The sequence below is a fragment of the Thermogemmatispora aurantia genome (genome assembly GCF_008974285.1).
Lineage (GTDB): Bacteria > Chloroflexota > Ktedonobacteria > Ktedonobacterales > Ktedonobacteraceae > Thermogemmatispora > Thermogemmatispora aurantia.
Genome location: NZ_BKZV01000002.1, coordinates 714,752 through 772,422, shown reverse-complemented (window position 1 = coordinate 772,422; position 57,671 = coordinate 714,752). Strand labels below are relative to the sequence as shown.

40 protein-coding genes, 2 tRNA genes and 1 CRISPR repeat array (2 of these 43 running past the window's edge) are annotated in these 57,671 nt (G+C 61.1%); of the genes, 17 read left to right on the top strand and 25 right to left on the bottom strand.

The window, feature by feature from the left end:
• The 7 genes from cas3 to KTAU_RS09740 form a co-directional block, all read right to left on the bottom strand.
• Positions 1 to 939 carry the beginning of a type I-D CRISPR-associated helicase Cas3' gene (gene cas3 / locus KTAU_RS09770; protein WP_151728199.1) on the bottom strand. 1,725 nt of this gene lie to the left of the window's left edge, so the window shows 939 of its 2,664 coding nt (coding positions 1-939); the start codon lies at positions 937 to 939; the stop codon falls past the left edge of the window.
• A 40-nt stretch (positions 940 to 979) separates the two neighbouring features.
• On the bottom strand, positions 980 to 1,717 hold the full coding sequence (gene cas5d / locus KTAU_RS09765) for a type I-D CRISPR-associated protein Cas5/Csc1 (RefSeq protein WP_151728198.1): 738 nt from the start codon (positions 1,715 to 1,717) through the stop codon (positions 980 to 982).
• A 116-nt stretch (positions 1,718 to 1,833) separates the two neighbouring features.
• Complete coding sequence (gene cas7d, locus KTAU_RS09760) at positions 1,834 to 2,847, bottom strand: type I-D CRISPR-associated protein Cas7/Csc2 (RefSeq protein ID WP_151728197.1); 1,014 nt, start codon at positions 2,845 to 2,847, stop codon at positions 1,834 to 1,836.
• Between the two features lie 124 nt (positions 2,848 to 2,971).
• A complete protein-coding gene (locus tag KTAU_RS09755; RefSeq protein ID WP_069805846.1) occupies positions 2,972 to 3,484 on the bottom strand; it encodes a hypothetical protein in 513 nt (170 codons plus the stop codon).
• A 59-nt stretch (positions 3,485 to 3,543) separates the two neighbouring features.
• The gene (gene cas10d, locus KTAU_RS09750) at positions 3,544 to 6,270 is read right to left on the bottom strand and encodes a type I-D CRISPR-associated protein Cas10d/Csc3 (RefSeq protein WP_151728196.1); all 2,727 of its coding nucleotides are present in this window, start codon (positions 6,268 to 6,270) and stop codon (positions 3,544 to 3,546) included.
• Between the two features lie 192 nt (positions 6,271 to 6,462).
• Positions 6,463 to 7,599 (bottom strand): helix-turn-helix transcriptional regulator, encoded by a 1,137-nt coding sequence (locus tag KTAU_RS09745; protein ID WP_170293186.1) that lies wholly within the window; start codon positions 7,597 to 7,599, stop codon positions 6,463 to 6,465.
• Between the two features lie 308 nt (positions 7,600 to 7,907).
• A CRISPR array of direct repeats spans positions 7,908 to 9,424; the repeat unit is 37 nt; unit sequence GTCAGAAAGCAGGACAAGCCCGATGTGGGATTGAAAC.
• Between the two features lie 430 nt (positions 9,425 to 9,854).
• Complete coding sequence (locus KTAU_RS09740; protein WP_151728194.1) at positions 9,855 to 10,487, bottom strand: TetR/AcrR family transcriptional regulator; 633 nt, start codon at positions 10,485 to 10,487, stop codon at positions 9,855 to 9,857.
• A 319-nt stretch (positions 10,488 to 10,806) separates the two neighbouring features.
• Between KTAU_RS09740 and KTAU_RS09735 the strand changes: the two genes are divergently transcribed.
• Positions 10,807 to 14,022 (top strand): bifunctional cytochrome P450/NADPH--P450 reductase, encoded by a 3,216-nt coding sequence (locus KTAU_RS09735; RefSeq protein ID WP_228026381.1) that lies wholly within the window; start codon positions 10,807 to 10,809, stop codon positions 14,020 to 14,022.
• 533 nt (positions 14,023 to 14,555) lie between these two features.
• On the opposite strand, the gene KTAU_RS09730 is transcribed toward KTAU_RS09735, so the two are convergent.
• From KTAU_RS09730 to KTAU_RS09725, 3 genes are all read right to left on the bottom strand, one after another.
• Positions 14,556 to 14,918 carry a zinc-ribbon domain-containing protein gene (locus tag KTAU_RS09730; RefSeq protein ID WP_170293185.1) on the bottom strand — a complete coding sequence of 121 codons (363 nt, stop codon included), beginning with the start codon at positions 14,916 to 14,918 and terminating at the stop codon, positions 14,556 to 14,558.
• 2 nt (positions 14,919 to 14,920) lie between these two features.
• On the bottom strand, positions 14,921 to 15,064 hold the full coding sequence (locus tag KTAU_RS21545) for a hypothetical protein (protein ID WP_170293184.1): 144 nt from the start codon (positions 15,062 to 15,064) through the stop codon (positions 14,921 to 14,923).
• A gap of 513 nt (positions 15,065 to 15,577) precedes the next feature.
• Entirely contained in the window at positions 15,578 to 16,984 is a 1,407-nt protein-coding gene (locus KTAU_RS09725; protein ID WP_151728191.1) for a flavin monoamine oxidase family protein, read from the bottom strand.
• 632 nt (positions 16,985 to 17,616) lie between these two features.
• Here KTAU_RS09725 and KTAU_RS09720 point away from each other — a divergent pair.
• Entirely contained in the window at positions 17,617 to 18,816 is a 1,200-nt protein-coding gene (locus tag KTAU_RS09720) for a beta propeller repeat protein (RefSeq protein ID WP_151728190.1), read from the top strand.
• 467 nt (positions 18,817 to 19,283) lie between these two features.
• Entirely contained in the window at positions 19,284 to 20,771 is a 1,488-nt protein-coding gene (locus KTAU_RS09715; protein WP_151728189.1) for an MFS transporter, read from the top strand.
• A gap of 112 nt (positions 20,772 to 20,883) precedes the next feature.
• On the opposite strand, the gene KTAU_RS09710 is transcribed toward KTAU_RS09715, so the two are convergent.
• The 3 genes from KTAU_RS09710 to KTAU_RS09700 form a co-directional block, all read right to left on the bottom strand.
• Positions 20,884 to 21,819 (bottom strand): alpha/beta fold hydrolase, encoded by a 936-nt coding sequence (locus KTAU_RS09710; RefSeq protein WP_151728188.1) that lies wholly within the window; start codon positions 21,817 to 21,819, stop codon positions 20,884 to 20,886.
• Positions 21,820 to 22,066: 247 nt separating this feature from the next.
• Complete coding sequence (locus KTAU_RS09705; protein WP_151728187.1) at positions 22,067 to 23,050, bottom strand: hypothetical protein; 984 nt, start codon at positions 23,048 to 23,050, stop codon at positions 22,067 to 22,069.
• A gap of 314 nt (positions 23,051 to 23,364) precedes the next feature.
• The gene (locus tag KTAU_RS09700) at positions 23,365 to 26,061 is read right to left on the bottom strand and encodes an FAD-binding oxidoreductase (RefSeq protein ID WP_151728186.1); all 2,697 of its coding nucleotides are present in this window, start codon (positions 26,059 to 26,061) and stop codon (positions 23,365 to 23,367) included.
• Positions 26,062 to 26,421: 360 nt separating this feature from the next.
• On the opposite strand from KTAU_RS09700, the gene KTAU_RS09695 reads away from it, so the two are divergent.
• From KTAU_RS09695 to KTAU_RS09670, 6 genes are all read left to right on the top strand, one after another.
• The gene (locus KTAU_RS09695; RefSeq protein ID WP_112432617.1) at positions 26,422 to 26,856 is read left to right on the top strand and encodes a Fur family transcriptional regulator; all 435 of its coding nucleotides are present in this window, start codon (positions 26,422 to 26,424) and stop codon (positions 26,854 to 26,856) included.
• A gap of 277 nt (positions 26,857 to 27,133) precedes the next feature.
• Positions 27,134 to 28,849 (top strand): HAMP domain-containing protein, encoded by a 1,716-nt coding sequence (locus KTAU_RS09690; protein WP_151728185.1) that lies wholly within the window; start codon positions 27,134 to 27,136, stop codon positions 28,847 to 28,849.
• Positions 28,850 to 28,884: 35 nt separating this feature from the next.
• Positions 28,885 to 29,823: a hypothetical protein gene (locus KTAU_RS09685; protein WP_228026380.1), complete on the top strand. Its 939-nt coding sequence runs from the start codon at positions 28,885 to 28,887 to the stop codon at positions 29,821 to 29,823.
• A gap of 187 nt (positions 29,824 to 30,010) precedes the next feature.
• Positions 30,011 to 30,811: a class I SAM-dependent methyltransferase gene (locus tag KTAU_RS09680; RefSeq protein WP_170293183.1), complete on the top strand. Its 801-nt coding sequence runs from the start codon at positions 30,011 to 30,013 to the stop codon at positions 30,809 to 30,811.
• Positions 30,812 to 31,164: 353 nt separating this feature from the next.
• The gene (locus KTAU_RS09675; protein ID WP_151728182.1) at positions 31,165 to 32,139 is read left to right on the top strand and encodes a GspE/PulE/PilB domain-containing protein; all 975 of its coding nucleotides are present in this window, start codon (positions 31,165 to 31,167) and stop codon (positions 32,137 to 32,139) included.
• A gap of 398 nt (positions 32,140 to 32,537) precedes the next feature.
• Positions 32,538 to 33,476, top strand: coding sequence for an SDR family NAD(P)-dependent oxidoreductase (locus KTAU_RS09670; protein WP_151728181.1), 939 nt, complete (start codon positions 32,538 to 32,540; stop codon positions 33,474 to 33,476).
• Between the two features lie 40 nt (positions 33,477 to 33,516).
• Here the strand turns inward: KTAU_RS09670 and KTAU_RS09665 are convergent, their stop codons facing one another.
• From KTAU_RS09665 to KTAU_RS09650, 4 genes are all read right to left on the bottom strand, one after another.
• Complete coding sequence (locus KTAU_RS09665; RefSeq protein WP_069805355.1) at positions 33,517 to 33,891, bottom strand: VOC family protein; 375 nt, start codon at positions 33,889 to 33,891, stop codon at positions 33,517 to 33,519.
• Positions 33,892 to 34,034: 143 nt separating this feature from the next.
• Positions 34,035 to 34,121, bottom strand: a complete 87-nt coding sequence (locus tag KTAU_RS22495; RefSeq protein WP_443098648.1) for a hypothetical protein — start codon at positions 34,119 to 34,121, stop codon at positions 34,035 to 34,037.
• Between the two features lie 42 nt (positions 34,122 to 34,163).
• The gene (locus KTAU_RS09655) at positions 34,164 to 34,985 is read right to left on the bottom strand and encodes a helix-turn-helix transcriptional regulator (RefSeq protein WP_151728179.1); all 822 of its coding nucleotides are present in this window, start codon (positions 34,983 to 34,985) and stop codon (positions 34,164 to 34,166) included.
• A gap of 97 nt (positions 34,986 to 35,082) precedes the next feature.
• The gene (locus tag KTAU_RS09650) at positions 35,083 to 36,024 is read right to left on the bottom strand and encodes an ADP-ribosylglycohydrolase family protein (protein ID WP_151728178.1); all 942 of its coding nucleotides are present in this window, start codon (positions 36,022 to 36,024) and stop codon (positions 35,083 to 35,085) included.
• Positions 36,025 to 36,822: 798 nt separating this feature from the next.
• On the opposite strand from KTAU_RS09650, the gene KTAU_RS09645 reads away from it, so the two are divergent.
• A complete protein-coding gene (locus tag KTAU_RS09645; RefSeq protein ID WP_151728177.1) occupies positions 36,823 to 37,977 on the top strand; it encodes an inositol-3-phosphate synthase in 1,155 nt (384 codons plus the stop codon).
• A 198-nt stretch (positions 37,978 to 38,175) separates the two neighbouring features.
• Here KTAU_RS09645 and KTAU_RS09640 read toward each other — a convergent pair whose 3' ends face one another.
• Positions 38,176 to 38,400 (bottom strand): carbon storage regulator, encoded by a 225-nt coding sequence (locus KTAU_RS09640; protein WP_112432649.1) that lies wholly within the window; start codon positions 38,398 to 38,400, stop codon positions 38,176 to 38,178.
• A gap of 660 nt (positions 38,401 to 39,060) precedes the next feature.
• On the bottom strand, positions 39,061 to 39,930 hold the full coding sequence (locus KTAU_RS09635; RefSeq protein WP_151728176.1) for a FliA/WhiG family RNA polymerase sigma factor: 870 nt from the start codon (positions 39,928 to 39,930) through the stop codon (positions 39,061 to 39,063).
• 745 nt (positions 39,931 to 40,675) lie between these two features.
• On the opposite strand from KTAU_RS09635, the gene KTAU_RS09630 reads away from it, so the two are divergent.
• From KTAU_RS09630 to KTAU_RS09620, 3 genes are all read left to right on the top strand, one after another.
• Entirely contained in the window at positions 40,676 to 40,993 is a 318-nt protein-coding gene (locus KTAU_RS09630; RefSeq protein WP_151728175.1) for a hypothetical protein, read from the top strand.
• Between the two features lie 336 nt (positions 40,994 to 41,329).
• Positions 41,330 to 41,420 (top strand) — tRNA-Ser (locus tag KTAU_RS09625).
• A 128-nt stretch (positions 41,421 to 41,548) separates the two neighbouring features.
• Positions 41,549 to 41,637: transfer RNA gene (locus tag KTAU_RS09620), tRNA-Ser, on the top strand.
• A 49-nt stretch (positions 41,638 to 41,686) separates the two neighbouring features.
• On the opposite strand, the gene KTAU_RS21765 is transcribed toward KTAU_RS09620, so the two are convergent.
• The 4 genes from KTAU_RS21765 to KTAU_RS09600 all read right to left on the bottom strand — a co-directional run bounded on the left by KTAU_RS21765 (position 41,687) and on the right by KTAU_RS09600 (position 47,993).
• Entirely contained in the window at positions 41,687 to 42,556 is an 870-nt protein-coding gene (locus KTAU_RS21765) for a hypothetical protein (RefSeq protein ID WP_174844061.1), read from the bottom strand.
• 53 nt (positions 42,557 to 42,609) lie between these two features.
• Positions 42,610 to 43,653, bottom strand: a complete 1,044-nt coding sequence (locus KTAU_RS09610; protein ID WP_151728174.1) for a hypothetical protein — start codon at positions 43,651 to 43,653, stop codon at positions 42,610 to 42,612.
• A 158-nt stretch (positions 43,654 to 43,811) separates the two neighbouring features.
• Positions 43,812 to 46,265: a DUF4129 domain-containing transglutaminase family protein gene (locus KTAU_RS09605; RefSeq protein ID WP_151728173.1), complete on the bottom strand. Its 2,454-nt coding sequence runs from the start codon at positions 46,263 to 46,265 to the stop codon at positions 43,812 to 43,814.
• Between the two features lie 357 nt (positions 46,266 to 46,622).
• The gene (locus KTAU_RS09600) at positions 46,623 to 47,993 is read right to left on the bottom strand and encodes an MFS transporter (protein WP_151728172.1); all 1,371 of its coding nucleotides are present in this window, start codon (positions 47,991 to 47,993) and stop codon (positions 46,623 to 46,625) included.
• A 232-nt stretch (positions 47,994 to 48,225) separates the two neighbouring features.
• Between KTAU_RS09600 and KTAU_RS09595 the strand changes: the two genes are divergently transcribed.
• A complete protein-coding gene (locus tag KTAU_RS09595; protein ID WP_228026379.1) occupies positions 48,226 to 48,537 on the top strand; it encodes a GlsB/YeaQ/YmgE family stress response membrane protein in 312 nt (103 codons plus the stop codon).
• A gap of 293 nt (positions 48,538 to 48,830) precedes the next feature.
• Here the strand turns inward: KTAU_RS09595 and KTAU_RS09590 are convergent, their stop codons facing one another.
• The gene (locus tag KTAU_RS09590; protein WP_052890092.1) at positions 48,831 to 49,370 is read right to left on the bottom strand and encodes an adenine phosphoribosyltransferase; all 540 of its coding nucleotides are present in this window, start codon (positions 49,368 to 49,370) and stop codon (positions 48,831 to 48,833) included.
• Between the two features lie 400 nt (positions 49,371 to 49,770).
• Positions 49,771 to 50,247, bottom strand: a complete 477-nt coding sequence (gene mscL, locus KTAU_RS09585) for a large conductance mechanosensitive channel protein MscL (protein ID WP_228026378.1) — start codon at positions 50,245 to 50,247, stop codon at positions 49,771 to 49,773.
• 345 nt (positions 50,248 to 50,592) lie between these two features.
• Between mscL and KTAU_RS09580 the strand changes: the two genes are divergently transcribed.
• The 3 genes from KTAU_RS09580 to KTAU_RS09570 all read left to right on the top strand — a co-directional run.
• Positions 50,593 to 52,044, top strand: coding sequence for a DNA polymerase Y family protein (locus KTAU_RS09580; protein WP_151728171.1), 1,452 nt, complete (start codon positions 50,593 to 50,595; stop codon positions 52,042 to 52,044).
• A 251-nt stretch (positions 52,045 to 52,295) separates the two neighbouring features.
• Positions 52,296 to 55,136 carry a DUF4012 domain-containing protein gene (locus KTAU_RS09575; protein WP_170293181.1) on the top strand — a complete coding sequence of 947 codons (2,841 nt, stop codon included), beginning with the start codon at positions 52,296 to 52,298 and terminating at the stop codon, positions 55,134 to 55,136.
• Positions 55,137 to 55,449: 313 nt separating this feature from the next.
• Positions 55,450 to 57,671 carry the 5' portion of an AAA family ATPase gene (locus KTAU_RS09570; RefSeq protein ID WP_151728169.1) on the top strand. It continues 1,465 nt past the right edge of the window, so 2,222 of the gene's 3,687 nt are visible here — the first part of the coding sequence; it begins with the start codon at positions 55,450 to 55,452; its stop codon lies beyond the right edge, outside the window.

The window sequence follows — 57,671 nt, the reverse complement described above, 5'->3', positions numbered from 1 at the left end:
CTCGCCAGCACTGTAGATCTCCAGCTCAACAGCGGTCAATGCTCGTACCGGTCGCACTTTGTCCGCCCACGCCTTGGGGACAGGGTCTTGTGGCTCAATCCACTCGGTCTTGATCCCGAGCTGCTCCAGAAAGCGGCGCATTGCTGGCGAAGGGGTGGCCGTCAACAGACAGATCTGGCGAGGGCTGTCGAGGACATCGGAGTTGCTGAAGTAGCCGCAGAAGGCAGACAGCTTCAAAAAGAAGAGGAAGGCGGCGAGTTGCCGGGGACTGTAGTAGTGGACCTCATCGATGATCACCAGGCCAAAGTTCCGCAGCAGATCGGTCAGCAGCTCCCCGCGGTCAAAGCGATTGTAGGAAGCGGTCAGGATGTAATAGAAAATGTCGGGGTTGGTCACAAAGATGGTGGCCTGCGCCGTCGAGACATCTTCCTGCCGGGCCGTGACCGGATCGCTGAGCAGCTGACGCAGGTGCCAGCCACGCCGAGACCGCTCTTCAGCAGGCAGCTTCTGCCAGCTCTTCTGCAGATGGTCGCGCGTCACGGGGATCACCTGGTAGGGTAGTCCATAACGCCGACAGAACTCGCTGGCGCTGCGCACGTGTTGGTCGATCAGTTCGTTGGTGGGGGCGATGAATAAGGTGTCCCCCAGGCGCGGCGTCAACTGGTCCAGGCCGATCTGGCGCACACGCCCCAGTAAGCGCAGCAGAGCCCCCAGGGTTTTGCCTGTGCCGGTGGCATGGGTATTGATCACCAGCGGCGCGCTAGCCTGGTACATGCGCCACTGATGGTAGAGGAGCCGGCTCTCCTCCTCTGGTGAGGCGCCACCGCTCTGGCCTGCTCCCTGTTCTGGCCTGGCGGGAGGGACGGAACCGGTGAGGGCGAGCGGGTGCTCGCCCAACCAGAGGCGCTCGTCGTACGGCTGCACGGTGACGGTCAGCATGGGGTCTGGTCTCCTTCTTGCTTGACTGCTCTGCCCATATTCAGGGCAGGGTTTCGACGCCGTAGTGCATCCCGGCGGGCAAGTGGACCACTTCGCCGCCAGGCAACCGTCCAGTCCAGAAGGGTCCCCGCAAGCGGGCCTGACGCACCAGGGGCGCCGGAGGAATATTGTAGAGGGTGAAGCTGCGGAGCGTAGAGAGCATGGCGTCCGGCAAATCGGCGGCGTTCAAAAAGAAGTCGACGACCTGCTCTTGCTCCTGCGGCTCCGACGTGAGCAGGTGCAGTGGCTGCCAGTCAAGGCGGGCCTTGCTGTTAAACTTGCCCAGGCGGATATAGCGCGGCAGGGCAGGCGCGGCCTCCCCAGGCAGGAGCACGTAGAAGCGTGCCCGGCTCTCGGCGGCCAGCAGACGGATCTTGCCAGCCTGGGGAAAGTTCATGGCCCGCGCTTTGCGGCTGCGCTCCAGGGCAATGGCGTTCTGATCAAAACGGAAGTAGTAGCTATCCGACTGGGCGTTGAACTGGCTAAAGGCGAAGCGCAGACGACCGGGCAGAAAGGTCGCCGGCGTCACGTAGCGACCCTGGCGATTCAGCGGCAGCAGATCCTGCTTATAGCGTGGCGGACCATCCCAGTTGTAGGGAGACACACACCAGCCCAGGGCATAGGTCAGGGCATAGTTGCCGATCACTGGTTCGGTCTCGTAGAGCAGGCCCACCTCGCGGCTGGCAAAAAAGGTATGCTCCAGCAGGGTCAGGTCAACCTGATAGATGGCAAGCGTCATAGCAATCCTCCTGGCAGGAAGAGGGGAGCAGTGATGTGACCACCCTGGTCCCACGGCCTGCGCGTCTCTGGCTGGACCGCTGGCGGCCCCCTCTGCCCCTCTTCGCCCACGCCACTTTACGGGAGATCTTTGTAGCTCGCCGTGACCTCCTCCAGCAGGCCCTTCAACCGCTCCGGCTCGCGATAGAGCATCAGGGTCTCCTCCAGCAGACGGCCCAGGGCTTCACCGCGCACGACCAACGGCGGGCGCCCAACCAGGTCGCGCAAGAGCGTATCGGTTGCCTGCTGGACGCAGCGTTCAACCAGGGCATCATTGAGGGGGACATCCAATTCGTTCCCCCCTTGTGCCTCCAACAGCAGATCATAAACCTCCTGGGTCAGTTCGAGATTCGAAAAGATCTCAGTATCGCTGAATATCACTGCCGTGATCATATTGCGTACACGCCCCTGACGGCTGCTGATGGCGCCGTAGCGGCTGCTGCGCAGGATATTGCCAAGCACGTATTGGAACTCTCCCGGCGTGACATCCTTGAGCGTCTCGGTATCGAGAAAATGGGTCTCGGGCAAGACATACTCGTCTTCGTTGATGGAGGTCGAGGGTTTCCCGTCGAAGGGATTGCGCATTGTCCCGTTATCGAAGGTGGCGTTGAAGGTGCGCGTGCCGGTCACCAGGCTGGCTGGAGCCAGCGAGTAGGCGTCATCGGTCATCACGCGGCTCTTCTGCGCGCCACCGCCACCGGCGGCATAACCATAGACCATACAGTCGATGCACTTGCCACAAGGGGCATTGGTGTTGAGTGCGCAGGGGCGCTGCTCGCGTCCGACCGTCACCGTTCCTAGCAGACCATGCTCGCGCAGCAGCTCGCGCCCGACGCGGCGCTCGACGGCGGTCTGTTTCCGCTTGCTGATGACCACGCGCTGGATCGGTTCGCGCGTGGCCTCCCGGCGACCGGCGGTCACCAGCTCTTTTACAAGGCCCTCGCCACTGCCTTCCGTACGGAAGATTGTCTCTGACTCGGTTTTGCGGATCAGGATGACGCTGACGTAGCGGCCATGCGGAAAGTTATCGTAGCGCTCCAGCAGATACTCGCGATAGTGATTGAGCACGGTGAATGTTGAGGTGACGCTCATGGACGAATACCATCCTTTCTTCGGTGATGGATACGCTGGGCATGTTGCTTCTCTTGCACTCTCTTCTTCTGAGCAAGGTGCGACCTCGAGGCGGCGTGGCCTTGCTCACGCGGCGCAGCCTGGGCTAATCCAAGGCTGGACCGGCCTCCGCTGGTTCCCCTGCCTCCTCTGCTTCCTCTGTCTCAAGCTGGGCAAGCGCCTCCTCCGGTGATGCGGCCTGCTTTTTCTCCAGCAAGACGCGGGCCAGCTCCTGGCGCACGTAGACCAGGTAGGCGCTGCGCAGCGAGCGCTCGCGCTGGAGCAGTTTCCCTACATGGTTGCCAAGGGCCTGCTGGAGCACTTTCTCAAAAAACAGGTCGACGTACTCATAGATCGCTGCCTCCGAGACCCAGCCGCGAATGCGCTGGAGGTGGTCGAAGATCAGGCCCTTGCTGCTATCTCGGGCAAACTCCAGCTCCTTCGGATAGCGTCCCAGTTCAGCCAGAATGATGTCTAGGGGCTTCAGGAGGGAATTGCGCTTGAATGAGCGGCCTCGAATGGCTTGCCTGGCCGCGTAGACGGCCACCTCTTTGAGTGCCTGGGCCAGCAGATCCTCTCTGGCCTGGTGAGGGCTTGCCTGGGAAGGTGTGGACGTCACAATGAACCTCCTCTTCTGATCTGAGCTGCGAACAGGTGACAGACAGATAGATGGACGCACTAGCTGATCGCCTCCGCTGCCCCGAGCAGCTGCTCCAGCAGCGGGGCGACCTGGTAACTGAGCGTTAAAGGATTCTGGCGCTGCTTGCCGGCTTTCTCCTCGATCAGGCGATCCACCTCATGGTAAAGCGCCAGTGGGTCCTGGGCTGCTGCGGTGACCAGGTCATAGAGGACTTTCACGGTCGACAGGGCGTCCGGCTGCAGCTTATGGGCCAGCTGATGCAGGAGGGCCAGGCGCCGGCAGAGGGCCCGCACCTGGGGACGGGTCAGTACCTGCTCGGGTAGTAACCAGGCAAGCGCCTGGGGTATCCCTTCAGCCATGAAGGCCACTGGCTCGGACCCGATCATTTCCTGCTCCAGATTGAGCAGTGGCGTTGGCAGGCGCGAGAGCAGGACGCGGCAGTCAAACCAGGCCGCCAGCACGAGGGCTTTCTCCAGCGCGACCAGGTATTGGCGACCGTAGCCCTGCTGGTTGATGGTCAACGGCAGGACAGGCGTAGGGCCGAGTGCCTCCGCATAGCGCGGAAGGATCAGTCCTTGATGCAGGTCCATCCGACAGTGCAATTTGTAGAGGACCTGACCAGCAGCCAGCCGTTGCCACTGCTCCTCGTCGCGCGTCTCCGGGTCGATCGCCACCGTGTCTTCTCCGATGAGACTCTCGACTGTCTGCCACCAGGCGCGCAGCAGCGGCTCGGGAAAGAAGCTGTAGGGGAACAGGTGGAGATAGAAGGTTTGCAGCTCGCTGCCCTGCTTGTCGCGATGTGAGGGCCAGGCCAGCTTTTCTAGCAAGAACTGCGTGCGGCAGATGGGACAGATGTTGCGCTTCGGCTCGCGTGGACTGCCGCCCTCCAGTCGGTTCGAGAATTGCTGCACGCCAATGCTCGGCGGCACCTGCAGCGCCATCCACTCCTCGGCAGGCAAGGGACTGCTGCAATAGCTGCACTGCCGATCGGTATAGCGCGGATCTGCATAGTGACGCAGGTTCGCCCGAAAGTCGACCGGCTGCTGCCGCTCCCCGCTGCTCAGATCCCAGAAGCTGAGATGGCGATCCAGATAGTCAAGGATTGCCTCCTCTTGGGGACTGCTCGTTGAGAGCGCCTGCAAGTCGTCTCCCGCAACTGTCAGCGGTGACGTGCTGGCATCTCCAGCCTCGGCTGCGTTGCTGCCCATTGCTGAACCCTGCTGGTTGTTGCTGTCGGCAGCGGCGGACTGGGGCGAGGGAGACGCTCTATTCCCCCGTTTACCGCCACGGCCAGTGCGTTGGGGAGCGGCTCGCTGTGCCTGCTCTTCCAGACGGGCAAGATCGGCCAGGGCGGCGGCTTCCATCTCGAGAAGCGGGGTTGTGGGCAGATCACGGGCCATAACGTAGCCACGCCGATAGGAGTTGATCAGGGCATAAAGCGGCTGTCGCTCCTCGGGCACCCCAAAGAGACGCGCCACTCGCTGCCAGGCATCCTCGTGCAGGCGCTTCAGTTCCTCGCCCCGGTGGGCATCGAGGAAGTTCCGGTAGGCCATGAGAAACTCGCCCCGCTGGAGCGCCTCGGGATCAGTGGGCAGCAGCTGCTGCTCCGCCAGCAGTGCCTGACACTGGGCCCGCAGAGCTGGATCAGCTGCCGCTTGCGGCGAGTTGAGGAAGGTCTCCAGGTCCTGGCGCGCCGCTGTCTCCCGCTCCTGGCGCCACTCATCGCGGTACTGCTTGCGCCTGACCACGTTGGTGATGCAGCCAAAGATCTGCTCGATGGGTGCGCCGCTCTGGAGGGCCGCCTCGTCGACGCTGATCCCGGAGGGCCGCGCCTTGATGAACTCCGTCAGCCCTTGCTGCTGCATCTTCGCCAGTCTGTTGACCACCCGCCGGGCCAGCTCGCGCTGCCACTCGCGCGTCCATTCAAAACGCATACTCCGGTCGAGCAGATAGTCGATGCCTTCGGCATGGAGGAGCAGGGGAATGCAGTGGTGTTCCCCGTAGTGTTCCTTCAGCATTTCGGCGACCTGGTTATGGATCGTGTTCGAGAGCAGGCCGCGCAGTTCGGCCAGGCGGTGGCCGATGAAGCGGTACCGCTGCCGCGCCCCGCTGAGATGGAGTCCCTCATTCAGGCGCTCAAGCGCCTTCTGATGAATATGTCGTTCATGACGGCTGGCCTGGTCCGAGCTGTGAGACAGGTCCAGCACGTCCGCGGTGCGCAGCAGCGCTCGGAGCGGCCCTTCAAGACGCGATCGAGGAAGACGGCACTGCTGCAAAAAAGAGAGGGAAAACTGAGAGATCTGGATTGCCTGATCCTGCTGGCTGTCGACCAGAAATTTGATGTCGCGCAGATACTCCTGCCACTCGGGGAAGAAATGATCTGCCTGGAGGGCTGCTAGCTCGCTGGCCAGATGCTCCAGGGTGGCCGCGTTGGCATAGCGGACAGCCTTGCCGCTGCTATCCTGGCCATAGGCAGGCAGCTTGTTAATGTCATGGACGGTTATGGCCAGGAGCAGACAGCGCAGCTCGGTGGCCTCCAGTTGAAAGAGGGGCCGCAGCCGCTCGATGATCGCCGCGCCATTGAGCACGTGCTGCCAGAGGCTTTCCCCTTGCTTGCTGCCCGTCTGAATGATCTCCTGGTAGCGCCGCAGCCCTTCGTCGGCAATCTGTTGCAGATACTGCTGAAAGACCTGGTCCGGGTCATCGCTCCTGTAGGTCAGTCCCAGGGCAAGCCAGGGCGAGGACTCCTCAGAGGCCGGGGCCATGCAAAATCATCTCCTTTCGTTCGGTTCCAATTTTTCAATCCCTCAGCGGGCTAGAGCGGCGTTCCGAACAGGTGATATTATGGCTGATTGATACGACAACATTCGTCGTATCAATCAGCGGTGGGATGACAGAGAGGATGGAAAACAAAGAACAAAGAGCTGACGCAGGCATGAGCGCGCTGGTCACCATCCTTATCGCTCCTCCTCCGGCGCCTGCATGCTGAGGCCATAGAGCCGTCCCATCTTGCTGACGACGCTGCGCATCTCCTCTCGCAACGACGCTGGCTCGATCAGCTCCGCTCTCTCCCCGTAGCGTAACAACTGCTGGATCACCCGCCACCTGCTGTACGCTGTGGCCCGGATCAGTATCCAGCGCTCCTCTTGCCCTCGCTCGTTCATGCGCACCTCCTCTCGCTCAACCACTTGCGACAACCAGCGCTGACTGAGGCCGGGCTCAGCGATCCTCGCGTCCAGCCAGAAGCGAAAGGTCAGCACCTGGCGGGGCCGTGTCCTCCCAGTGAGCTGCGGCTCAATCTGCAATGACTGCTCCTGAATGCGGTCGATGCGGAACTCCAGAAATTGCCCGCGCTCGGGGTGATACGCCACCAGGTAGAAATGGCCCTCCATATGGATTACATAGGCGGGATCGAGATGCTGATGGGTGACCTCTTTCCCTGACAGAGGCCGATAGCGAAAGCGGATGTGCTGGTGCTGCTGTATCGCTCGCGCAATCTTCCTGATCACCTCCCGGTAGGGCAGATAGTCCATCACAGGCGCCACATTAAAGTAGACGTAGGGGGTGCGGGCCCACCGTTCAAAGCGCTGCTGCTGCCGCGGTGGCAGTTGCCGGGCGAGCCGCTCGATGAGCGCCTGCACCTCATCTGCAAACGGATGGCGCGGCTGTGGCTGTGGCAGCGCTTGCGTCGGGTCGGGAGGGGCCAGCCGATAGGGGTCCGTGAACATCGAGGCCAGGAAGGCCAGACATTCTACCTCTGTATCTGACAGGGACCAGTGAGGGACGAGGCCCTGATCGTCCTCGAGGACATAGCGCGCCGGTTGCCTTCCACGCCGCTCCCGAACCAGCACCACGCCAATCTCCTCCAGGATCGCCAGATCTCGCTCGAGCGTGCGATGGGCCCGGCGGAGTCGTGCATCATCTGTGGCCTCCTCCCGATCGATGCCGTAGTGCAGCCCCAGGCTCTCGAAAATCTGCTTGCGGGTGCAAGGCCCTTGTCGCAGCAGTGCCAGCAAGCGCAAAAGTCGCTCGAGCCGGAGGACGGCAAGCCTTTCCTCTGAGGAAAAAGGTTCAGCGCGTTGGAAACCGGCCATGCACTGCTTTCCCTCCATCAATGCAAGAGAGATGCCTTTTACCATAGAGTCTTGAGCGCCCGCTGTCAAGGTCCAGGCACCTCTGCTGTCGGGAAAAATATGCCGCTGTTGCCGCTGCTGCCGTTCGCTTCGAGCATCTCGGCTCCCGGCTTCCCACGCAGCGATGCTCGAAGGGCTTCCCAGGCCGTCGGAAGGCCAGAGTGGCTGGCATCATGACCGTGCAAATGCGGTCAGTAGTGACCGCTTTTTTGGGATGCTCGAAACAGCTTGACGGAAGTCGCTCCTGATGCTACGCTAAAGGGGGTGCTGTCAGAAAGCAGGACAAGCCCGATGTGGGATTGAAACCTTGTGTGGATTCTCACCTGGGCCGAGCGCACTTTCGTCAGAAAGCAGGACAAGCCCGATGTGGGATTGAAACTCCTTATCCTCCCGTGCCTTCCCCATCCCCTGGTGCCCGGTCAGAAAGCAGGACAAGCCCGATGTGGGATTGAAACGCAGGCTTGCCGTACCTCGGTGACATGTCCGCAGAGGTCAGAAAGCAGGACAAGCCCGATGTGGGATTGAAACATCGATGAACTGAATGCGCTCATGCGTCGCCTGGACGTCAGAAAGCAGGACAAGCCCGATGTGGGATTGAAACAGATAAGATGCTGCTTTATGCGCGTAAATATAAACGTCAGAAAGCAGGACAAGCCCGATGTGGGATTGAAACTCGGCTGGCATTCGCGGCCCAACGGGGATGGTTCTATGAGTCAGAAAGCAGGACAAGCCCGATGTGGGATTGAAACTCGCTGACTCGTAGAGTTGCTCCAATCTCTCGTCTCGGTCAGAAAGCAGGACAAGCCCGATGTGGGATTGAAACCCTTCCAGTTGATCTGGAAGGAGACGAAGAGCTGAAGTCAGAAAGCAGGACAAGCCCGATGTGGGATTGAAACGATATGGCCACAGCAACAGCAGCCACAGGAGAAAGGGTCAGAAAGCAGGACAAGCCCGATGTGGGATTGAAACCAAGAGTGTGCGCGAGGGCGCGCGCGTACACCGGCCAGTGGTCAGAAAGCAGGACAAGCCCGATGTGGGATTGAAACCCAGATGTCGCTCCTGCTACGCCGACGGCTGCAGTCCGGGTCAGAAAGCAGGACAAGCCCGATGTGGGATTGAAACACCTGAGTATGGAAGGGGGTCCCCAGATCAACCCCGTGTCAGAAAGCAGGACAAGCCCGATGTGGGATTGAAACGAAGCCGGGCCAGCTCGATTGCAAAGCGGCTTCCGTCAGAAAGCAGGACAAGCCCGATGTGGGATTGAAACCTCATCGCTGCCATTGAGAGTGGGCAAGGGGTCCAAGTCAGAAAGCAGGACAAGCCCGATGTGGGATTGAAACCAACTGGACAAAAAGGAGCCGGTCCAAAAATGGGTCCAGGTCAGAAAGCAGGACAAGCCCGATGTGGGATTGAAACTACGTTGACGGAGATGCGACAGACCACGTGTTTCCACCGTCAGAAAGCAGGACAAGCCCGATGTGGGATTGAAACTACGTTGACGGAGATGCGACAGACCACGTGTTTCCACCGTCAGAAAGCAGGACAAGCCCGATGTGGGATTGAAACATGTCGAACGGGCGTCGCAAAATCTCGACGATCTCTTGTCAGAAAGCAGGACAAGCCCGATGTGGGATTGAAACCGTAATGCTGGAACATGAATTCTCCACGCGCTGCCAAGTCAGAAAGCAGGACAAGCCCGATGTGGGATTGAAACAATTGAACATAGCTCCGAAGCGCTGGCGGAAGCCGGTCAGAAAGCAGGACAAGCCCGATGTGGGATTGAGAGGGATTAGAAGGGGTTGAAGACGAGAGAAAGATGGTGATGGACCGTCTGGACCTGCAAGCAATCAGAAAGCAGGACAAGCCTGTCAACTTCCCTCACATCGGAGTCCCCCACCGGCGGACCTCTGGTTTCGTCGAATGCAAGTACTCCGTTCAGCATGCGCAAGACGGAGTAGAAGACTGGATAGAGTTTTTGACGCGGCTCTGACTTCCTTTCCTACATCATTAGAAGAAGCTCCCCGGCTCGACCAGCAGCCTTCCACATGGCGCTGCTCCTCAGAAGGAAGAGGCTACTCCCCATAAGGCAACCCAGCTGTGCTACAGGCGCCCTGCGCAGGAAAAATCTCACTCCCTCCACGAGGGAACCTCTCATCGACCAAAAGCAAGATCACGTCTTGCCTGCTTCCTCCCACCCTCAACCTGCTCCTCCTGCCTCAGTTCCCAGATTCCTGCTCTGCCTGCCTTCCCTGCGAAACAAGCTGCTCCGGGGCTACACCCAAAACCGCAAAGATCGCTGGCAGCGTGAGCTTGCGCACCAGTTGCCCCATCTCCTCCGGCGTGTTCTGGCCTGGATGCTCAAGCCACCAGGTGATCGCCGTGTAGAGAGTCCCGCTGACATAACTGGCCAGCAGGCTGGTAGGAACTGCCGGCTCTCCAACAAGAGCCAGCAGCGGCCTCAGAAGGAAATGCTCTACCTGGCTCGTGAGGTAGGCCATGAGACGATGCCTGGCCAACGCCGCCCCCCTCTCGCTGAGAAGCACCTCATAGAGATGGCGATAACGCTCGACATGACGGAAAATCTGCTCATTGAGCACCGGTCTCTCCTGCAGGAAATCCGCAGGACGCAGCGGCTCCAACTGCCGGGCCAGATCCTCCTGCAAACGCTGAATGGTTGCCAGGAGCAGCTGCTCCTTATCCCGATAGTGCAAATAGAATGTTGCGCGCCCCACATTAGCACGGTCTGTAATCTGCTGGATAGTAATACTCTCATAGTTGCGCTCCTCGATCAGCTCCAGCAAAGCACGCTCCAGTAGCTGGCGAGTACGCTGAACACGTCGATCCTCCATACGCTTCCCTCCTTGATCTAAATCACTGTCTACTAATAGACACAATGTGTCCAGGATCTCTATCTTCCCGCTCTCCCTCTTGACAGGCTGGGACCACTGGCCCTACAGTTCTTGCTAGACAATGTGTCTAATAAAATATGCAATGTCAAGGATGTGCTCAATCTCCAATCAGGAGAGCAGCCTTCAGACGCCAGAGATCAAAGGCTGCTTGTCTCCTTCTCGTTGCGACACAGGGGCAGGAGCTGACAACCGCTACTGCATCCAGTGGGGAGCCGACCAGGTCGGACGAGAGGAGAAAGGCACCTCAAGAGGAGGAGCTGTGTCATTATCATCGCCATTCGCCACGATTCCGCAGCCTAAGCCAGATCCGCTGCTCAAAAATCTCAAAGAGCTTGATCCTGACAGACCTGTCCAGAGTCTGATGCGACTGGCCCGTCTCTATGGCCCCATTTTCCGCCTCCAGCTGCCAGGCAGAGAGATGCTAGTCGTCAGCTCGCAGGCGCTTGTTGACGAGCTTTGTGATGAACGGCGTTTTGATAAAAAGGTCCACGCGCCCCTGGAACACATTCGCGCCTTTGCCGGTGACGGCCTCTTCACCGCCTACACACAAGAGCCGAACTGGGCGAAGGCCCATCGCATCCTCATGCCCGCCTTTGGGCCAGCAGCGATGCGCGAGATGTTCGAGCCGATGCTTGACATCGCCGAACAGATGCTACTACGTTGGGAGCGCTTTGGACCCCAGGCAGTCATCGATGTGCCCGATAACATGACACGCCTGACCCTGGATACCATCGCCCTCTGCGCCTTCGGCGAGCGCCTGAACAGCTTCTACCGGCAGGACATGCACCCCTTTGTGCATGCAATGGTGGAGGCGCTGATCGAATCCGGAGCCCAGGCGCGGCGTCTTCCCATCCAGAACCAGCTGATGCTTCTCACCAGGCGCCGCTATGAGGAAGACATCCGCTCCATGCACCAGTTCGCCGACGAGATCATCGCCCATCGTCGGCTTGATCCCGAGGCGGCCAGTCGGCGTGACCTGCTCAGCCGCATGCTCCAAGGACGCGACCCGGTCACCGGCGAAGGCCTCGACGACGAAAATATCCGCTACCAGCTGGTCACCTTTCTCATCGCGGGACACGAAACTACCAGCGGCCTGCTCTCTTTCGCCCTCTATGAGCTGCTCAAGAACCCTCACGTGCTGGCCCGCGCCCGGGCCCACGTCGATGAGGTGCTGGGCGACGAAATCCCGCGCTTCGAGCACCTGGCCCAGCTCACCTATATCGATCACGTCTTGAAAGAGACGCTGCGCCTCTGGCCGACAGCCCCCGCCATCGCTTTGCAGCCCTACGAGGACACCCTGCTCGCCGGCACCTATCCACTTACCAAAGGCGAAACCATCCTGGTGCTCATTCCTATGTTGCACCGTGATCCCCGGGCCTGGGGCGAAGATGTAGAGCGCTTCGATCCCGATCGCTTCGAGCCAGCGCGCTATGCGCAGGTGCCCGCCAATGCCTGGAAACCCTTCGGCAATGGCCAGCGCTCCTGTATTGGCCGCCCCTTTGCCTTACAGGAAGCGACCCTGGTTCTCGCCATGATTCTGCAGCGCTTTGACCTGATCGAGCACGATCCCAGCTATCAGCTGCGCATTCGTGAGACACTGACACTCAAGCCCGAAGGCTTTTTCATCCGCGCCAGACGCAGAGCGGGCCGACCTTGCCCCCCGGCGGTCACCAGAGAGCGAGCCAGGCCCTCCCATCTGCAACCGCAGACGCAAACTGCCACTATCCCCGTCAGGCAGCCAGTGCCGGAGGAGGCGCTGACGCCCCTGCTGGTGCTCTTTGGCTCGAACGGCGGTTCATCGGAAGCCTTCGCTCGACGCATCGCCACCGATGCCAGCGTCCAGGGCTACAGCGCTAGCGTTGCCCCCCTCGATGAGTATGTCGGGCGGCTGCCGACCGAGGGCGCCGTCGTCATCGTCACCTCCTCCTACGAGGGCCAGCCCCCTGATCAGGCCAGGCAGTTTGTGGCCTGGCTGGAAACTCTCAAAGCCGGGGATCTCCAGGGGGTGCGCTACGCCGTCTTTGGCTGCGGTAATCGCGACTGGCTGCGCACCTATCAGGCCATTCCCAAGCGCATCGATAGCGCCCTCGCCGCGGCAGGAGCCACTCGGCTCAAAGAGCGAGGTGAGGCGGATGCGCGTGGCGATTTCTTTGGCGACTTCGATCGCTGGTACGACACCTTCTGGTCGAGCCTGGCCCCCGTCTTTGGCAAGCAGCTGCAGCCGGTGGCCAGTCGTCGAACCTATGCAGTGGAGATTGTCCCCTCGGCGCGACCAGCGCTGCTACGCCAGGGAGATATGCAGCGCGGTACCGTCATCGCCAATCGCGAGCTGGTCAATCTCGCCTCTCCACTCGGACGCTCGAAGCGCGAGGTAGAGATCGCTCTGCCAGAAGGGATGAGCTATCGAGCCGGAGACTACCTGGCTGTCTTACCAACGAATCCCGAGATCAACGTTGAACGCGCCCTGCGCCGTTTTGGCCTGGCTCCCGACACGCAGATCGTCCTGCACAAGGCCCGCCCCGATAGTCAAACCTCGCTGCCGACGGGTTATCCCATCGGCGTACGAGAGCTGCTAGCCAACTATGTTGAGTTAGCACAACCAGCCACACGTAAGCAGGTTGCTGCGCTGGCAGCAGAAACAGCACAGCCCGAGGAGAGGGCGCGGCTTGAGACCCTGGCGCAGACGGATCGCTATGAGCAGGAGGTCCTTCAGCGGCGTCTCAGCGTCCTTGATCTGCTTGAGCAGACGCCCTCCTGCGCACTCTCCCTCGGAGCCTTCTTGGAGATGCTACCTCCTATGCATGTGCGGCTCTACTCGATCTCATCCTCGCCACTCTGGAGAGCAGATCACTGTACGATTACCTTCTCGGTGCTGCAAGCGCCAGCCTTCTCAGGCCAGGGCACCTATCTGGGGGTGGCCTCAACGTACCTGGCTGCTGCTCAGCCCGGCACCAGTGTCTCGGTCGCAGTTCGGCCCTCACAGGAAGCCTTCCACCTGCCGAGCACACTCGACACTCCGCTCATCATGGTTTGCGCCGGAACGGGCATCGCCCCCTTTCGCGGCTTCCTGCAGGAACGTGCTATCCTCGCCTCTCACGGGCAGACTCTGGCTCCGGCCCTACTCTTCTTTGGCTGCGATCATCCCGCGGTCGACTATCTCTATCGTGAGGAGCTGGAGCAGTGGGAGCAAGCTGGCATCGTGCAACTACGAGCGGCCTTCTCCCGCTGTCCAAACGGCCAGATCCGCTACGTGCAAGACCGTCTCTGGCATGACAGAGAGGAGATCGTCGCTCTGTTCAAGCGCAATGCGCGGATATATGTCTGTGGCGATGGGCAGCAAATGGCTCCGGCGGTGCGAGCCACGTTTGTCCGCATCTATCAGGATGCCATGCATTGCTCGCCCGAAGAGGCCGAAGCCTGGGCGCGCGAAATAGAGCGCACCAGAACGCGCTACGTGGCAGATGTCTTCTCCTGAGCACGACGCCCGGGAGCAAGAGCAGGCCGGGGTGACGGTCAGCGGTCGCTCGTGGGGACGGGCCAGTCTGGCAGGACATGCTTGTTTCCTGCTCTACCACCCGTCGCGCACCACACCTCGTTGCTTGACTCATCACGGGGCTTCCCCGGCGGCCTCCTTGTCCTTGTTGCAGCCGCGCATCAGACGCATGCTGCGTCCTAGGGCGATCGCCCCACGCATAGAGAGAGGGTGTGATGGTGTAAACATCTGATCCATCACACCCTCTCAGCTCTCCCGGACTCATCCATGCGCGGGGTTAGGAAAGGAGCGAGGTCACCGAGCGTCCTGGTCGGTGAGCCGCTGCCTCGCCTGACTGACTGGCCTGGCCCCCTGCTTCGCCCTGTCTCCCTTACTCTGGCCCATCCGGCAAACAGCCTGCTCGTGAGGGGTGAGCCAGGGCACCTGCCTCCTTCTGAAGGCAAAAGCGCTATCTCGGAGTTGTCTCGTCTTCTTGCCAGCCAGCTTTCAGGCGCCATATCGAGAGTGACCGTTGCTCATATGGCAGGTGGAGGACTGTCAGGCTGGGAAGGATAGCCAGGCTGGGGCGTCGTTGCCGGTCCTCCAACTCCGGGCGTTCCCGGCAGAGCAGACTGCCCTGGCTGAGGAGAGGGAGGCGTAGCAGGCGACTTGACCCAGGCATCGGCCTGCTTGTTGTCGACACGCACTTGATGGCCACAGAGCGTACAGACCAGGAAGGTTCTGGTCATGATAGGAAAGAGAGGAATCCAGAAGAGCGTAAACTTGCGCTGTGAGCGTACCACTTGCTGCTGGGTCGTGCGCTGGCAGCGCTGGCACACTGCTGGAATCCGGCCCATTAACCACTGCTTAGTGCGATAGCCATAAACGATCACATACATACTTAATACCCTCCCTGGTAGATGACAAGCTGTCTTGCAAAGAATAGCAACGTGAAAGTATCTGTACTGCCAATCAGCCAGAACAGCGCCAGCAGCAAAGCCCATCCAAGCTTATCAGGCATCGCCACTGTAATTAATTGCTGCATCAGACAAGCAGAAACTCGTCATGCCAGTTCCTTACCTGCTCAGAGTACGTGTCTTCGCTGCAGCTTATTCCTGCGCTGGCTGCCCCACAGACGCTGAAGCAATCGTGTGGCATCCCAGCCTGAGATCTGTATCTACTTGCTAGGTGTATATTACCAGGCCCTTGGGAAACACGCTGTGATGTTTTTCACTTAACGAGAGGAAAAACATCGATAATGGTAGCCATATCTGACTGCTCCTTCCTCTGAAGACTGGCCTTTGAAGCAGCAGCGAGGCCCCATCAGGCTTTCTGCTGCCACTGTAGGGGAAGCGTAGGCCCTGCACACGAATATTTCTTGATCGAGGGGAGAAATCTGGACATGATCAGCGAGCGAGACAGTGAGCAGTATGCGAGCGACTCCCGAGAAAGGAACAAAAAGCGGCCTTCCGCGGGCAAAGAGCGATCAGCTCAAGCTGCGCAGAAGGCCAGTCTTCTGACAGTTGCCTGGCAGGCAGACCGGGCAGAGGCCGTCTGCTCAGTAGTCTTCGAGGATCTCCTGGGCCGCGCGTACTCCCTCGCGGGCTGCGCCTTCCATGAAGCCCTGAAACTCGACCGAGCAATGTTCTCCAGCAAAATGGATCGGCCCCTCGCGCACCCTCTCATACCCGCTGAAGAGCGTATATTGTCCAACGCGCCAGCAAGAGTAGCTGCCGAGTAGGTAGGGGTCGCCTGTTGAATAGCTCAAGGCGGCTCTGCCCGTGTAGTGGACGCTGATACCGGGCAGCAGGTGCTCCAATTGCTGAAGGCAAGAGGCAGCGGCTTGCCTCACGGCCTCCGCGTCGAGTGAGGTTGCATAAGGAGCCGGGGAAGCCAGAGCCACCCCTCTGCTGCCACTCCTGTAGGAGAGCAGGAGGCCGCCTGAGACTCCCTGGCCATAGGAGACATCCCAGAGGGTTTGAAGCTCCAGGTCAGTCACGATGAAGCCATTATGAGGATGGGGCCAGGGACCTTCCTGGTACCAATACGGCTGGTCGAACTCTAGAAAGAGCTTAGAGACCGTGCCGTAGCCAAGCTCCGCGATAGCCTGCTGCTTTAGAGGACTGAAAGCAGCGCGACGATAATCGACCTGCCTGAGCGTACTGAAAGGCAGCGTTAACAGGGCATGCTCGCAACGCACCTCCACAGGCCCAGAGGGCGTGACGAAAGTCAAGGCGACCTCCCGCTCGTTCCGCCGCTCGATAGCTGCCAGACGGTGCTGCAAATGGATGCTTCCCTCGGGAAGGCTACGCGCGATGGCCTGCACCAGCTGCTCATTGCCTCCCCGAATCTTACAGCTCTCTAGCTGCGGCCCACCAGTGGTAGAGCCCCGAGCCAGGTCGCGGGGGGCAAACATATAAATCAAGTTGAGAGCGCTCTGCTCGCTGGTATCCAGGCCATAATAGCCACTGCACATAATATCGAGCAGACGGCCCACAGGAGAACGATGGCCATCCGCCACAAAGCGCTCGATCCAATCGTAAGCGCTCAGGTGGTCGAAGCGGTAGCCGGCAGCCGTATACTGCCTGCAGGTGGTCACAGGCCCGATCTCCTGCAGCTGCTCGTGCAGCAGGGCGGCAACAGCTTGCAGCGGCTCTGTCAGCTCATCTTCGCGATAGTAGCGGTTGGAGAAGTAGAGCAGTCTGGGAGCCCGGCCTCGATCGAGACTGATCGTCGAGAGGCCGAAGCGCCGGATCAGCTGGTGCATCAGCTCATGATCGGCATCGATGAATTCGCCGCAGCCCTCGCTGACCGCCCCAGACCGCCAGGTGCGCGCGTCGGAACGGATACGTCCACCGATACGATCGGAGGCCTCATAGAGAGTGCAGGCCAGACCTGCCTCCTGTAGGGTAAGGGCGGCCACCAGGCCAGCAATGCCGGCCCCAACGATTGCAATACGTGGCATGATGTTGCTCCAGGAGCCATCTATGCTGATGGCAGAGATCTGCTTATCGTTTGTGGTATTACTCTATCACAAGCTGCCGCCGCCTGGAGACCGGAGGTTAGCCTGTGTCCGTGAGCCAGGGCCGCAGGATAGCCAGGTAACATCTAATAATCAGCATACGAAGATAGCTATATACACCAAAGGCTATAACTTTTTTGCTATGGTAGTTTTTCTAGAGAAAGACATCTTACTCTCCTTTGCTACACTGTATCATGAAGAAGACGGCCTGATAGAGACAAGAAGACTAACTTGCTCTACTGACCGTATCTTCTTCTGTAGAACCAAATCAACGCTCAAGACTGCGCATCTGCCTCCATGATGGCCCGCCTGTCTCCCGGACCCGGCATGGCCCTGATGGGCGGGCGGAAGCGACGGCCCCGAGCAGGTGCAGTGCCGGCTCGGGGCCTGGGCAATCCACAATGGCCGATGTTGTGGGTCGTCCGTCCGGCGGTCCCGTGCTGGTGGCAGGCGGCATGCCAGAAATGGCGACCTGCGGAGAGAGCAGGTGAGCAGCCAAAAGGGTGGATACAGCAGCAGGAGGCTGCTGGTTTGCTGTTTTGTCAAGGAAGACGTGGAAAGGGATGGTGTAGACTATGTTGGGTGGAATGCTCAAACGTTCTGGAGCGGTTCTGCTCTCCTGCGCGCTGATGGCCCTGGTCACGCTCCTGATCTCACGAGCGAGCGGAGGCACAGCCCACCTGACGTCGACGGTGGCGGCGGCCTCGAAGGCGCCCGCGCTCACCTGTGGAGCCTGGCGTCGCGTCCCGGAAGCCGCCGATGGAGCCTTAGTGGGCGTCACCGCCTTCGCCTCCGACAACGCCTGGATCGTTGGCAGCCAGGGATCGGTGCCCCTCATCGAGCACTGGAACGGCAAGGCCTGGAGCATCGTTCCCAGTCCGGCCCCGAGCGAGCCAGCGTTGCTCAAGAGCATCTCAGGTAGCGCCCCCGACGATATTTGGGCCGTGGGCAGCACCACCAATACGCCGAATCATACCCTGGTCGAGCACTGGGATGGTAAGAGCTGGAGCATTGTGTCCGACGCCGTCGGCAGTGGCCAGCTCAACGGCGTCGTGGCGCTGGCGCGCAACGATGTCTGGGCGGTTGGCACCTCGAACAGCCAGGCTCTAATCGAGCACTGGGATGGCAAGAGCTGGAACGTGGCCCTGCAGGCCAATCTGGCCGGTCAGGGTGATTCCCTGCTCGCGGTCGCGGCCAGCAGCGCACATGACATCTGGGCGGTTGGGACCAGCCTCAAGGTGAGCTACAACTTCCAGGGCTATGGGGTCAATCTGAACATGAGTTCGATGGGCTCCGGTGTCATCGTCCATTGGGACGGCAACAGCTGGAAGGCTGTCAGCGGCCAGGGTCCCTCGACTCAGATGGTCATGCTCACTGGAGTGAGTGCCCTGGCGCCCGATAATGTCTGGGTGGTAGGCTCGGCCTTCCAGGGGTCCCTACTGAGCGGCCTGCGGGCCAAGACCCTGGTTGAGCACTGGAATGGCTCGCAGTGGAGCGTAGTGCCCAGCTCCGATGCCCCCGATGCTTTTGCCAGCTACCTGACCGGCGTCGCTGCAGTCGCTCCAGGCAACGTCTGGGCTGTGGGCGGAGCCTTCAGCGGCAGCCACTTTAGCTCCCTGCTCGAACATTGGGATGGCGCTCATTGGAACCTGATCCAGGCTCCCAATGCCGCCGATGGCCGTCAGCATATGCTCCTCGGCGCCGCCGCTGTGCCCAATACGAAGCAGATCTGGGCTGTTGGTCTGCATGGTACGGTGCTGACGAACTGCGGTTAGCCCCCATCGTTGCACTCCTGGCCCAGGCAGAAGCTGCTTCAGCAGCTTCTCTCCGCTACTCTCAGGGGGTCAGGGGCCTGCGCCTCTGGCCCCATCTTCCTGCTTTGCTTTTTTAAGTCCCTGTGCCCTTTGTACTCTCATTGCTTTCCTTGGGAGTCTGCGCTAGACTATTGGCAGTTCTACCGTTGTCAGGGCAGGACGCCGCCGGTCCTGGCAAGCTCATCATGGTGACAACGGGCGGAGTGCGACCAGCTCTGGGCTTCGTCCGTTTTGGTAGTGAAGTCAGATCGAGCCTTCCTCACCCGCTCGCAGGAGTGGGTGGCCTGGCGTTGTCGCGCGATCCGGTCGGAGCGATTCCCTATGCTGGTTAGCCGGGTGAGCAGCTGGCAAGCCGGCGTTGCCTGCTGGGGCTAGTGGCGGCGGGCCGGGGAGGGAATCCTGACGATATCGGGTCCGAGGGGGTTTGCATGAAGAAACTACTAGAGGGTCTGGCCGTCCTCCGCGTGCTGCGCCATCCCGCTCTGCTACGCTTGTGGCTGGCCCAGGTGATCTATCTGAGTGTGCAATTTACGGCAAGCTATGCGATGATCGTCCTCATCACCAATGAAACCCATTCGGCGGTCATGGTTGGACTGGTGATCATCGCTCTCAGCCTCCCGCTGGTGCTCTTCGGCGCTCCTGCTGGCGCCCTCGTTGATCGCCTCGATCGTCGCACCGTGCTCTGGGTGAGCAATGTCGTGCGGGCCTTTGCCACGCTCCTCTTCGTGCTCGCTCTCTTGCTCAGTCCTCATCAATATATTTTTATCTATATCCTGGCTTTTTTCTTCTCCCTGGTCGGTCTCTTCTTCTCACCTGCTGAAGGAGCGATTATCCCGAGCCTGGTAGAAGAAGAGGAGCTTCTACCCGCGCTCTCCCTCTATAATCTGACGCTCAATACCAGCCAGGCGATCGGTCTCCTCATCCTCGGTCCCCTGATGCTCAATTTGCTGCCGCCGTTCTCACTCTCACTCTTAGGCGCCAGGATCGAGCTAAGACCTGTTGAGACGCTCTTCCTGCTCATCTCTGCGCTCTACCTGCTGGCGGCCGTACTGACGGCCACCTTGCCACGTCAAACTCGCGCTGGACACCAGAACAAGAGTGGGGGCTCGTCGTTGTCTCCGGCTGCGGCGGCAAGCTCAGCAGATGAGCGCACGCACCCCTATGGGCTGCTCTCTGAGGAAGCCGGAGCCTTGCTCTCGGGCTGGCAACGACTGCGTCAGGATTTAGAAGACGGTTGGCGTCTGGTGCGCAACGATGGCGTCTTATTAGATGCCCTCTTTCAGTCCTGCTTTGGTGGGCTGGTGATGCTCACCATTGCTGAGCTGGCGACAACGTTCGTGCAGCGACTGCTGGGACTGCCGGCCAGCAACACAACGGTCATCTTTGCACCGGCGGGCATTGGTCTTGTGGCCGGCTCCTTGCTGGTGCCAGCGGTCGTGGCCCGTCTTGGCACGCTGCGCACAATGCTGGTGGGGATGCTCGGGACCGGCCTGGGTATCGCTCTCATCCCCCCTTTGCAGTGGCTGGCGCACCTCCTCCTCGCCCCCCACTGGGCTACCCATCCCCTCTTTCTGCTGGCCCTGGCTCTGCTGACGGCTGCCGTTGGCTTTGGCCTTGATCTGGTGGTGGTACCGGCGCAGACGCTAATGCAGCAGCGCTCGCCGGACGAAATGCGCGGGCGTGTCCTGGCCCTCTTTCAGGTTCTCTTTAATGGCGGGGCTATTCCGGTCATGCTCTTTATGGGGGCTTTGACCGACTGGCTGGGCATTGTGCCTGTCACTTATCTGCTGGCTGGCTCCTGTATACTGGCTGCCCTGCTGACGGCGGCGCGCGCCTTAACCCGCAGCAACCGCGATCGCTCCTCTGGCGGGCGCAAACAACAGTCCGAGGCTCAGGAACAGCTGCCGGTATTCTGACCTCCTCTTCTGGCACCCGGCGCATGAGCGATGATCTGGTAGAAGCCAGCCTTGCGAGGGGCCGCTGACCAGGCGCCGGGCGGGCTGCTCGACGAATCAGAGGCCGGACCGCTCAGTTGTAGCTGGCTGATTGTCTGTCGAAGTGACCAGAAGTGGAGGGTCGCCAGGCTTCGGTGGCCCCTGTGCTCAGGCCCAGAGACAGATGGCGCTGCAGCCAGCTATGCATTGCCTCCAAGAGGGCTGGAGTGGCCGGATCATGTAGCAGCGAGTGGTAGGCCCCGGTCAAGGTGATTGCCTCCACGTCGCGGCTCCCAATTCTCCGCAGAAAAGCGCGTGTGCCCCGCTCGCGGGCGATATAATCGCAGCTGCCGCGCAGAAGCAACAGAGGCAGACGAATGGCGGGCGCCCGGCGCCGGGCGCTGGACAGCCACAAACTGAGCAGGTTGAGAAAGCGCACGCTGACCAGGCGCACAAAGAGCGGGTCGTTGCGCAGCCGCTCGTTGAAGGAGGCATCACGACAGCCTAGCTCCTCCCGGCCTGTGATCGGCATCGCAGGCTGGGTCGGTGCCGTCAACAGGAGCCGGAGGTAGCGCAAGACCTCGCCAGGCCGCGGTGTAATGGAGGCGCTCAGCACAGGCGAGATGAGGATCAGCCCGCTGACTTCCTGGACATGGGGCAGGTGGCTGCTGAGGTAATGGATAGCGATCGAGGCCCCCATGCTCTCACCAAGCAAGATCAGCGGCAAGGAAGGCCAGCAACGGCGGACCCAGGCTATGGTACTATCAACGTCCTCTAAATAGAGACGGAAGCTGGCGATGTCTCCCCGCCGACCCTGTGATCGGCCATGACCGCGCAGATCCGGTGCGACAATCTGGACGGCTGCTAGTTCGGGGGCCTGGGCCAGAACATCGTAGTAGCCACCGTGGCCGCCCAGACCCTGAATGCAAAGAAGAAGACAGTTGGGCTGCTCCGTCTTCCAGCTGTGAACAGAGAGGGTGATTCCATCCCTCGTCGTCAGCAGGGCTTCTTGCTCTTCCTTCTTGGCCATGCTCCTTCCGGCGCACACAAAAAGTCCAGTTAGACAAATCAGAGCAAGCGGTCCAAAGCTCAGAACGGCTCTGGCTCAGTAGTAACGCCACGCTGCAGGACTATCTCCCGGGCAACGCAGCAGCGAGAGACTGGTCGTGTCGCTGCCCTGCCAGCCAGCGCGGTGCCCGTTGTGTCCAGGCAGCTCTTTGGTGGCCCTGGACAGGAACCGGGGGAGAAAGCCGGCGGGGCAGGCGCCACTCTGTGTATTATAGCCGACGTCCGTAGCGACTGACCAGCGTTGTCAGCTGAATCAGATGCCCGTGGACGCGCTCGCCCGCTGGTGCCAGTGGCTGCCTGGCCTCCTTGCCAGCGCTGCGGCTCCTGGGCCTGAACTTCAGGATATTCTGGCGTGAGAAGAAGCGCATCAGTGGCAATGGAAGCTGCAGGTGCGGAGGCGGTAGGGGACGGAAATCCTCATAGATTTCATGAAGCGTGGCAATGAAGAGTGGACGCATAAACATGACGAGCATCCAGGTAAAGCCAGTAGCTACAACTGGATTGGTCACATGCGTAATGAGCAGGTAAAGCGGTCCCACGACTGGCGCCTCGACCAGCACTGAACCGACGAAAGCGGTGACCACCATCAGCCAGCGTCGCCGCGTCATCGAAATGCTGATGATCACCGAGCGCAGCCCGGGATGATTATCAACAATGGCGGCGTAGGTGGCAAAAACCAGGTGAACATGCCAAATGAGCATTGGGATAATCAATAGTAGAAGAGGAGCATAGGGAGGCCAGTTCAGACGGATTGTCTCCTGCCCGAGCAGCCACTGCAGCGGGGTAAAGATCCCCCAGAACAGGAAGGTCGTGATGCCATTGGTCACAATGTAGCGTGGAAACCAGCGGATGGCAGCGGGGAGAATCTGGGCGGGAATAATCGGCTGACCGGCGTCCAGGGCCTCGATCGCCAGCACCATCGAGATATTACCCAGAGTAATCGTGATCCAGGGAAGGGCGGTGCCGATCCAGTAGGCCAGGGTGCCTGGATAGCTGCCGACCACTACCGCCGCCAGCGATGGCAGCGAGAAGAGTCCCGCCAGGGTAATGATCCCGGCGATGTCGCGCCGGCAGATGCGCAACCCGGCCAGGACATAGAGCATGGCCTGTTTCCACCAGGGTGCCACAGGCCGGCGGGCTGGGGTGGCCTCAGCTTCGGCTAATTCTGCTACGGATAGTGGCGGTTTCACCATAAGGGTTGATTTCCTCCCGATTCTCTTCAGGCTTGCAAGTGCTGCTTTTCAGATCAGCAGTCTATTCCTCCATCCCCAATCTACTTCCTCTGATGGTACATTGCTGTCTTCAAACTCGCTGCCGACGCCGTTACATATTTGTCTGCCAGGTCGGGCCAGAGAAGCAAAGGACAGTCTGCATCCGTGTTCATAACGGCCAGTCAGAAGAGAAGAAGGAAGGAGGCGCTAGGGCCATCCCTTCCCTCTTCTCCTCTGGCTACCTCCCATCACCTGCGTCCTGAACACGTCAGATCACGCCTGAGTGTTCTGCCGGCTTAGCGGCGAGGTGGGAGTAGAACGCCGCGGTTCAAGATCGCCTGTGGGTCCCAGCGCTGCTTGAGGCCAAGCATCAATTCCAGAGACGGCGACGGAGGGCCGAAGACCTCGAAAGCGGCGGAGGGGCGGGGCTGATCCATGACCACCACATAGCCCTCGTCCGCCGGCACTGCTGCGCGCAGGTTCTCCAGCAAGGTTGCAGTCTGAGCCGTCGCCGACGGAATCACGACATAGAGCAGGCCGGCCCCCACATCGACCACGAGATCGCAGCCTGCCAGGAGCTGCTGCTGATCGATGAGCCAGCGTGGCAAGTCACGGGCGGCCAGACCGAGGCGCACTACCACGGGTATAGCCTCGCGAGCAGTGTACATCTCTCGTGCTCTAAGACCGTTCTCCCCCTCGCCGCGTAACAGTTCGCACCAGAGGTCATCGCCGCTCAGCTCCTCGCAGGCCACTGGTTCCGGGGCCTGGACGCGCTGCAGCGTGGAGGCAACGGCTGCCAGTTCGCTCTCCACATCGGCGGCCAGACCTTCGGCGGTATAGACAAGCACGTAGGGGGCAGCGCGCAACTGCTGGCTGTAGCGGCCAGCGAGCTGACTGCCGCGGCAGAGCAGGAGGGCCGAGGCCACCAGGGTCAGCGGGAACAGCTGCCGTGCCCAGAGCAGGCCGTGGCGCAAGTCCTCGACCGGTACCAGCAAGCTACGGCGCAGGCGAGGCTGGGGCCAGCACTTCAGCGTCACGCTCGTCAGCAGGCCCAGTGTTCCGTAGGAGCCGATGAATGCCTTGGTCAGATCGTAGCCGGCCACATTCTTGGTCAGCGGGCGCCCGGTGCGGATCAGGCGCCCATCGGCCAGAGCCACGGTCAGACAGAGTACCTGCTCGCGCAAGGCGCCATAGCGCAGACGTCGTGGCCCATTGACGTTCGCTGCTACCAGCCCTCCCAGGGTAGCCTCTGGCCAGGGCGAGATCAAAGCCAGCTGCTGTCGACGCCGTCCTAGCCAGTCCTGGACCTCTGCCAGCGGCGTCCCGGCGCCGACCGTGATGAACAGGTCCTCTGGAGCATCTTCGCGCATGCCACGCAGGCGCGCTGTGCTGAGCAAGAGGCCGTTGCCATCGGGCAAAGGGAAAGGAGCCTGAGCCTGCTCGCCTCCTCCCATCAGCAGGACGGGCCGGTTCCGGGCCGTACACTGGGCCAGCAGCTGCGCCGCCTCTTCATCGCTCTCGGGGGCCAGTAGCTCACCTGGTTGGAGCGGCAAGGGGTCCGCTGCCACTGGCATCCTTACCCGTGGAGGCTGCTCTACCCAGCTATTGGCCTCGTGCTGCGGGAAGATCTTGCCAGGATTCAGTAGATTTTGAGGATCGAAGACCTGCTTCACATCCCACATGGCGCTCAGCTCGGCGGGCGAGTGCATCAGGGACATAAACTCGCGTTTCTCGATACCAACGCCGTGCTCTCCGGTCAGGCTACCGTTGAAGGCCACACAGGTGCGTACAATCTCACGCCCCGCCTCGCGCACGCGCTCCAGCAGCGAGGCATCGTCGGGATCGGGGATCAAGAGCATTGGGTGCAGGTTGCCGTCGCCGGCATGGAAGACGTGGCCGGTACGCAAGTCATAGCGCTGGCAGATCGCATTCACGCGCTCCAGCATCTCTGCCAGGCGACTGCGTGGCACCGTGATGTCGACGGTATAGTAGGCCGGAGCCAGACGAGTAACTGCGCCGGCGGCGCTCTTGCGCGCCAGCCAGATGCGCGCCCGCTCCTCCTCATCGCGCGCTAAGCGCAGATCGCGCCCACCGTAGGCCAGGAGGAGGCGACTGATCTCCTCCATCTGCCCGCTCAGGCTGGCCGGGTAGCCATCGACCTCGACGATCAGGGCGGCGCCCGCTTCCAGCGGCAGACCGGCGTGAGCAAACGGCTCAATCATCTGGATGATCTGCTGATCCATCATCTCCATCGTCGCTGGGATCAGGCCAGCAGCGATGATGGCCGAGACCGCCTGGCCGGCCTGCTCCACCGAATCGAAGGTGGCCAGCAAGGTCTGAACGCTGGGCGGACGGCGCACCAGGCGCACCCCAATAGTAGTGATCAGGGCCAGTGTGCCTTCGCTCCCACAAAGCAGGCCACAGAGATCACTGAGGGGATAGTCACACGCCGGGCCACCGAGGAGCTGCCGGCGCCCGTCGGCGAGCACGACCTCCAGGCTTGTCAGGTAGTTGGTCATGACACCGTACTTAAAGCAGTGCGGCCCACCAGAGTTTTCTGCCACGTTGCCGCCCAGGGTTGAGACGCGTTGACTGGAGGGATCGGGTGGAAAATAGAGATCGCAGGTTTTGACCTGCTCGTCGAGGGCCAGATTAATCACCGCTGGCTGCACCAGGGCACGGCGCCCGAGCGGGTCGACTTCAAGAATGGCTTGCATCTGCGAGAAGGCTACCAGCACTCCCCCGCGATCGGCGACCGCTCCTCCAGAGAGACCCGTGCCTGCTCCACGCGCTATCAGCGGCACGCCATACTCGTTGGCCCAGCGTACCAGGCGCACGACCTCCTCAGTGTTGCGAGGGAAGACAACGGCCTCGGGTCGCCCGCGATCAAGGCCGCCATCTCCTTCATAGGCAATCAGCGCGGTGGCGTCGGTGAAGACTTGATCCGGCGAGAGAAGGGTGGTGAGGGCAGCAAGCGCCCGCTCCTCTAGCATAGATCTGGCATCCCCTTCCTGTTTCCTCTGCCTGATTGGTCAGTCCTGTATCCGTGCCGTCTCCTTCGGCTTGCCCGTGCCAGGCTGTTGGAAAGCCTGGTGAATAGGCATCTGCTGCAATAGCTCACATTGTAGCAGCTTGCAAGGCCCTTCGCAAGCACGCCCGCAAGCATCCGTCTGCTTGCTGACACGATCCACGGCACGGTACGGCATCAGGGAAGATCCGTTTTCCCCTCTCCCGAGAGGAGGGTATCCTTCTCACGAGCCTGATTACAGCCTGACAGCTAAGCCTCTGGAGACTGGATAAAAGCCAACGGAAGTGGTACACTACATGCTAGTAGACGCTGAGGAGGAAGCTTTTTGTTAGCCGAGAAGATCCGCGCTGCATTTAACGAGGCACGTCAACGGCGGACGGCGCCTCTTCGTCTCGTAGAAGAGCGCTTGATCGAGCTTGCAACCGCGGGCGCCGACTTCACAGTCGACGATCTCTGGCAGTCGCTTCGCCAGAAAGAGCCGCGTCTGGGTAGGGCCACGGTCTATCGTTCAGTGGAGATTCTGGTCAATGCTGGCCTGCTTGATCGCATTGAATTTGCCGATGGCAGGCACCATTACCGGATCTGTGGCGAGCGTCACCACCATCATTTGACCTGTACGCAGTGCCATCGCGTGGTCGAGGTTGATATCTGTCTGCCCGCTGAACAATTCAAGGCTATTGGGCAGCAGACTGGTTTTGCCATCGAAGGTCACTCCATTACCCTCTTTGGGCGCTGTGCTCGCTGCACAGCGCACCGCTAGTCTTCTCTCTTCTCCCTTTCCAGGCGAAGGAAGAGCATCTCTCTCTCCCCTGGCCCTGGTCACTCACTGGTGCCGGGCCTCGTGTTCTCTCTTCTGGCCGAGAGGGTTGTCCTCTACTGATCCTTCGTTTCTTCCCCGGATCTCCCCTCTTGGCTAAGGCAAAAGGACTATTCATCGCGAAAGCAGCGCTTTTGTCATGCTACAATCAAGCAGAATATATAGAGCAGCCAGATAAAGTGCATGCGATCTTTCCGCTATTTGAAACTGGTGGTGAGCTATGAGTCCTCCAGGGCGCATTGGCACTGTAGTGCTAGTCGGTCTGAGCCTGATCGTGCTGGTGATGCTGTGGCTGCCGTGGCCTCTCCTGCCCTTTGCTGTATCGACCTCCGCCGTGGCGCTGTCAGTGACTCTGCTGGCAGCTCTGCTCAGTCTGGGGGCGGCCCTTTTCCCTGAGCGGACCGCTTCGGGGAGGAGGTACCAGCCCTGGAGCGGGCACGAACGAGCGGCCTGGTTGTGCGTTGCGGGCGGGCTACTCCTCCGGGCTATGGGCATCAGCTGGCAGCTAATGGGTACGATCCCCTCTTCCGGCCTGGGCCACCTGGCCAGTGCGCTACCAATGTCAGTGCAGCAGCTCATGCCGCAGGTGAGCCTGCTGCTCTTCTCCCTGCTGCTCTTCTTCTCTCTCTTTCTCTGGCCCGCTGCCAGTGCCGGACGGGGGCGTCTGCTCCTGGCTCTCGACGTCCTGCTTGCTCTGCTGGCCATTGTGGGCCTGGCCCGGAATCTAGGAGTCTGGGCAACGCTCGGCTGGCCCTTCACCTTCGAACCTCCTCCCTGGGAGGCGTCGATCATCCCTCTGGTCGATCTCCTCCTGGTCGGTGCCGCTGTCTGGCTGTTACTGCGCCTGGCAACCGCCAGCGACTCAACCTATCGCCGTTCTCCGCGCCGTGTCAGTCTGCTCTGCCTGGTCACTGGCCTCCTGCTCTACGCTTTGGCCGATCTCCTACTCCATCGCGTCTCGGCCTGGCCCCGGCTTGGACCAGTGGCGGAGCCACAAAAAGAGCTGGCGGCGATGATGGACGTGGGCCTGCTGCTCTGTGGTCTGGCGGCCTATCTCAGACGGGTTGTCACGTTTGGCCCCACTGGCGCAGCCGAGGGAGAGCCTCTGCCCAGTGAAGAGACCCTTCTTCGTCAGCTCGGCTCGCGTGCGGTCGGGAGTTCCAGCCGCCTCCTGCTCTGGCATCTTCCTCTCTGTCTGCCCTCACTGCTGCTCATTGCCTGCTGTGCTGTCCTGGGCTGGAGAGCCTGGCAAAGCGGGCTGCAGCCGTTCGCCACAGAGCTGCTTATCCTCAGTCTGGCCCTACTGGTGGCCTGTCTGCGTCTCCTGCTGACTGTGGGTGAGAATCGCTGGCTGCGTCACCTCCTCTTTAGGAGCTATCAGGAGGAACTAGAGCACCTGGAGGTTCAGCTATACAGCGCCAGCCGGCGCAGCAATGCCCTCGAAGCGCAGCTGATCCATCTCAAGGATGTGCTGGCACGTCTGGCTGCCGGTGATCTGGCCGCGCGCCTTGACCCGACGGCCACGGATGAGGAGCTTCGGCCCCTGGCGCTCAGCCTGAACCAGCTGGCCGACCGAGAGATGCGCCTGGAGCTGTGGAATGAGCGCAACCAGCTCTTACGAAGAGCGCTGGAAGATCTCTGTGCCGCTCTAGAGCGCTGCCCTGCCGGCGAACCGCTCATCATCCCTGTCTCTTGTGAAGGGGTACCGCAGATTGAGCGCCTGCTGGCCATAACGGGTCTGCGCCAGTTTGCCGAGCCGCCACGCCGGTTATCGGGGTCCGCAGGCAACGCGAGCGCTCTTCCGCCGCTCGCTCCCCCGGGCTTAGCAGCGGCAGGCGGTCCGAAGACGGGGGCCTCGACAGAAAAGCTGCCAGTCGAGAGGCTGTCTGCGCCTGTTGAGCCGCCCCTGCCAGAGCAAAGCGAACCCTGGCTGTAGCGGCGAATCATACAATATATATGGGATCGTGCGCCATGTTACTGCTAAGGGAGGACCTGGGAACGATGGGAGGCCACCAGGCCAGGCTCAAGCGGGAAAAAGAGCTACTGACGGCTACACCCTGGCCGGCTGCTGAGCGCTACCAGTGGGACGACGAGCTGGAGGACGAAGAACGGGAGACGGGGCTGTCTGCTCTTCTCACGGTCTTGAGCGCTCGCCTGGAGCAAGGCTTGCAGAGGACCGGGGTCCAGGAGCCGCTGCTCTTTGGTCTGCGCCACCTTTTCCACCAGCTCGCCACCCTTTATCTGCGGCGCTTGCCGGCCCTCGGAGCAGCCACGCGCCCACTCATGGATGGACTGGTTCCCCCGGACTATCTACCAACGCGTCACGCTATCTGGCTGGCCCTGCGCGAAGTTAGCGACAATCTGCTGCAGTGTGATCTCTTCTGTAAGTTGCTCACAAGTGCCAGTGGCGGTCTACTGGACCTGCTCGATCGCCGCTCTGCCTCTGATCCCACTACGATGGCTTCTGCTATGCCCCCTTTGCCGGCCATTGCCTCAACCCCTCCGGCGGGCTGCTGTCCGCTATGGCTCAGGCAGCAGCTCACCAGCTGGCAACAGGACTATCAGCATCTCCCGCCTTTTGCTCTCCAGTTTGGTCGTCCTGGCTCCCTGCCTGCTGAGGTCGCACTAGAGAGTTCGGCCCGCCTCGATCGGGCCTTCGCCTTGCTGCTCGAAGAGGCGGGGGCCATTTTCGGCGAGCTGCTGCCAGGTCTGACGCAGCAGAAGGAGAGCGAGGGCGCCGCGCGAGAGCTGGCCCTTTTTCTGTTAGACGTGACTCAGCATGGGGAGCAGATGCAGCTGATACTCGATGGTCTCTGGGAGCCACTCAGCGCGATTAGCGAGGCCTTTGGCGTCGATGCGCTGCTCTATGCTCTGCAGGCGAGGGAGAACAAAGGGAGGAATACAGCCTGAAGCTGTGCGATCATTTCCCGTTAAGTGTCATTACTCTCTCATGAGAAGTGTCTGTCCGGGCAGAGCGCTGGCCTGCATTCTGCGGTCAGGCCGGGAAGCAAGGACGATCTATCCCCAGGCAGCGCTGAGTGATGAGTGAGAGCGTCAAAGAGCATTCATAAAACCACAAGAAGGGTGGCGACCTGGCGTGGTACTCGTTCCGCAAGAGGAGACGCTCAAGACAGGAGGTTTCCCCAATCGGCAGGAACACTATCGAGCCAAGTATCGCTTGCACAAACCAGGCTGGCGAGATAGTCTCAGCCTCTATGTTGAGCTGGTTGAGCGCGTTGTGGGACCTGAGACCTGGGTCCTCGATATTGGCTGTGGTCACAGTGATGTCCTGCGCGCCGTCTATGAGCGCACGCCGCATACCTACGGCCTTGATCCCGATGCCCCAGCTCTGGCTTCGAATACTATCATTCGCCACAAAGTGGTAGGCCGGGCAGAAGCTCTACCGTTTGCTAACGACACCTTCGATCTGGTGACGTGCGCCTGGGTGCTGGAGCACCTGGAGCAGCCCGAGTCGGCCTTTCGCGAGATCGCGCGTGTCCTCAAACCCGGGGGCCATTTCCTTTTCCTGACGCCTAACGTCTGGAACTACAACGTCTGGATTATTCGGAGCGTTCCCCATCGCTTCCATGCCCCGCTCACGCAGAAGCTCTATGGGCGACAGCCCCACGATACCTATCGTGTCTACTATCGAAGCAACTCGCCGGGCCGGATCGAGCGTCTGGCGCGGGCTGTTGGCCTGGAGCGAGAGCAATTGCTCCTGAACGGGGACCCAAGCTATATTAGCTTTAATCGCCCGCTCTTTGCCTTTGCCTGCCTGCTTGAGAAGATGCTCGACTGGGGGCCGCTGCGTGGGGCCCGCGTTCACCTCATTGGCAGCTATCGCAAGGCCCCGGCGGAGAGCGAGCAGAAAGGCTCTCCCCAGGATCAGCAAGGCTGAGGGGGAGTGAGGGCAGAGGGGGCAGTCCTGCTGATCCACTGGCTGCCTCTCTCCTGCTGACCGGCATCAGCAAGGAGGCAGAATACTGATCTTAACCACAGGGGCGCAGTCTTAACGAGAACGCAACCAGATCGATGTCTCGTTTCTGCTGAATACAGAGTACAGTAATAGCCAGAGCATCCATAGCGCTCGATTGAGAGAGGGGCGCGGGCGAGCGCTGGCCTGAGTTCTATTCATGCTGGTCATGCTGGCTGGTCTTGCTTGCGACCCGACAGCAGTATGGCAGTAACAGCCAGGAGGGGCTTGCTTTGCCAGCTGCCGGCAGGGCCTGGCAGGCAGAGGAGCAGAGAGAGATGAGCACCCGCATGGTTTTACCGGTCTGGCAGGGGGCGGCAAGCAGCGGAGCAACCTATGTGCAGGTTGATAGTCTGCGTATCCTCGCTGCTGAGCTGAAACAGCTGTTGAACGCCGGGGGGGAGCGGCTGGGGATAGTAGTAATCACCCTGACCTTTGCAGGCCAGCGCTCGCCTGCCCTGGTAGAGAGGCGTGCTCAGGCCACCTGTCGTCTGCTGGCGGCCCTACGCTCGTTGGTGCGTAGAACGGACCGCGTTTTTGTCCTCGGCTACCGAGGCTATGTTGTCTTGCCTGACTGCGATGAACCTGGCCGGATGGCAGTCGAGGAGCGCCTCTGGTGGGCGCTCTGCTCGCGGGTCCGCTCGCTACAGAGCTGTGAACTGGCGAACCTCACAGCCCTGGCTGTGGGCGGGTGTATGCTTGAGCGTGCCGACAGTCAGAACCTGCTGAGCGTGCTTCGTGAAGCGGCTCGTCCACGACGGGTCCTGAACGCTCCTCTAGTAGAGGCTGCCGAGCCTGTCGCTGACAGTGAGACCGATAGCGAAGGGAAGCCAGGTCAAGAGCGCGCGTCAGGGCCGACCCCGGAGTTGGCTCAGGCTCTGCCCCCAAAACAAGATCAGCGCCTGGCCCCTGGTGTTCAGTTCTCGCTCTCCTTGGCACCTGTGGAAGAGCTATTAGCCGAAGCGCGTCGGCTGGGGATTCCCTATCTCGCGCCCTTGCCCAGGCGCGTGCCGGCCAGCGTCCGACAGGCGATCAGTCCCCATCTGGCGCACGAACTCCACTGTTGTCCTATCGGGCGCGCCCGTAAGACACTGACCGTGGCCCTGGCCGATAGCCGCAACCATCGAGCCATCCTGGAGCGCCTGGAGCGTGAAACGGGCCTGCAGATCTTCCCGGTTTTGACTCCTGCCCACGAACTCCAACAGGCCCTGGAACGCCTGGGTACAACCTCCTCCTCGCATAAAAGACGCTAGCAGCTGGTTGGCAACACTACTATCCCCTCTGGTCGGGGCAGGTTGCCTGGCAGCGCAGGCGGGTGAGTCACCTGTGCTGCGTTTGACGCCCCGTCTCGCGCTTGCTAAGATAGAGAAAACTGCTGTCACCGCAGCGCATGGCCTGGCGGCTGGCTGGGTGCTGGCCACGGCAGCGGCGTTGAGTTGTTTATAAAGCCCTGCCCGGGGTCCTCTCAGCCTTCTCCAAGGCCTGCGTGTCGCTTTGGCCAGTAGGCCAGGAGGTGAGGCAGTTGTATTAGTTGTGCGTTACAGCTGCATGCGTGATCACAGAAGGAGGAAAGGCGCTAGCCTGGTCCTGGTCTCAATCTTACGTAGCTGGCCAGGATAGAGAAAGGCGCGGCGCCTGTATCTAGCTCAGTATGAAGATTCTTGTCACAGGAGGCGCAGGCTTCATCGGCTCCCACCTGGTCGATACCTATCTGGCGGCTGGTCATGAGGTCTTCATCGTCGACAATCTCTGGAGCGAGGGGGGCGGTAACCTGGCCAATATCTCCCCACAAGCCCGCTTCTTCCGCGCTGATATTACCGATGCCGAAGTCATGCGCGACCTCTTCGCCGAGGTGCGGCCCGAGGTCGTCAGCCATCATGCTGCCCAGCACAGCGTTGCCGTCTCGGCCCGTGATCCTCTGCTCGACGCTCGCGTCAACGTCCTCGGCCTGCTCACCATCCTGCAGAACTGCACCCAGGCCGGCGTGCGCAAAATCATCTTCGCTTCGTCGGCGGCGACCTATGGCACGCCGCCGCAGCTGCCCGTCACCGAAGAGACGCCACAGCGGCCCGAGTCGCCCTACGGCATTACCAAGATGGTTGGTGAGCATTACCTGCGCTATTGGCATGAGGCCCACGGTCTGACCTACACCATCCTACGCTACGGCAACGTTTACGGGCCACGTCAGGACCCCAACGGCGAGGCGGGCGTCATCGCCATTTTTGCCCGTCGCTTCCTCACTGGGGAGAGTGTGCGCATCGACTGGGACGGCGAGCAGGCCAAGGATTATGTTTTTGTCAGCGATGTCGCCCGGGCCAACCTGCTGGCGCTGGAGCGAGGTGACAACGACGTCTTCTGTATTGCCACCGGGCGGCCTACCTCGGTCAACGAGATCTACCGTCAGCTTGTCAATCTCACTGGCTTCGAGGCCCCCATCCAGCGCGCTCCCAAGCGACCGGGCGACATCCGGCTTGCCTACTTCGACTGTGGCAAAGCAGCGCGCTTCCTCGGCTGGCAGCCGCAGGTCACGCTGGAAGAGGGCATTCGCCAAACGGTCGAATTTTTCCGCCAGAGCCAGGCCCGCGGCTAGGGCCGGACTCGGGCGGAGGGGAAAGCAACGCCGGTGCGGCTCACTCGCCCGACGTAGACGGCGCAGGAGTAAAGAGGCCGAGGCGATTGCCGGCGGGATCGCGGAAAAGGGCCCACCAGCCGAGGCCGGGGATCTCCGTCTTCGGAATCAGGCAGCGCCCGCCGTGGGCCTCGATCGCGGCCAGCGTGGCCTCGATATCCTCGCTGGCCAGATAGATCAGCGGCTCCCCCTCGCGTTGGCTCTGGCCGTCGGGGCCGGGAAAGCCCCCGTGTATCCCGTCTTGGGTCTCAAAGTACAAATAGTCGTATCTGCTGTTATGTCTCATTTGCCAGCCGAACACAGCCTGGTAAAAGACGGCACTGGCGTCGCGGTCGCGTGTTGGCAACTCAAGGTGGATAATACTCCGTTGGGCCATGAGAGACTCCTTTCTATGCTCCTGAGCAGCAACTCATGCGCATCCTGGTCTGCAACCTGACTGGACCGGCTGTCAAGATCGCTGCCCGCATCGGTCAGGTCGGCCAGGACAAGGACCAGTCTACCCCTGACCTGGTGACAACACTATGTCACCATTTTCTCCTCCTCGGAGCATGCCAGAATCTGGCTGGCGAGCCTTTGGAGACACTGGCGCAGGGCCGTCGGCGTCAAAACCCGGGCTTCCGGGCCTAAGCTCAAGAGCTGGCGCGCCAGTCAGTCATAGTCGTCTGGATTCCAATGCAGGAGCAGCCAACCACTGCCATCGGCCTCGCGCTGCAGGCGAGCTGCCAGCGGGATGCAGCGCTCAAGACGTAGCGCCCCGCGCTCGGTCAGGCGGATGCAGATCTCTGGGAAGGCTGGATCTTCCCACCGGTCCCTGATCTCCGGTGGCTTCGCGCTGGGAGGCTCGGTCAGTATCTCCAGGCGGAGCAGGCGATCGACGCGATAGAGGCGCACACAGTCGTGTTCCAGAGAGTAGGCATAGCAGTACCAGAGGCCAGCGTTGGTAAACAGGCGCTGGGGCAGCAGGGTCTGCTCCGACTGGCGCCGCTCCGAGCGATAGGTTACCCGAACCCAGCGGCCTGCCGCCAGCGCCTGCAGCAAATCGCTAAAGAAGGGCACTGGGAACTCTGCCCCTCTGGAGCGCGCCGCGGATGAGGAACTCAGCATCTGTTCCAGGCCTGGCTCGATCTCCTCACGCGATGGCAGCAGCGCCGTAATCTTGGCCCACAGCGAGGCCCGCGCCTCCTTGAAAGGAACTGAGCGTAACTGCAAGAGGCTGCTCAGTGCCAAACGCAGCAGCAGGGCCTCGTGCAGCGACAGCGGCAGGGGGGCCAGGGCATAATCCGCTGGCAAGCTATAACCGCCGCCTGGTCCCGGCTCGGCCACTACCGGCATGCCCATCTCACACAGGGCCTCGATATCGCGCAGAATCGTGCGGCGTGAAACCTCGAAATGTCGCGCGAGAGAGGCGGCGGTCCATTTACCGCGCTGCAAGAGCAGCACAATGGCAGTCAAGCGATCCATGCGGTGCATCAGTCTACCCTCTGGCGAGTGTCAACCGAGCCTCCTGTCCGTCCCGGTCCTGGGTGATCGTGCTCCGACCTTTCCTCTCTCCTTTTCTCTGCAGACTTCAGGATTCCGGTAGGATACGCTCGGCCAGCTCATAGAGAGCGTCGGCCAGCGACTCGATCAGCTCGCGCTTCGCCAGCTTGGCGCGCCACTCAGCGGGGATGGCCTCCTCGCCGTAGAAGGCGCCCGCCAGCTGGCCATAGACCGCCCCGGTCGAATCGGCATCGTCGCCCAGGTTTACCACCAGCAGGCAGCCCTCGCGGAACGAAGTGCTATGGTAGAAAGCCCAGAGCGCCGCCTCCAGCGTCTTCACCACATAGCCAAGGCCGCGGATCTCTGGCGGCTGACGCACTTTAAACGAGCCAGCCGCTACCTCAGCAATCTCTGGCGTCAGCGGCTGCTCCTCCCAGGAGCCGGGCACCGGCGTATAGAAAGGCGTCAGCAACTCCTCCTTACTGACGCCATCCAGCGCTCCCACGATCAGCCCGGCCATATAGCGGCAGGCATCCACCGCTGTCGCCGTTGCGTGCGTCGTACGCGAGCTGAGGGCGGCCTTCTCCAACGCGACCCGCGGATGACGCGCATAACAGAGCGGCACAGGAGCCAGGCGCATCAGGGAGCCATTGCCTGCGTAGTGCGGATCAGGGGAGCCGGCCAGCGGGTCTCCCGTCTCATCAAAGCGCCTCAAAGCCCTGGCCACCGTACCCCCGATATCAAAGCAATAGCCCGTACTCGACAGATAGCCCTCATCACGCCAGCGCACATAGCGTTCCATCTGATCGCGCACATCAAAACCCTGACATTCCACCAGGCTGGTCGCCAGGCAGAGCGCCATCGACGTATCATCGGTCCACTGGCCGGCCTGCAGCCCAAAGGGTCCCCCACCGACCATATCGGTCAGCGGAGCAAAGGAACCAGGAGATCGGAACTCCAGCGTTGTGCCCACAGCATCGCCACAGGCCAGACCGAGCAGGCTCCCACGGTAACGAGCACGTCTATCCATCTTGCAATTCCTTTCTTGTCTAATGTCAGTTATTATACACTATGATCTCATAAATTCTTTTATTGGGTGCATCAAGGGTTAGCAAGCTTAAGAGAGCAGATTGACACAGACAGAACGTCTGGCAGCGAGGAATTTGGTGCATGGAATCTGCGGGAATAGACAGCCTGCCTGCACTGTTTAAAAACATGGGAAAACCCGTTTACACCAGAAACCTCAGAGAGGATTCCCTGAGATCGACGCATCGTGCAGAGCGCGGTCGAGGGGAAGTGTCTGCCGCGGATGGCGCTGTGCTGGGCGAGGCGAGGCGAAGCGAAGCGAAGTGCGGTAATGCAGAAGCCAGCGCGTGGGGGTGTGGTCGGGGGGGACGACGGAGGAGAGCGCGAGCGAGAGCCGTGGGCCGATGCGGCGGCTGACCAGCGACAGTGAGAGCGATCCGCAAGGCAGAGCTAGCTGCTTGCTCTCCTGCCCAGAGATAATAGTATAATATTGACAGCCTGCTAATTTGTGAGGAGGTGCATGCATCTGGCAGAGAGGGAATCGGAAGCAGTCCTACCTCCAGAGAAAGGAATCCTCGCACTCTTCTCCGCACCATCTTTTTTTCTGGCGGCAACAGCGTCGTCGACTGCCAGAGTCAGGGTTGCATTCAGCGAGCAGACGAATTGGATCAACTCCAGCGTAGCGTGGGTTGTTTGATGGGTGGGGATGGATATTTTGCGTGTTTTACGCAGCGCAGTAGTCACGCGGCGAATGACACTATATTGATTAGCTAGCTAGTTTCGTAGGAGGAAGGGAACGATCATGCCAGGATCGAAGAAAGTTCGCGTAGCCATTGTGGGCGTTGGCAACTGTGCCAGTTCGCTTGTGCAAGGTGTCTACTATTATCGCAACGCCAGGCCGGACGACTTCGTACCGGGGCTGATGCACGTCACCCTGGGGGGCTATCATATCAGTGACATCGAATTTTCAGCAGCTTTCGATATTGACCAGAACAAAGTTGGCAAGGACCTTGCTGAGGCCATCTATGCTGCCCCCAACAACACCTACCGCTTTGCCGACGTTCCGCCGCTGGGAGTCAAAGTCTATCGAGGCATGACCCACGACGGGCTGGGCAAATACCTCTCGCAAGTCATCACCAAAGCGCCGGGCAAGACCGACGATGTTGTGCGCATTCTCAAGGACACCGGGACCGACGTCCTGGTCAACTACCTGCCAGTTGGTTCCGAAACAGCCACCAAGTGGTATGTCGAGCAAGTGCTGCAGGCTGGTGTTGCCTTCGTCAACTGCATCCCGGTCTTCATCGCGCGTGAGCAGTACTGGCAGGAGCGCTTTAAAGAGGCCGGGCTGCCGATGATTGGAGACGACATCAAGAGCCAGGTCGGCGCCACCATTGTTCATCGTGTGCTTGCCAAGCTCTTCCGTGACCGTGGTGTGCGCCTGGAGCGCACCATGCAGCTCAACGTTGGCGGCAACACCGACTTCTACAACATGCTAGAGCGTGAGCGACTGGAGTCCAAGAAGATCAGCAAGACCAACGCCGTCACCAGCCAGCTGGACTACGAGCTGTCACCGGAGAATGTCCACATTGGACCATCGGACTACGTAGCCTGGCTGCAAGATCGCAAGTGGGCCTACATCCGTCTGGAGGGGCGTACCTTCGGTGATGTGCCGCTCAACCTGGAGCTGAAGCTAGAGGTCTGGGACTCGCCCAACTCTGCCGGCGTCGTCATTGACGCGGTGCGTATGGCCAAGCTCGCGCTGGACCGTGGCCTCAGCGGCACCCTGATTGGACCGAGCGCCTACCTCATGAAGTCGCCACCAGTGCAGTATCCTGATGATGTCGCGCGCGCCATGACCGAGGCCTTTATCCGTGGCGAGGAGCCAGAGGCCGCCTCTGCGCGTATGGAGGCTGTGGAGCCAAGTAACGGCTACAAGGTCGAGGCCCCCAGCGAGTAACCACGGCAGCAGGTGCGAACAGCTCACACGAGGAGAGAGGCGCTGGCAACGAGCTATCAAGCCTGATGCTAGCCTTGCACCTCCTGCTAATCGTCAAGAGATCAAGCCAGGTTTCCAGACAGGCGCTGGCACTGCCTGCCCGGGAACCTGGCCTTTCTTTGAACGGAACGAGCGATGGGCTGGATGATAGATGAACCGCTACGAGCGCTGTACGCTTGGAGCATTCGTCACGGTCGAAGCATTAGCCGCTGCTTGCTGGTGCTGGTCCTGCCCCGAGCGTAACAGCTCCTCGCGTACAATGGTCACCTCTGGTGGAGCGCTGATCCCGATTTTGACGCGCTCCCCCTCGACCGCGAGGACCGAGATGCTAATGACCCCACCGAGAATGATGCTTTCACCAACTTTGCGTCTCAAAACAAGCATGTAAGGCTCCCTTCCCCAGAAGCATTTCCGAGACGTCCCTGCGCTGCAGATGACACCTTACAGGCGTCTCTTCAAGCCGAACACAGACGAGATGCCGAGCAGCGAGTGGGCTTCCTGCTCACACTGGACGTTGCTGGTGACGGAAACGGGTAGGCCGTTTCCTGTCACTGGCACGGAGCACAACAAACCGCTGGTCTGTGAGCGCCTTGTGCAGATTCAATGTGCGCTCTTTGTCAAAAGACGATTCAGCGCCAGGATTTTCCGCACAAGCAAGCGAGGTTCGATCTCGCAGACCCGCGTGCGCACTCGCGCTGGCGATAAAACTACCCTCTCTGTAGATTGTACACCGTGCTTCAGCAACCACTGTTTCCCCGGGCGTTGCGCGCAGTGGGGGTCTATCCCTGTTGACGGGCCGCAGCGCCTTGGCCATCGTCTCAGCGCTGAGCGGCCCTGCTGCTGTGGCCGAAGCCGCCGTGGTCGTTGAGAGTGATGCGGAGCCCTGATCTGCACCTGGGTACCCTCCCCTGAAAGGTGTGACACCGGGGCTGGCTTTCCTGCCGAGGAAGCCTGCTCCCTTCTCGTCGTCAACAGGTCGCTCACGATCAACAGGGAAACCAGGGATCGTAATAATACTCTGTTTATGATACTATACGATCCAGGCTATGGTACAGTGGGGACTTGCTGATGGGCGAGCGAATCGATTTGCCGGGCGTGTTCGTGTGTTGATGTAGAACGAGTACTTGTGTAACTCCCACGCTTGTGCTGTGGTTCGTGTAGCCCGAGACTGATACGCAGGTGAAGCAGCGTCTGAGCGTGCAGCTGGCTCACGCGTGACTGCGAGATGCCGAGTATCTTGCCGATTTCGCTCATGCTGAGGCCCTCGACATAGTAGAGGGCGAGTAAGAGGCGCTCGCGGCGAGGGAGGTGCTCGATAGCCTGGCTGAGGGCTTGCAGCAGCTCACGGCGCTCGACTGCACTGGCCGGCTCGGGGGTGGCATGGTCTTCCAGGGCATCGCCGAGGGAGTAAAGGTCGCCCTCGCTCTCAGGCGCGTGAAGGGGGCTATCCAGCGAGAGAATGACCGTACCTACCTCCTGGAGCATGCGGCGATAGCGGCGCAGTGAGACTCCGAGCGCCGCGGCCATCTCCTCGTCGCGCGCTGGTCGCCCCAGCCGTCGCTCCAACTCGGCCATCGTCTGCTCGACCTGCTTGATGCGCTGCAGGGCCGAGCGCGAGAACCAGTTGAGGGCGCGTAGCTGGTCGATTACCGCTCCCCGGATGCGCGGGCTGGCAAAGGCTTCGAAGCTGATCCCGCGCGTAGGATCGTAGCGATCGATGGCGTTGATGAGGCCAAGCATGCCGTAACCGATCAGATCATCGACTTCCAGCAGGCTGCGTGTCGGAATGCCTAACCGATCGACGGTGACTTTCACCAGCGGTACATAAGCCTCGATCAACAGGCGGCGCTGTGCCTGACTGTGGGTGCGCATGAACTCGGCCCAGATCTCTTCCAGGTGCGCGGAACTGGTCATCGATAGACATCTCCTTGCCGGACTGAGGTCTCGCCCTGCTGACTTGCTCTCCTCTCCTCGTACTTCTGGCCCTCACGGCTCATCGGCTGGACTGCCTGCCCTCTCTATCCTGCCCACTCCCCTCTGGCTTGTGATCTATTGCTGGCTGGGCTGACTCTCCCTGGCAGGGTGTGCCTGGTTGGCCTGGGTGACTGACTGCTTGATCGGCTGACAGGCTGGGAGGATGTGGATGTCTGGGCTAGCAGTTGCCTGGGGCGCTTCATGGCGCTGGTCCGGTGGCCCGTCGCTGGCTAACTTTGCCAGCTGGGTTTGTTGGGTTTGTCTGCTCCCTTGTCTAGCTAGAGTGTACGAGAGTGCTTGCTGTTGAGCTACTGACGGAGGTCGCTTCCTTGCTATGCCAAAGGTCCTGAGATTCTTTCGGCCCTGAAATTCTCTCGCCAAGCAAAGGGGGAGGTCTAATCGCCGGCATTTTTTTGCCGATATGGATGTTCTATAGAGAAAGATAAGGGAGATTGGGAATCCCCCTCCGCTTGCCAGAGCGAGAGTGTTCGCGCCCGGCTCTGACTCAGCAGCCGGACGCAGCTGCTTTTTGGGCGGGCTGATGCGCGGCGCTGGTGAGTGGATCGGCTGGGGTAGGAAGTAGCTTCCCCAGTGAGTGAGCGGGTCATGTAACAGAGCAAGCATACAGATAGAGATAGACAAGCTGAGCTGATGGCAGCTTTGCATTGAGAGGAGACAGCGTCCTATGGATAGACGAGAATATGAGAATCAACATGAGCAGGAACCTGCCTGCGGCGAGGAGCGCTCTCCAATGGAGCAGCTACACCTGCCTCTGGAGGCCAACGAGCAGACGCTGCCAGAGGCGGAAGCCCTCGATCCCTTGCGCGAAGCTGGTTTTCTCCCGGAGGAGATTCAGCGCCTGCTACAGCTGCGCCGCCGTGTACAAAAGAGCGGTGAGATCCCGCCCTATCTCAGCGGCGACCCGCATCTGCAGTTCGCTCGCTGGCTCTATGAGCATGGGGCTATCGGCGAATTTTCTGAATCGCAAGAGGAAGCCTCCTGACCCTGCGAGCGGAGACAACGCTCGACAGTGATTGGTTCCTGCTTCGGCCAGGATAGAGCAGGACGAAGCGCGGGCAGCTTCTTCGGCAGGGGAGGAGCGTGCTCCTGCTGGGAAGCTGCCCCCTGGTCACTGGTGTCTTTCTTTTTGGCAATCCCGCCCCGGTGCCTGATAACCTCTTCTGTCTTGTTCTCTGCTTTGCGCTGGGCAACCTGGCTGGGGAGGCTGTTGGCCGGATGGCTGGAGGTTAGTGCAAATGCACTCTCTGCTGCCAACGTTTGTGCGGGCTGTTTTACACCCCCTTGTCAGCCACCCGGGGAATGTGATATACTATGCGCCGGAGAGATGTCAGAGTGGTTGATTGAGCCGCTCTCGAAAAGCGGTAGGGTCCGAAAGACCCTCGTGGGTTCGAATCCCACTCTCTCCGCCACAAATAGTGACTCGCTCACGCTTATCCCGGCGAAGCGGGTCACTCCCATGTTAGTCTCCCTGGTCGGGCCGCTGTGAGCGAGAGAGCGCAGTGGCAGCCGGTGATTGACATGGTTGTTGCTATCTTACGGAGGAGTCTCATAGTGGCCTAGTGAGCACGACTGGAAATCGTGTGGGGTTAACAGCCCCCGTGGGTTCGAATCCCACCTCCTCCGCCATCTTGAACCGGTGAGGGAGATGATCCCCGCCGCGATCAAAAGAGAAAGCTCAGAGTTCCGGGATGAATGGCGCTCCCATTCGTCCCGCTTTTTTTGGAGAGGTCACCTGGACCCTGCTGTGCAGGTCGCTCAGGTGGTGCTTCCGGGCCTGGTCTGATAGGTTCCTGTCGACCTGCCGCTGCTGGTCAGTCCCTTCCTCATCCGCGAGCAAGGCGTGTTCTGGGGAGGTGGCTGGAGTGGTGCGGGCTGAGGGAGTGGGGAGCAGGAAAGGGGCCTCGGTCGGATCAGGGTCTGGTGAGGGAGTGGGCGTAGCTATAGGCGTGGCTGTGGGTGCGGGAGGTGAGGGGGAGGGAACGGGTGTAGGTGACGGTACAGGGGTTGGTGTTGGGGTGGGGGTGGGAGAAGGTGCTGGTGTTGGGGTCGGCGTCGGTAGGGGTGTAGGAGAAGGGACGGGCGTAGGTGTTGGTGTTGGGGTAAGCGTGGGGGCCGGTGTCGGGGAGGGCTGAGGTTGAGGTAAGGGCGACGGCGAGGGCTGGGGCCGTGGCGTGGGATGCGGCTGAGGACGTACCGTCGGCGTAACCACAGGCAGGGCCGTTGGTCCCGGCTGCGGCATGGTCAGAGGACTCCCGCATGGCGGGAAGGGTGGAAAACTCAGGCTGCTTCCTGACTGAGAAGGGCCACCGTGGCTCGGCGGCGTCAGACTAGGCGGTAGGGGAACCGTCATGGTGCTTTCGGCAATGCGCTCCTGCGTCTGGGCCGCCAGTGCTCCCTCTGATTGGGAGGAGACAGGCCGACTTGACTGGCTGCCCAGCCAGATCGGCAGGCCGAAGCTCAGTAGGGCTGCTAGCGCCAACAGGGTGAGTAGCAGAAAGCGCAAAGCACAGCCGCGGTTCCACAGCGCCATCACCGTATCCAGCATGCTGATGCCTGCTCCTCTCCTCGCCTCTTCTCCACCGCTCACTGCCCGCCAGGCTAGCGTGTCACCGGCTCACTGCCGCCACGGCGTTCTCGCTGGCTAGCCTCATGACTGAGGCCGGCCTCTCCCTCGCCATGCTCCTCCAACTCAACGCTCATCAACGTCGAGAGCTGGCGCTCCTGCTGGAAGCGCCACAGCAGCTTCTCCAGGCAAAGTACGCATTCCAGGGGACGGCGCATCGTGAACAGCTCGCGGCGCCGCCAGTGATCGGCCAGGAAGGCCACCCCGTTGCGCTGGCGGATCACCTGCAGCACATGGTCGTAGCCAAGCAGGATCTGACAGCGGCGCCCCAGATAGATCAGACGGCGATCGGTCAGAATGAGCAGACCGTGGTCGCGCACGGCCTCCTCCGGGGGAGCGAAGGGCCGGAGCTGCTCATTACAGAGCGTTGCCTGGCAGCAATAGTAAGCGCGCTCGCCGAAGGCCAGGCGAACGGGGACCTGGATAGGTGGTAGAGGGTCCTTCAATGGGGAGCGCCGTCCGCGTTGTCGGGAGAGCGTAATCTCCTGGCGACGCTCACGCTCCTCCTGAAGGCGGGCCTGGCGGCGCTGCAGTAGCTCCCGGCGAGCCATCTGCCAGCCTGTCGGCGCCAGCGCGCGCATCAGGGCTGTCGGCGTTTCTCTTGCGGTCGGAGGGGCAGCCGTCTCTGCCGGGTCAGCGCTGGTTCTCTCGGAGTCGGTGGGCGCCGGCTCATGGCCAGGGACTGCAAGCAAGCGTGCCTGCGGGCAGGTGCGCAGCAGATAATCAACCATCTTGCGCACATCCTCCACCGCAGCAATTCCACGCAGAATCACGCGCTGCTGACCAAAGGTCAATTCCAGCCGGGCCGAAGGTAGGCCCAGCAGGGAGCGATAGATCGGGCGAATCTGGGTCAAGTGGCGCAGCTCGTAGACGACCCCGTGAACCCGCAGATGATCAGGGTAGAGCTGGAAGAGTCGGCCCCAACCACACGTTCCTTCCACAATTGGCAAAGGCAGAGGATGCTGCGCCCACTCGGCGGCGTCGACCTGGTTTCTGCCTCGCTCAGACCTCTTCTCCACTTCCACGTCCTCTTCCTCACCCACCGTTCTCGTTGCTGTTGCTTTCAAAGCACTTTCTATCTACGAGAACGTTTCAGGCGATCTTTGGTAACACGTGGCGATAACTTTGTATCTGTCGATCACTGGGTTTGCTGGCAGGAAAGAGAAGAAGGCTAGCCTCAGCTGAAGCGGCGCAGCCAGAGGCGCCAGAGACTGCGGCGCAGCGGCGGCCAGAGGCGTTCCAGCTCGGACCTGTCGGCACTGCTGGATAGCTCGTAGGGTGGGGCCCAGCGCTCGCGCACAAATAGCTCGGTCAATCGACGCAGCGGCAGGGAGGCCTCCGGCATGGCGCGGCTCAGCCGTGCGCTGTACTCGTATGGCGTCTGCCAGGAGCGTGGTTGGAAGCCGGCCAGGCTCGCCAGGCGGCACAAGCGCCAGAAGAGCCGTGCCACTGGACTCAACTGGCGATCAAGCTGGCGCCTTCTGATGCTCGTCCCGATGGCCAGCACCAGCAACAGACCCAGGCCCGTTGAAGCCAGCAGCGTCAGCAGCAGCCAGGGGGATGACAAGACTCGCTGGAGCGGGCCACGAGGAGTCTCAGGGCGCTGATCGGGCGCTGGAGGGGTGAAAGAGCCTTCCTGACCGGGCTGGCTGCCCGCTGTGGCAGTGGAGCTATGGGAGACTGAGGACGCAGATGAAGGGGCTGGCGTTCCCGAAAAGGCCGGCCCGAGAGCGAAGCCGGGAGTTGGATCAAAATCGATCCAGCCCTGGCCAGCAAAATAGATCTGAACCCAGCTGTGGGCGTCGCTGCCATTGACCACCCACACCTGGCGTCCGGCATCGAAGTGGCCCTGGCTAAAGCCCACGACAATGCGTGCCGGGATCCCCAACAAGCGGGCCATCACCACCATTGCGCTTGCATAGTAGGTACAATAGCCAGTGTGCGTCTGCAGCAGCCAGCTCACCACATCGGTATCCGCGGGGATCGGCGGATTGTTGATCGAATAGCTAAACTGGCGCGGATCGCTCAGATGACTCACCAGCAGCTGCATAGCTTCAAAGGCATTGCTTGCGCCCCGTGTCCACTCCAGCGCCGTCTGCATCAATTTGTGGGGCAGGCTGGCCGGCAACTGCAGATAGTCGCGTTCCAGAACAGGCAGGGCCGGATCGCTTTGCCAGAAGCGCGGGTTCGCTGAGAGCAAAGGGATGCGAGCCAGCGCGGCTGCATCGATCTTTGGCACTCGCGCCAGCACCGTATAGCGCTCACCGGAATGCAGCGGCTCCTGCTGAGCCCAGGCGCTGACCAGGCCATCGCCGTAGGTCATGGCCGGGACGCTGAAGCGGGCCGGCTGAGGGGGAGCGAACAAATAGTTGTACTTGCTCTGGGGAACCTGGAGCAGGTGGATCTGCGCGCTGACCTCTCGATAGTGACCGGCGACCGTATCAGGGGGAAGCGGCTGCCCCGCCGCAAAGCGAGTGACCGCGGTCTGCGTTGTCGACGTCCAGCTATGGCCATCGAACTGGTTATAGGTCACAGCTTCCAGATAGGCCGGAGCCGCACTTCCGCTATATTCCAGCACGCTCCCCATTGGCAGAGAGACCGAGCCGCTGACCGTCAGCCGATCGCCGAAGAAAACCGTGGTGTCCAGCGAGGGTGCCTGCGCCGACGGACCTGAGCCAGTCAGGTGTTGATGCAGCAGGGTGCCGGAGAACGTATTCAGATCCTCCCAGAAACGACTCCCCCAGCCTGGTTGCATCAGCGGAGGAAGAAGCAGCGCGGGCAGCAGGGAGAGCAACATGAGCAGGGAGGTCAACGCCAGATTGCGACCAAGCAGAGAGCGCAACCAGGAACGATCGGCGGAGAGGCCCAGGCTATGCCAGTCGTCGAGCAACGTCGCCAGATACAAGCGGCCAATCAGCAATAGGAGCGCGCCGAGCATGACCGGCAGCAGCAGGGGTGAAGCCTGGCGGCTGTACTGGAGATTGACCAGCATAATCGAGCAATAGGTCAATGCCACCAACCAGGGCAGGCGTGCGCGATACGTTAACCAGCTTCCCAGGTAGCCTAAGAAGAAGCTGAGGAAGCAGAGGTAAAGCAGAAAAATATGCTCGCTGGAGACTACCGCCAGGCCAGGGCCAGCGCCGCTGCTCACCATTGCCTGCAGATCAGAGAGCAGCGCGGTCCAGGAGATGTGCAGGGCAGCGCCCGCCGTCAGCGCAAAAGCCACCCAATAGCCGAAGAAAAAGGCCGCGAGATGGAGCAGTGGCTGAGACAGCGAGCGGCTCTTCGCCACGAGAAAGCCGGCCAGCAGGCCCAGAGGAGCGCTCCAGAGCAGAATCCAGGTCCCGGCTACCCAATTGGCTGAGATGATCGCCGCCACCAGGGCTGAGAGCGCGACCGCCACCAGTCCCAATGGCAACCAGCCCTCTGCTGGCACCAGGGCAAGCCTGGAGGAGCGAGCTGGCGATGGCGTGAGAAGGGCAACCTGCCCGGCGACCGTGGGTGTCTCTGCCACTGCTGGACGGGAGCCATTGATCTCGGCCTCCCTCCTCGCCTCTGTCCTCGTTCCCCGATGCTCACTCTGGTGAGCGGCCTCTACAGCTGGAGAAGAAGTGGCCTGACCTGGTTTCATCAGAAGTGGCTCCTGTCCCAACGAACGCTATCCCGGCTCGATCAGCCAAGGCCTCGATGGCTGCCGATGGCATAAGCCTTCTTCCCCCAAAAGACTCCATGCCTCTCTGCTACCCTCTACCCGGGCCACAGGAAAGAGAGAGCATTGCTCATGCAAGCAGCAAGAGATGAGAAAGGTACCTGCATGCTGCAGGTTCCATTCCTTCGATTAACCTCTCCTAATGATACCCCAAAATGGGCGTTCCTGTCACCGTTAGCCGCAGCGCAGCAGGAAGAAACTCTCTCTGGCCGCCCCTGGTCTCTCTCTACACCGGTGTCTTCCCCGTCCGTCTGAGTGGCCTTCACTACTCATCGCAGCTCATCGCGGGTCAGGTGCGCTCACAGGCCGGCGACCGAAGGCCGCCAGTAGCAGGCTTGCGGCGATCACCAGGCAAATGGCGGCGAAGAGAAAGGCGGCGGAGAGATTCACATAGGTCTGGAGCCAGCCGGCCACCGTTGGCCCCAGGCTGTAGCCAACGCTCCAGGTCACCGAGTAGAAGCCACTTAACCTGCCGCGATAGCGCTCAGAGACCTGCTCCATTGCGAAGGCCGTATAGACCGGTTCGATCAGCAGGCGCAGAAAGGAGCGCGTGTACTCGCCGAGCACGGCGACTAACAAGATTGGCGAATAGCCGATCAGCAACATCAATGGAGCGCTGGCATACATCACCGTCGTGATGATCTTGATCTTGCGCCAGCGGTGCACGAAGAGAGGGGCCGTGAGAGAAAAGAGGCCGCCGGCCAGGCCAGAGATCGTGAAAATCACCCCGAGCGGCCCCGGCAGCAGAGAGAAGCGTAAGACAAAAAACAGCTGGATCAGGGCGATGACCGCCCCCTCGCCCATATTGAAAATCAGATCGGGCACCAGCAGCTTGACGAACACGGCCAGAGGAAAGCGCCCCCCGGTTGCTGAAGAGGAAGACCCGGCGCCCTCGGGAGGCGGAGACGCTTTAGCCACCTGGGCCGTTCCGGCGTGGGATGCCCGTGGAGGCGCAGATCGTAGCCACCAGAGAGGCAGCCCGAAGAGCAGACTCACCAGCGAAGCGCTCAGCACACCCCAGCGCAGAGCCAGAACGCTGTTAGCGCTCACCTGCAACAGGCAGGCCACCAGCTCGGGGATAGCTCCGCCGAGCAGATTACCCAAAGAGCCTATGCCCAGCAGCACAAAGCTATTGAGAGCCAGCACGCCCACTCGCCGCTCCTCACTGGTCTTCTCAATCAGCAGAGGAACGTTTGTCACCCAGTAAGCCGCCGAAGCTACCCCCTGGAAGAAGGCAGCCAGCAGCATCAGCGGTGCCGCCGAGGTCAGGCCAATCATTGCCAGAAAGAAAGGCATTGATAAAGCCGAAGCCAGCAGCACCGGCTTATAGCCTAAGCGATCAGCCAGCATGCCACTGGGCACCGCACTGATCAGCGAACCGAGGGCTGGCAGCGCGCTCAGCAGCCCGATAAAGTCCGGCTGATAGCCCAGACTATGGGCATAGTAATTGATATCAAGCGTCCCGATTGTCAGCTGGAAACCCTTACCCAGGGTATAGAACAGCAGCAGATAGACATCGCGAGGAAGCTGCAACCAGCTCAAGAGGTTCTGTCTGCTGCCACGGTCCCCCTGCGGGTTTCCCGGCGGCCCGTCTCCCGGCCTACTGGCAGAGCGAGCAGTGTCCTGAGAGAGATCGGGCCTGGAAGACATCGTCTGCGACTCCTGTCGTCCTCATACGTAGAGCGAAGTGGAGAAAAGAGAAGGAAAGAGCCATGCCTTCGTAGGGTATCATATCCGCCAGAGGCGTGGCAACCGTTGCCTGGGCCGGTGGTCGCACCAGCCGGAAGAGAGGGCAGACCGTGCCTTCTCCCGGTTGTGCTCCAGCGCTGCCTCCGGCACCTGGCAACGCAAGACATCAGCAGAAGGAGAGAAAGGGCCTTTCATGATGGATGGAATTAGCTTTCACCCGGGCCTGGGTCATATCCACCTCTATCCGGGCGAGCTACTTGCCTGGCTGTTGGTCGGACTGATAGCGGGCTTTCTAGCGGCAAAGCTGGTACGTGGGCAAGGATTGGGGTGTCTACTCGACATCTGCGTTGGGCTGGTAGGGGCCGTCATTGGGGGCTTTCTGATGAGCTTGCTGGGCATCAACGAGACGTTTCACTTTCTCGGAACGACGCTGGTCGCCTTTCTTGGGGCCTCGCTCCTCTTGCTCCTCGTTGAACTCATTGCCGGAGGGAGACGCTCCATCTAACTAGTAACCACCAATGCAACGCGGTGAGCGCAGCCGTTGGCAGTTGAGGATGCCAAATCAGCCAGGCAGCCAGACGAGGAGGCAGCCAGATAGAGGCAAGATCTGTGAGGAGAGAGGTCGCTCCACTGCGATGCGGGAGCAGAGAGGGACCACCGGCAAGCGCCCTGGTTTCCCCCGCGTTCGGCGGCCTTGAAACATGGCGGAGGGAGAGAAGAACGAACGTGACGCCCCTGGCCTGCTTGTCTGCCGGTCTTGTGTACTCCTCTCCGCTCCGGCCCGGCTGGCTCGCCGCCTTAATACTTAATCAGAGCGAAGACATCGTAGCCCTTGAGGCGCTCGCGGCCCTTCAGATAGGTCAGCTCGACCAGGAAAGCAATGCCAGCGATATGGCCACCCAGCTTCTCGACCAGCTCCATCGCCGCCGAGACCGTACCACCGGTGGCCAGCAGGTCGTCGACGATCAGCACCCGCTCGCCTGGTTTGATGGCGTCGGTATGCATCTCTACAATATTGGTACCGTACTCCAGAGCGTACTCCACGCTGACCGTCTTCGCTGGCAGTTTACCGAACTTGCGCACTGGGACGAAGCCACAGCCGAGCAAGTAGGCCAGGGGGGCAGCGAAAATAAAGCCTCGGGATTCGACGCCAACGACAGTCTGAATGCCCGCACCAGAGTAATGGGCTGCCAGGCGATCAATGGCGGCGCGGAAAGCCTCGGGATTTTGCAGAAGGGGCGTGATATCGCGGAAGAGAACGCCCTTCTGGGGGAAATCGGGAATATCTCTAATCCAGTCTTCCAGCCGTAGTGGCCCCGACGCAGATGACGATGACATCCTAAGCGCTCCGTTTCCTTCCTCAACAAAGAACTAAGTCAGGCCGCCTCTCCAGGGGCTTGTGGTCTAGCGAATCCACAACCGGCCTAGCACAGAAGTGACCAGGCCACGCCGGTCCTCCGTACGCGGTGCAGAAAGAGAGCAGAGCAGATCAGGCTGCTCTCGGCCAGGCCGTGGCTGAGCCACCACTGGCTCAGGCGTGCGGCTCTGGCTCTGCCCTGTCTCTGACCCGGCGTTCACCTGATCACACGCTTTGCATTGCCCTCGGATTCCGTAGATTAGTATAGCACGAATCTCCTGCCAGGCGAGGGAGGAGACAGAAAATACCCCCTCTCAACCAGGGCCAAGGAAGATCCGGCTCAGACGCTGGCTCGTTGGCCAGGCGAGCCAGAAAAGGGCATCAAGCTCCAGCCGCCGGAGCCGAAGAAGGCTCGCTTTGGCCCAGGTCCGAGGTGCAGTAAGCGCAGCGGCTGGCCCCCGCTGGAATGCTGCTCAGGCAATAGGGGCACTCGCGCGTGGCGCTCTCCTCCGGCACGCCCTTCTTATGGTGAGCCATCAGCTTGCTGACTGGCAAAACAATCAGGAAATAGAGCACCGCCGCCACTATAAGGAAGCTGACAGCGCTATTGATGACTGTACCGAAAGCGAAGCGGCCTGCGTTCAGGCGCGAAAAATCGAAGCCGCCGAAGAGGCCGATCAGGGGAGTAATCAGTCCGCTGACGATGGCGTTGACCAGGTTGGTGAAAGCGGCGCCGATGACGATACCAACGGCCAGATCAACCACATTACCGCGCAAGATAAAAGCTTTGAAACCGCCCAAGGTTGCTCTCGCCTCTCTTCCCACTTTGCTGAACGTCTCGTTCTGAAGCATGGACATCGTGTCTTACCCTCCAATCTGAGCGTGCGCGCTCTACCGCGTTTGGGAAACTGTCAGCGCCAGCGCTCGCTGCTGGTGAGGCAGGAGACAGGTGGGCTGCCTGGTCTGGGCGAATCCGCCCCATGAACAGCTTACCATATTTTCTGATGGAGCTGAACGGGGTGAGGCGGCAGCTCTGGAAGAGCACCAGCTGCTCGCTTCGGTGGTTCCAAAGAAGAGCTTGTCGGGGCCGAAGCCAGTCAGAAAGCCTGGGCAGATCAACCTGGCTGGAGAGATGGGCTGGAAATAGCCCGTTTGTAGCGTATAATCTAAACTGGGAGAGGTTAGTTTGAGCAGAAGGCTACTATGGAGCAAGATCAGTCAGGGACGTTGAATCCGTCAATCCTTGGGGAGCCGACAGCGCTGCGTTCTCCACGTGCACCTGTGGGGGGACCGGTGTCGGCAGAGCGAGGAGCGGTCTCAGAGCAGGCGTTCCCGCGTCAGGGGATCATGCATGTCCGCATTCGGCACTTCTACTGTACGCTGGAGGAAATGGCCAATCCCTCGTTGCATGGCCTGCCGTTCGTCATAGGGACCGGTACGGGGCGCCCGAACGAGCCAGGTCGAGTCATTGACGCCTCCCCTGCCGCGGTGCGCCTGGGCATTGTCCCTGGCATGCCCTTGCGTCGAGCCTACCGTCTTGCCCCGCGCACGCTCTTCCTGCCAGCCTCCTACGATCGCTATCAACCGGTTCTGCAGCGCTTGCGTGAGCGCTATCGTGCCTGTTCGCACATCGTCGAGTCTGTGCCCCTGGCCGATGCCTTTATCGACCTGAGCGGCAGCCCGCAGCCCGTTACCTCGCCGATTCTCCTGGCGCAGCAGCTCAGCAGCGACATTGCCGCCCTTGGTCTAACCGCCCTGATCGGTATCGCCAGCGGCAAAACCATCGCCGAGCTGGCCGCGCTCATAAGTCGCAAGGATGGGCGCCAGGGCATCCTCTATATCCCGCCGGGTCGCGAGGCCTCCTTCGTCCAGTCGCTGCCCCTCTCACTGCTGTTGCAGCTGCATGGCAGCGGACCCGGCGTCCTGGGGGGGCGTGAGGGTGAGAGCGAAGGAGCCGGCCTGCGTTCGGGGGTTGCCGAGCTGGAGGGCCGGGCTGAGCGCTTTGATCTTGAAGAACTGGCCGAGCTGGTTGCTCACCTGCGCGACTTCGGCATCACGACCTTTGCGCAGGTGGCCCCCCTTGCTCCCGAGGGATTGGAGCGGCGTCTGGGCCGTCTCGGGCGCTGGCTCCATCAGCTGGCTCAGGGTGAGGACTACAGCCTGGTGATCCCCGATGCACCGCCACTGAGCCAGAATGCGCGCATTCGCTTCCAGCATGCTGCCGACGCTGACGAAACCTGCGCGGCGATCCACAAGCTGGGCGGCTATCTGGCCGGACGCCTGCGAGAGCAGCGCCTCAAGGGGCGGGTAGTTGCCTTGCTTCTCTGGCCAGCTCGCCCGCGCCGCGATAGCCGCCGCCTGCTGTTGGACGAACAAGGTGAGGAGGCCATGTTGCGCGAGGGCGAGGAGGCCATCGGCGGACAGATCACCCTGGAGCGTCATACCGATGAGGCCGATATTCTGATTCATCATTTGCTGATGCTCTTCGCCCATTATCATCGCTCCGGCACACGCTACCTGCAGGTACTGGCGCGTATCGGCGACATCATCACTGCTGCCACTCCTTACTACCCGCCCGCGGCCCGGGCTCGCGGCAGACCAACGCGGCGCCTGGATCTGAGCACCCGTAGACTCAATGGCGAGCGTCAGGTTTGACCAGAGGTCCCACTCCGTCAGAGTGAGGCGACTCAGCTCCAGTGCCCTGGGCAGCTCCCCTGGCCGAACAGGACCCCTGATTGAAAAAGCAACAATGCCTGTTCACCATACGTTATACTCAGGGAGAGAGGAGGCTCTCTTACCCTTCTGATCAAGCTGTTCCAAAAAACCATCGCCGGTACATGATAATAGATTTTGTATATATTGAGATCAAGCTGCCCGGGGTTCTTCTGAGGTAATCCATGTCTGATATGCTTATAAATAGCAACCATCCAAAGCGTGAGGAAGCAGCGGGTCAAGGCAACCCGCAAGAGGAGCCAGCCCTGACCAGCCCCGTTCCGTCCGAGGAAGCAGCGAAAGGAGAAAGCGGGCCAGTAGAGGCGGCGAGCAGCCTGGCGGACGAAGACACGATCAAGCTGCAGAGTATGGCCGCGGCCAGAGCCGTGGAGCAGCGTGCCAGCGATGAGGCACGGGCCGCCATCGAACGCGCGGCGGCGGCCTGGTCCTCTCTCCTGCGTGCTGGACCAGCGCCGGTGACTTTCCCCACAGCGCTCCCGAACTCTGCCAACAAGCCGGGGCCAGAGCCGACGGCCCCCGAGAGCAGGCCCGAAGAGCCTGCCGAGGAGGGGCGCAAGGCCGCCTTCAGCGAGGCCGAGACCCTGCCGTTGGCCAGTGCCCCCGCCACGCTGACCACTGCGGCCTCCCCCCTGGCCGAAGCCGAAACGTTGCCCCTGGCTACGCCGGGCGTGGCTACCGGGCAAGGTGAGCAGCAGGCCCCACAGCTGGTGGTCCAAGCACCTGCTGCCCGCCTTGAGCAGACGGCGGATCACAAACAGAAGAGCGCGGCCCGGCAGAGTGCGAGTACACGGCATCGCTCTGCCCGTCGTCTCCGTCCTCCTCAGTGGCCAGGACGCCTTTGGAAGCAGGCGCGTTATGGCACAGGGCGGCAACGTCTCAAGGCGCTGGTGCTCCTCGCTATCCTCTTGCTGGGCATCGGCCTGCCCATCGTCAGCGGGCTGGCCGTAGGATTGCAGGCCTATCTGACCTATAGCACCCTGCGCGGGCAAGCCTCCGCCGGCGTTGAGCACCTGCTCGCCCTCAAGACTATTTTTAACGGCGCCAAAGCCCATCCCTCCAGTCTCTTCGAAGCAGACAAGTTGAGCCAGGCCGCCCAAGAGTTGCAGCAGGCTCAACAATCCTTCGCCGAGGCGCGAGACACCATTGACCACTCCGCTCTCATCCATACCGTTATTGCTCTCCTTCCACAATATCGGCTGCAGGTCAGCTCGGCGCGGGCTGCGGCCCAGATCGGTGTTGACGTCAGTGCCATCGGCCTCAAGCTGATCCCAGCGGCCAGGAGCCTGGCCCCCCACTTCCAGGGACCCCTCCTCAGCAATTCGAGCAAGCCGCTGGTCACTCAGGACATGCTCAACCTGCTGGGAACGACTATCGACAATATTATGCCCTCATTACGGGACATCGAGACGCAAAGTCAGAATCTCTCGCTGGCAGCCCTGCCTCTCAGCAGTAGTCAGCGGCAGCAGGTGCAGCAGGTACTACAGTTGCTCCCAGTACTCCAGCAAAGCCTGAGCCAGGCGCGCCAGCTCCTGGACGCTGCAGGCTGGTTGTTGGGAGTAGACAAACCGCGCACCTATCTGGTGCAGACGATGGACCGCTCTGAGCTGAGACCGGCTGGCGGCTTCACTGGTCAGTATGGCGAGCTGACCATCAACGCGGGCCGGATCGCGCCCTTCTCGCTCAAAGACATCTCTTTTGTCGAATACACCGCCAGCAGCCCAACGCTAGGCCAGCTTGCTCCCGAGCCATATCGCTCCTGGTGGCCCTTCGCCAACTGGGGGTTGCGTGACTCCAACCTCTCGGCGGACTTTCCCACCACCGGGCAGCTAGCCATCCAGGCCTACCAGCATGAGACGGGGCGCCATGTCGATGGCGTCATCGCCTTAACCCCCTTCTTCATCGAACACGTTTTGCAGATCATTGGCCCGATTACCGTGCCGGGCTACAATGAGACCATCACTGCTCTCAATCTCGAAGATCGCCTCCACTTCTACCAGCTTGACAGCGAGGGGGTGCGCAAGCAGCAGATCGTCCAGCATGTTGACGATTCCAGTCAGGCCCGCAAACTCTTCACCTCGCGCCTGGCCCAGACCCTGCTGGATCGTGTGCGTCATGCTCCTCCTGACGAGATCCTGGCCATTGCTCATGAGGCCCTTTACGACCTTAAAACCAAAGACATCGAAATCTATGTCACCGATCCACGTGTCGAGCAGCTGCTCATCCAATACGGCTATGGTGCCCAGATGGACCGCTCGACCAGCCACGATGGCCTCTATATTGTGCAGGCCAACCTCAACGCGACCAAGGCCTCGCAGTATGTGCGGACGCTCATTCACGATGTCGTCACGCTGGACGCCAGCGGCGGAGCCACCCACTATCTGCAGCTCCGCCTGGCCTATACCGATACCGGGCCGGTTTACGGCTACGATACCTATCGCGACTACGTACGCATCTATGTCCCACCGAACAGCAAGTTCTTGAGTGGCGATGGCTTTGACAGCGGGACCCCTCTCTGCGGGGGGCCACTACCTGCCTGCGATGCGACCGTGGTCTATCCGCACGACGAACTGATGTGTCCGCCGGGGCAATATCAGCCGGGGGCGGCCTCGCCGACCCTGAGCGACGAGAACCCGGGAGACTGGCATCCGCTGGACAGCGTTGGACCACCGACCAATACCGTCAGCGATGTGCCAGGGCGGGCCATGTTCGGCGGCTGGGTAGTGGTGCCCAAGAACTGCACCATTACCGTCACTCTCTCCTGGTATGTGCCTCCCCTCAACAAAGGACACTATGCCCTGCTGGTCCAGCGGCAGGCGGGCACCTACCCGGAGCTGGATGTCACCATTCTGCCGCCTGACCCCTGCAGCCAGCTCAATCTCGCCGGGACCCATGTGGATACCCTCCTGAGCAACGACCTGCTCATCACGCCGCGTAGCCTGTCCACTGGTGGCAGCCACAGCCAGGGACAGGCAGCGAGCACGCAGAGCAGCTGCTACCCCCGCGTCGGCGTTTAGTCGCTCGTCGCCCAGCCCGCTCTTGAGGCTTGCTCACCGGCATGGCGAACGCTGTCCTGACCACGACTGAGGTCGGCCTGCCGATGAGTAAGCCTTGATCACCGTAACGTCTCTAAAATGCTGAAAAGCTTGACCAATCATGCAGCTTGTAGTATGCTCGTTCTACAGATGTGGCAGAGTGCCTGTATTTGTGTGGTGAGAGAGCGAAGAAAGCTACTGTTGCCAGCGACTCATGCTTGGGATATACTGCTCTTGCAGTAGGTTGTATTCTCAGGGCTAGCTAATCTGGGAAGATAGTAGAAGAGAAGAACTCATGGAACTGCCGGCGCTCTTGAGTATCATACGCACTGAAAGCGTCTATCGTTTCCGGCTTGACCTGCCTGAGTATTCTGCCAGGGAAGGTAGCAAGGAAGGGCGCGACTATGTCACGGAGATCACCCCTGAGCTGAAAGAGCGGCTCAGGCGCAGTTTGCAGGCCGTGGCTCAATACATGCAGACGCAGGCTCTGGCCGAGAGCAAGCGCCAGACAATGAAGCTGGGCGCGGTTAACGATTCGGTACAGGCTCTGGGGCGCTTTCTCTTTGAGCAGCTGTTGCCGTTGCCGCTGCAGGAGGCGCTGCGGCATCTTGATCTCCCCCTCGTGCTGGACACCAACACTCCTGAAATCCCCTGGGAGCTCTGCTTTGATGGGAGCATCCGCCCAAGCTCCTTTCTCTGTCAGCGGCTGAGCGTGAGCCGCTTAGCGGGCGAGGCGCGGCCAGAGCGTCTGGCGCCGCTGACAGAGCGGATGCAGCGCAAAATGGGAAGGCGCGACCAGGTGGGTCTCTCGGTCCTCTTCCTTGTCAATCCGACAGGTGAGCGCAGCGCGGCAGAAGAAGAGGTGGCTGCGCTCTGCACTGCCCTGCCCGAAGCGATTGGGCGCACGATCCTCTATCGTCAGCAGGCCAATCAGCTGGACATGCGCATGCGCATCAGCAGTGAGCCGCCGCAGATCATTCACTATGCCGGGGCGGGACCGTTGCTAGTGGCAGGCGAGCCGGCGCTGGCCCTGGCGGGCAGCTCGCGCCTTGATGGCGAGGCGGCGGCCCAGCTCTTTCAGCTCTTGCCGCGGCGTCCCCTGGTCTTTGTCAGTCACTACGAGAGCGAGCGCTCAGGAGGACGTGGGGGCAGTGGATTGCCCGCGCCGATGATGGGAGCGGGGCCAGCCAGCCAGCCGGAGCGAGAGGAGCTGCTGCAGCGCCTGGCCCGACGCCTGATCGAGGCCGGGGCGGGGGCAGTCGTGGTCCTGCGCTGGCCTCTGTCGACCGCGCGCGTTCGCGAGTTCGCCGTTCTGCTCTATCAGGAGTTGAGCGATGGGGTCGCTATTGGCGAGGCGGTCAGGCGCAGTCGCGCCGTGCTGGCCCAACGTCGGCCTGAGCAGGCGGCCTGGATTTCCTTCCAGCTTTACGGTGACCCGCTGCTGCGTTTGAGCTTTGGGCTGCCCGAGCGCAATCCCGCCGACTATGTCGATATCTTTGAAGAGGAGGAAGAGCCACTGATCCCCTCGTTGCCATCTTCGTCGCACGCTCTCGACCGGCGCTTTCTGGAGGAGGTGCTCAGCATCGCTCTGGCGGAGGCGCGGCGCATGCGCAAGGATTATCTGGGAACGCCCCATCTCTTCATCGCCCTGACCAAGCTTGATGGAGGCTGTACCCAGGATGCTCTGCGGAGTCTCAATTTCTCGCCCAAGCAGGTGCGCGATGTCATTCGCAGCGCCCTGGGCAGCGGCAAGGCCACCAGTGACACGCCGATCCTGCCGACGCGGCGCTGCAAGGAGATTCTGCTGACCGCCGAGCGCAATGCCATCAGCGCCGGGGCCAGCATGATCGACGAGCGCGCCATTGCGCGCGCCGTACTCAGCGAGGGCGATGGGGTGACCCACAACCTGCTGACGCAGATCGGCATCAATCCCGAGCAACTGATCGAGTTAATCATGGCCAGTGAGGCCCATGCCTTGCTGGAACTGGCCCCTTCCGCGGAGCCGCATCAGCCGCCAGCGGTGGAGATGCCCGCGGGCTTCAGCCTGGCCGAGCCGGCGCCGCGGGCCGGTAACTCGCTTCTAGAGCGTCTAGGCCGCGATCTGACGCGCCAGGCCAGCCTGAAGCAGCTACCTCCGCTCATCGGACGCGAGAAAGAGCTGCGTCTGCTCATGCAGACGATGATGCTCAAAGATCGCAACAATCCAATTCTGATCGGCGACTCGGGCGTGGGGAAGACGACTATCGTCGGGGGCCTGGCCCAGCGCATCGTCGAGGGCCGCGTACCGCCAGAGCTGCGCGGCAAGCGCCTCATCGAGCTGTCGGCCAGCTCGCTGGTAGCCGGCACCAAGTACCGCGGCGAATTCGAGGAGCGGCTGCTCAAGGTGCTGGAAGAGGCCGAGAACAGCGGCAATATCATTCTCTTTATCGATGAGATGCACCTGCTGATCGGCACTGGACGAGCTGCGGATGGGAGTATCGACGCCGCCGGCATTCTCAAGCCAGCGCTGGCCGGGGG

Excerpts from the sequence above, each read along its gene's own strand:
- KTAU_RS09740 (WP_151728194.1), bottom strand. The coding sequence starts at position 10,487 with ATGGAGGATCGACGTGTTCAGCGTACTCGCCAGCTACTGGAGCGTGCT.
- KTAU_RS09580 (WP_151728171.1), top strand. The coding sequence starts at position 50,593 with ATGGAGCAAGATCAGTCAGGGACGTTGAATCCGTCAATCCTTGGGGAG.
- KTAU_RS09705 (WP_151728187.1), bottom strand. The coding sequence starts at position 23,050 with ATGGTGAAACCGCCACTATCCGTAGCAGAATTAGCCGAAGCTGAGGCC.
- cas10d (WP_151728196.1), bottom strand. The coding sequence starts at position 6,270 with ATGGCCCCGGCCTCTGAGGAGTCCTCGCCCTGGCTTGCCCTGGGACTG.
- KTAU_RS09645 (WP_151728177.1), top strand. The coding sequence starts at position 36,823 with ATGCCAGGATCGAAGAAAGTTCGCGTAGCCATTGTGGGCGTTGGCAAC.
- KTAU_RS09690 (WP_151728185.1), top strand. The coding sequence starts at position 27,134 with ATGAGTCCTCCAGGGCGCATTGGCACTGTAGTGCTAGTCGGTCTGAGC.
- KTAU_RS09575 (WP_170293181.1), top strand. The coding sequence starts at position 52,296 with ATGCTTATAAATAGCAACCATCCAAAGCGTGAGGAAGCAGCGGGTCAA.
- KTAU_RS09600 (WP_151728172.1), bottom strand. The coding sequence starts at position 47,993 with ATGTCTTCCAGGCCCGATCTCTCTCAGGACACTGCTCGCTCTGCCAGT.
- mscL (WP_228026378.1), bottom strand. The coding sequence starts at position 50,247 with ATGTCCATGCTTCAGAACGAGACGTTCAGCAAAGTGGGAAGAGAGGCG.
- KTAU_RS09675 (WP_151728182.1), top strand. The coding sequence starts at position 31,165 with ATGAGCACCCGCATGGTTTTACCGGTCTGGCAGGGGGCGGCAAGCAGC.
- KTAU_RS21545 (WP_170293184.1), bottom strand. The coding sequence starts at position 15,064 with ATGCAGCAATTAATTACAGTGGCGATGCCTGATAAGCTTGGATGGGCT.
- KTAU_RS09685 (WP_228026380.1), top strand. The coding sequence starts at position 28,885 with ATGTTACTGCTAAGGGAGGACCTGGGAACGATGGGAGGCCACCAGGCC.
- KTAU_RS09715 (WP_151728189.1), top strand. The coding sequence starts at position 19,284 with ATGAAGAAACTACTAGAGGGTCTGGCCGTCCTCCGCGTGCTGCGCCAT.
- KTAU_RS09605 (WP_151728173.1), bottom strand. The coding sequence starts at position 46,265 with ATGAAACCAGGTCAGGCCACTTCTTCTCCAGCTGTAGAGGCCGCTCAC.
- KTAU_RS21765 (WP_174844061.1), bottom strand. The coding sequence starts at position 42,556 with ATGCTGGATACGGTGATGGCGCTGTGGAACCGCGGCTGTGCTTTGCGC.
- KTAU_RS09745 (WP_170293186.1), bottom strand. The coding sequence starts at position 7,599 with ATGGCCGGTTTCCAACGCGCTGAACCTTTTTCCTCAGAGGAAAGGCTT.
- KTAU_RS09725 (WP_151728191.1), bottom strand. The coding sequence starts at position 16,984 with ATGCCACGTATTGCAATCGTTGGGGCCGGCATTGCTGGCCTGGTGGCC.
- KTAU_RS09595 (WP_228026379.1), top strand. The coding sequence starts at position 48,226 with ATGATGGATGGAATTAGCTTTCACCCGGGCCTGGGTCATATCCACCTC.
- KTAU_RS09655 (WP_151728179.1), bottom strand. The coding sequence starts at position 34,985 with ATGCACCGCATGGATCGCTTGACTGCCATTGTGCTGCTCTTGCAGCGC.
- KTAU_RS09650 (WP_151728178.1), bottom strand. The coding sequence starts at position 36,024 with ATGGATAGACGTGCTCGTTACCGTGGGAGCCTGCTCGGTCTGGCCTGT.
- KTAU_RS09640 (WP_112432649.1), bottom strand. The coding sequence starts at position 38,400 with ATGCTTGTTTTGAGACGCAAAGTTGGTGAAAGCATCATTCTCGGTGGG.
- KTAU_RS09720 (WP_151728190.1), top strand. The coding sequence starts at position 17,617 with ATGTTGGGTGGAATGCTCAAACGTTCTGGAGCGGTTCTGCTCTCCTGC.
- KTAU_RS09665 (WP_069805355.1), bottom strand. The coding sequence starts at position 33,891 with ATGGCCCAACGGAGTATTATCCACCTTGAGTTGCCAACACGCGACCGC.
- KTAU_RS09730 (WP_170293185.1), bottom strand. The coding sequence starts at position 14,918 with ATGTATGTGATCGTTTATGGCTATCGCACTAAGCAGTGGTTAATGGGC.
- KTAU_RS09590 (WP_052890092.1), bottom strand. The coding sequence starts at position 49,370 with ATGTCATCGTCATCTGCGTCGGGGCCACTACGGCTGGAAGACTGGATT.
- cas7d (WP_151728197.1), bottom strand. The coding sequence starts at position 2,847 with ATGAGCGTCACCTCAACATTCACCGTGCTCAATCACTATCGCGAGTAT.
- KTAU_RS09700 (WP_151728186.1), bottom strand. The coding sequence starts at position 26,061 with ATGCTAGAGGAGCGGGCGCTTGCTGCCCTCACCACCCTTCTCTCGCCG.
- KTAU_RS09635 (WP_151728176.1), bottom strand. The coding sequence starts at position 39,930 with ATGACCAGTTCCGCGCACCTGGAAGAGATCTGGGCCGAGTTCATGCGC.
- cas5d (WP_151728198.1), bottom strand. The coding sequence starts at position 1,717 with ATGACGCTTGCCATCTATCAGGTTGACCTGACCCTGCTGGAGCATACC.
- KTAU_RS09630 (WP_151728175.1), top strand. The coding sequence starts at position 40,676 with ATGGATAGACGAGAATATGAGAATCAACATGAGCAGGAACCTGCCTGC.
- KTAU_RS09670 (WP_151728181.1), top strand. The coding sequence starts at position 32,538 with ATGAAGATTCTTGTCACAGGAGGCGCAGGCTTCATCGGCTCCCACCTG.
- KTAU_RS09710 (WP_151728188.1), bottom strand. The coding sequence starts at position 21,819 with ATGGCCAAGAAGGAAGAGCAAGAAGCCCTGCTGACGACGAGGGATGGA.